Consider the following 57671-nt stretch of genomic DNA (forward strand, 5'->3'; position numbering starts at 1 on the left):
TATTTATTGATGTACTTCATTATTTGTCCAGCGGTAGTTGGTGGCGATTTCCATACGTTGACGCCAGAACAACAAGTCGCTTTTATCGCTGTCTTTCATGCTGGCTGGTTTGTAGAATCGTTATGGTCGCAAACACTCGTGCTCCACGCCTTGCGGACACCAAAGATTCCATTTATCCAAAGCCGCGGCTCATTCATTATGACAGCGATCACTTCATTAGGAATTGCCGTCGGGACATTCTTACCGTTTACGAACTTTGGCCAAAGTTTAGGCATGGCAGTTCTTCCATCAGCGTACTGGCTATGGCTGACCGCAACCATCATTGCTTACTTAGCCTTAGTAACGATTGTCAAACGTTTCTACATTCATCGTTATCAAGAATTGCTCTGACAATAAAATCTTTGACCGTAGAGCAAAAAATTTACCTTTAATAATCAGATAGGCTTTAAAGCAGTCCAGTAGATATGACCGAAGGATGTAGTCTTTTAGAAGAATTGTCATAGTAATGATTTAGCGTTTTTGATGGCAAAACAGGTTTCCTTGAGCGAGGCATAGACGATTCAACTAGTAACTATGAAAAGACTGAGCGATTGGAATGATTCAAGGATCAGGTGATAGCCTATTTTACCGGTGATCTGAAAAATATGCTTGCTTCTTTAGATCAAGCAACTCTTTGATATAGTCAATGAAGAAAATAATCTTAGTTGGATTTCCGAATAGAGAGAATGTTGAATGCTCCACATTCTCTCTATTTGTTTTACCTTTTAATAATGAAGCGTATTTCTCTTTTTTCTATGTTTTAGCAGAAGCGCCAAAGCGATCATCCATCTATGACGGGAGCTTTTTCGTTTCCAAATATCGCCTGTTAAATTTTTGTATTTTGAAAATAAATTTATATTGTAATTGTTATAAATAAATATTATCATTATATTTGTAATATTCGGAATATTATAGCATTAAGAAGGAGGTAGTCCATATGGGGACAATGACTGAGACAGAAACTCGTTCTGTTAAAGGTGGATTTCATTGGCATTGTTGGGTATGTGGTGCTGGTGGCGGTACAAAAGCTGGTTACTTGCGTCATGTTCAAACAAATTCATTCCATATTTTCATTTCGTATTGGTCGTAAACCCGACTATCATTAGCATGCTATAATAATCAATTGATGGAAGAATGCTATAATTATTTGATTATAGTATTCTTTTTTAGGAGATGGATGCACGGATGCGCATAATAGATAAATGTATACTTTTAGGAATAACATTGGTATCTTTGGCAGCTTGTACAAATCCTGAGAGTTTAATCGAAAAAGATAGAAAATCAGAGGAAGAAAAAATCCTTGAGACCTTTTCTGATAAAGAAATCATCAAGCTAGCAGACTTGGATATCCAATTGAAAGAGGTAGAACAATCCAATGAGGGAGATCGGTCGGTGATCTCACTGACATTAGTGGTCATCAGTGACTCTTTACCGGAAAAAACCGAAATCGATAATCATATTTTCTCAGTAACTGCAGAACAGAATCAAGAACCCCTGACATCCATTGATGCGATTGATTCTTTTGTTTTAGACAACAAAAAAGAGCTAACCTATCGCTTTATCCTACATTCGAATACAGACGTGGTTCTTTTCACTTTTGACTACACGAATAACTCGCAACATATGACCAAACACTACGATGTATATCTAGAGTAGGGGGAAATGTGATGATTCAGTTTAGAGATGTAACCATCCATTCATTAGCCAAAAAAGAAGTACTCACCAAGGTCACCCAACTATTTCCAGATGATAAACCTAGTTACATTATTGGTAAAAGTGGTGCAGGAAAGTCGACGCTACTCAAAGCGATTTTTGGCGAAGTTCCTGTAGCTTCTGGAGAAATCATCTTAAATGATGAAGAACTGAACTATGATACACTGCCCGACACTCTCTCCAATCGACGGAAAATTGGCTTTATTTTTCAGGATTTTCGATTGATTGAATCTTTTACAGTATTTGAGAATATTGCCTATGTCCTTCATATCAAAAATGAACCTGTAGAAAAAATTCGTTATGAAGTCGAACAACTAGCTTTTGAGCTAGGCATAGAAGAGAAGTTAGCTGACTATTGCCATCAGCTCTCTGGCGGAGAACAACAACGAGTGGCGATTGCTCGTGCATTGATCAAGCAGCCGCAGGTTATTCTTGCAGATGAGCCAACAGGGAATTTGGACCCACTCCGTGGGAAAGAGATTATTCAGCTTATCAATAGTCTTTCGTTACAAAAGAAAATCACGACACTGATCGTTACACATGACTATACGCTTATTCCAGAAAATAGTAACGTCTATCAATTAGAGAACCAGCAAGTGCTAAAACTAGGTGAACAGTAGTAAATCGTTTACCAGAAGGGAGCAATAGGTGCTGTCGGATGAATCAGATAAAGAATTCAATCAGGATTATCAAAAAGAAAATAAGCAGAAACAAGTTGGTACTATCACGATTCTTCACACCTACGTTTTTTTCAGTCGTCTTAGTTGAAGGAATGTTACGATTGTATCTTTTCTTTTATGTATTCAGATCATTTCAAGAGCAAGAAAACAAACGTATTCCATTATTGGCAAAACTGTTAAATCCAAACACTGGTGATGAACTAGCCTTGTTTCTTTCAATATTAGAAATCAGCAGTTTGATTATGATGGTTGCCGGTGCAGCCTATTTGTTCTTTTTTTCTGTTCTTTCACTTAAAAGAGAACGAATTTTAGAAGAAACAGAATTAAGAGTGAAAGCAAGTTTAGGGGTTTCGCCCAAAATCTTAACTTTTGAGTTTATAGGCGAATCGATGGTGACAATGATTGTGGCATCCGTAATGAGTATAAGCTTGGTGAACTTGTTGTATACGAGCATCTACATATTGTTTCAATCAAGTTGGGTAGCAGCCTATTTGATTGCTCCGCTTACTCTTTTTGTTCACTACGATTTAGTCAGTAGTGGCTTATTGCTGCTTTTTCTGACTGTATTGACTGGTCATACCTATTTTAGAATCAAAAACCAATATTATAACTATCGGTGGAAAAGGAGCTGAATTTCCATGCTGAAGAGGGTGAGACAAAATGAACAAAAAGATTGTGGGGCTGCTGCCTTTGCGACATTGGCTAATTTATGCGGAAGAAAGATGTCCTTGGCTGAGGCAAGGGATTTAACCAGAAGTAACAGCACAGGAGCAACTTTACAGGGACTGATTGAAGCAGGAAGTAAAATTGGCTTAACAGCCGAAGGATTAGAAGGATCGATTGGAGAACTAAGGGACGGTATCAGAAGCAAAGAGATTAACCTGCCTTTCATTGCTTTAGTCGTATTGGAAACAGGACTTTCTCATTTTTTGGTAGTAGAGGAATGGTCTGACACTAAGATAAAAGTATTCGATCCTGCACAAGGAGTAAAAAAGATTTCTGTAGGATATTTTGAAAAAATCTGGGGAGGATATATCGTTATCTTCCATAAGACAGAGTTGTTTTCCCCCGAGCAGACAACTTCTATTTCATATTATGGGACGCTTTTTTTTAAAGAGAAGTCACGTCTGTTGCTGGTTCTGCTTTTTTCCGTGGTTATCGCCCTTTTTTCTTTTCTGGGAAGTTTTTCCTATCAACGCATTATAGACTCGTTTATTTTGAACAGCGAATCTGCCATTCATGAGGAACATGCGCATACTTCAATTTTTGAAGAAGCATTCCACGAGATCTTGTATAATTTTCAATATTTGATTTTAGCTGTAGTTATATTGTATCTTTTTCAAGCAATCCTAAGTATTGTTCGCGCTTTCTTTATTGCAAATGTCTCTAAAAGAATGAATGACGATCTCTTTGAAGCTTTTTTTAAGAAAATTCTTTTTATGAAAGCGACTAATTTAAGAGCGAGAGATTCAGGCGAATTGATCACGCGTTATAATATCACAACGCAGGTACAACAAGTATTGACAAGACTTGTGCTCTCTATTTTTTTAGAAATATTTGTGGCTATTACTGGTGGAGCGATTTTATATATTATAAACAAGCAATTATTTCTTGTTACTACAGGGATTCTTTTAGGGTATACCGCTGTAAGTATAATTTTTATTAAACCATTAAACAAAATCAACAATGAATTGATCGAGAAAAATGCGCGAACATTAAATGTGTTGAATGAGACATTTACTGGATTTGAAACGATCAAACTTTTTCAAAGGGAGTCGTTTTTTTTAGGAAAATTTCTGAAGCAGGCCAAATCGTTTACTCATACTGGGAAATATAGTGTGATCTTACAAAATAGCCAAGCTAGCTTCATTCTTTTGCTTGAGTCATTGGGAACAATTCTTGTGTTGTGGCAAGGAAGTACGCTGGTTGTTGCTGATAAATTGAGTTTAGGCGCTCTGATTGCATTTATCTCACTGATTACTTTTTATACCTCACCGGTTCGAAATATTATCGAGTATCAAAGAGAAATTCAAAATGTCCTTGTAATGATGAGAAAGCTCAGTGATGTGATGGATGATGTAAGTGAGGAAAATGAAGAAGAAAACGAAGTATTGAACGATACTCTGAAGAAAGAGTGGCGATCAATAGAGTTTAAGAACATTTACTTCTCCTATGCCGCAGACAGCTATATCATTAATAATCTATCTGTTAGATTCAAAGCTGGGATGTCCTATGCTTTGGTAGGCAAAAGTGGGAGTGGGAAAACAACATTTATGCATCTTCTTTCTTCCTTATATAGCCCGGATAAAGGAACGATTTTGCTGAATGATGAAGAAATACATGAGAACAAGAAAAACTACAGAAAACAGATTGCTTATGCATCAAATGATCCATTCTTAATGTTCGGAACAATTAGAGAAAATCTGACATTAGGAATGGAGGTCAGTGATGAAGGCTATCTTATTGAAGTATTAGAGGCAGTAGGTGTCACTGAAATGATGAACAGCTTTGCAAATGGGTTAGATACTGTTGTGCTGGAGAATGGGGAAAATTTATCGAGTGGTCAAAAACAGAGAATCGCAATTGCTCGTGCTCTGTTAAAAAAAACCGAAAATTCTATTATTGGATGAAGCATTCAGTAATTTAGACACCAATAGTAAACTGGGAATCCTCAAATTTATTGAAAGCAAATTAAAATCCTGTATACGCATATATGTTTCTCACGATGACTTAGTTTCTTCAAAAGTAGATGAAATCATTCGATTTGGCTCGTAACTAATGAATTTGGAAGACTATACAAAACAGAAGCAACAAAATAAACGGTTGCTCCTGTTTTGTAAACGGAAAGCTTAAGCCATAGACGGGGAATTTTTTTACTAGTACTGGTGATTGTCACTATGGCAAAGATTGGCAATATCTTCCAAACACCTAAGTCAACTGATGATGATGCCATTTCTTTCCTTGAAAACGCAGCAAGAAGATCAAACCTCGAACACCCCATTCCAAAGTCATCACAAAATAGATCCCCGTTAAACCGTAACCCCAAACGATGCCGACTAGATAGCCCATACCGATTCTGAAGATCCACATCGATAGTAACGAAGTCAAGGTAGTGAAATTGGCATCGCCAGCTGCCCGAAGAGCTGATGGAAGAATAAAGCCAATGCTCCATGTCAAAAAATGCATCACAATGGCAATCAGATACAAGCGATAAATGTCCGGTAAAATGGCAGCGGGTGGATTGAACAGCTTCATGCCTAGCGGAAAGAAGGGCAATAAACTTAAGTCAACTAGGAGAAAGGCAATCATTCCAGTAATAACAAAGGCTTTGGTCAGTTTTCTTGCATCAACAATGTTACCTCGACCAATGCATTGTCCGACGATCGGGACGAGTGACGTAGCTAATGCACTCGGAACGATTTCAGAAATTTGGATCCAAGAAGAAGCAATCGCATTTGCAGCAATTACGTTCGTTCCAAAGCTGACGATCATTGTTTGTATAATGATTTTCCCACCATTAAAGAAAATAGATTCCGCTGCAAAGGGAATGCTGACTTTCAACACTCGAGCGATCAATGGAATCTGAATGCGGAGAAAATCGTCCTTCTTTAACAAAAAAAGGGAACGATTTGCTCGTAAAGTATAAAAGGCAAAGAGCATACCAAGAAATCGCGAGATCAGCAATGAAGTAATTAACCCAATCATTCCCATTTCAAAAATGCTGATGAATACAACATTACCAACAATATAAACGAAATTCATGAGTAATGAGAGCTTTAAAGACGCTTTGGTACGGCCAATTCCCCGCAGACTCCCATTGGTTCCTTCAATGACCGCTTGCATGGGATAAGAAGCCAATAAACCCAGTAAATAAAGTCGTGCGTTTGCTAGAACAAGCGGTTCTGCATGACCGAATAAAAGATGCAAGATTCCTTGATGGAAACAGGCGATGAGAAGACTGATCATCAAAGCCATCAAAACTGCACCATAAACAGTCCCACTGCAAACTTTACTTAGCTGCTTCATTTCTTTTTTGCCAAAATATTGTGCCATCAGCACGGTTCCACCTAATCCTACAGCAGTGAAGGCATTAACGAGGAAAAAGTGCAGACTGCCAACCATGCTGACTGCGCTGACCGCAGTGGTTCCAGCCGAACTGATCATAGCGGTATTGATAAAATTAAAACTGACCAAAAAAAATTGATCGAGGACAACTGGAAAAACAAGCGACAAAATAAAACGATGCGACACATCTTGACCAGAATAAAAATGTTTGATCCGACCCACAATGCTACTGACTGTTGAATGGACAGTTTTCAAGGAGACACATCCTTAATTTTATTGAAATGCACACGTGTTCATTCTAATGCTATCCTTTCTAGCTGCTTCTGTCAATGAGGAAAAACAGTTACAGCACAAATTTGTGGTCGTCTTTTATTTTGATGGACATTGAGAGCATGCGTTCGTCAGGCTCTATTTTTTATTAGCCAAGGTTAAAAGACAAATTTACGTCGGTCAAAGATCAGCAAAATCCCAATTGCTTTGAAAGCTAGATAGATAAAATGACCATAGTTATGACCAATCTCAGTTAAGACGGATGAATTGGCAGTTCGATTTGACCAATAAGTAAAGCCTAAAATAATCGTTAGTATCAGAAGTCCTTTACTAATTGTGAGAACAATCGTTTTGATTGAAAGAGTCTTTTTTTTGAGAATAAAAAAAGCAATCAAAAGGATTATATCTGCTAAAAGCAGAAAGTGGCTGATGCTCGTCCAAAGAGAAAGAGTACCAGTTGGTGTCAAGAAATCCACAAAAACACAAAGAATCACAACAATTAAATTTAATAGATAAGGAATCCGATAAAAAATTGTTTGGTTTGTTTCTTGTAAGAGATCACTGTCGACTTCGCTATTTGGCATTTCCTGATCTGTGATTAACAAGGAATCTAAATTTATTTGATACAACTCACTTATTTTTACTAATGTATCAATATCCGGCGTACTCCGATTGTTTTCCCAATTTGAGATGGTCTGTCTCGTCACGAATAGTTTTTCGGAAACTTCTTGTTGTGTAAAGCCCATTTTTAAGCGGCTTTCCTTCATTTTTTCTGCTAAGCTCATTTTTCTGCTCCTTTAGATTTATCCTATCATAGGTTGAAAAAAACTAGCAACTTTTAAGTTGCGATACTTGAAGACTTCACAAAATAGGATCGCACCCTGACTAAATTAAAAAATAATGATAGTTCCGTTATTTATTTTATTGGAAAGAGAGATGCTCGTTTTTTCATTTCATGAATGAGTGCATTTAGGACAAGTTTTGTTTTGGTGATCTGCAGCTTTTTTTTATGGAATAAGACAAAAGTTGCTATCTGTTAAGTGAGAAAAGTTTACTGCAGAAGAAAGATATACCATGAATCCTGTTTTTATAAAATGCTGATATACCAATGATGCAAAGAATCTTTGCGTTGATTTGACATGTGTTTGCTTGATAAAAGAAGTTCATTAGACATAAACTTCATACGAGGTGATTGGGATGCAAAGAAAGTAATTTGTGGAATAAATGTTTGATTAAGAGAATTGTTTTTATGACCGAACAGAAAACGAATGAAACCAAATGATTGATGGAATCAAATAATTGTAAATTAAAAAAAGATAAATTATACTGTTTTGACATCTGAAATAAGCGAGTTTAATTTTAAAAGGAAGAAGGTTAAGGTGAATGTTTGTGAAACAGAGAATTAAGATTTATTTGTCAGTAATCATCCTTTTAAGTGCAGCATTAGGGATACCTGCATTTACAGTTTATGCTGAGTCTCAAACGATGGCTGTTTTAGAAGATGCACAAGAAACACAAGAGACTTCAGTGGAAAGTCAAACGAAGGAAAAGATGTTAGCTGTCACAAGTTCAACGACAAGTTCTACTGATGATCTACCTTCCTCAAGTCCAGTATCGGAGCAGACAGATAACAGTCAAAAAAGAAGTGAAGAGACAGAACAAAATACAGACGAGAGGGAGATGCAGGTTTCAACAGATGAAAACTCACAATCTTCTGCAGAAATAGAGTCTCGAGCGGCTAAAGTAGCGGAAGCACAGTTGAAGATCCATGTTTCGGATAGCAACGTTAATCAAGGGATTTCGGGTGCTTATTTTACCTTTACTTCTGTGCATTCAGGCGCAGAATACTTATTAGTTACTGACATAAATGGCGATATTTCTGTTAATGTACCCGCAGGAGCATATATGTTGAAACAAGTTGGTACAACTGACCAAAAAGAAAATTATGCTTTTACTTCCACGGGAAATTCTATCGAACTTCAACCAGGTGAAGTGAAGTCTTTATCTTTATATGAACGGCATATCACTGGCGAATATGCTTTTGGTAATAGCCCGGATACCATTCATCTCCCAGTTGGGGGAACATTTGATTTTACTACGCAAGCACTAGGAATTGAAGCGTTCAAATTGAATTTTTCAGGTGCGATTGAAAAAAGTATTTCTGCATCACAAATCTATCCCTATTACAGCAATGTTGATACAAGTGTGCCTGGAAGTTATGTGGCGATATTTATGGCAAGGCAAGCTACCTATAGTGTGAATACAACACATGTTGTCCATGTAATCGTTGATCCGGCAAGTGTAGGCGAAGTGACAGTCAAGTATGTCGACACAGATGGGAATGAAATCTATCAGGAGCAATCATTAACAGGAGCTGTGGGAGAAACGTATGATACAACTACAACTGACTATCAGCTAGCAATCGATGGCTATACATTAGATAGTACGCAGTTACCGGATAATATGACGGGCACTTTCAGTGATACAGCCCAAACCGTGACCTACGTTTATACCAAAGATCCCATCCATGCAGCAGATGTAACGGTGGAATATGTGGATAATGAAGGAAATCAAATACACGAATCGCAAACACTTAAAGGCAATATTGGGGATAAATATGATGCCAACACGCCAGACTATCAGCTAGCAATCGATGGGTATATATTAGATAGTACGCAATTACCAGACAACATGACGGGCAAATTCAGCGATAAGGCGCAAACAGTGACTTACGTCTACATCAAAGATCCCGTTCCCGCCGCAGATGTGATGGTGGAATATGTGGATAATGAAGGAAATCAAATACACGAATCGCAAACACTTAAAGGCAATATTGGGGATAAATATGATGCCAACACGCCAGACTATCAGCTAGCAATCGATGGGTATACATTAGATAGTACGCAGTTACCGGATAATATGACGGGCACTTTCAGCGATAAAGCTCAAACTGTCACCTACGTCTACACCAAAGATCCCGTTCCCGCCGCAGATGTGATGGTGGAATATGTGGATAATGAAGGAAATCAAATACACGAATCGCAAACACTTAAAGGCAATATTGGGGAAAAATACGATGCCAGTACGCCAACGTATCAGCTAACGATTGACGGCTACACATTAGATGCTACGCAATTACCAGATAATATAACTGGAGTTTTCAGTGATACAGCCCAAACCGTGACTTACGTCTACACCAAAAATCCTGTTCCGGCAGCGGATGTGACAATCAAGTATGTGGATAGTGAAGGCAAAGAAATACATGAATCACAAGTAATAAGTGGAAAAATTGGGGAAAAATACGATGGTAGCACTGCAACGTATCAACTAATGATCGATGGCTACACATTAAACCAAAGCCAACTGCCAAAAAATATGACAGGCACTTTCAGCGATAAAGCTCAAACTGTCACCTACGTCTACACCAAAGATCCGATGCCAGCAGCGGATGTAACAATTGAATATGTGGATAGTGAAGGAAACCAACTTCACGAATCGCAAATCTTAAAAGGCACTATTGGGGAAAAGTATGATGCCAGTACGCCAGACTATCAGTTGACAATCGATGGGTATACATTAGATACTACGCAGTTACCGGATAAGATGACGGGCACCTTCAGTGATACAGCCCAAACCGTGACCTACATCTACACCAAAGATCCTATTCCAGCAGCAGATGTGACGATTAATTATGTGGATAACGAGGGCAAAGAAATTCACAAGTCAAAAACCCTAACAGGTAATATTGGGGAAAAGTATGATGCCAGCACGCCAGACTATCAGTTGACAATTGATGGGTATACATTAAATACTACGCAATTACCGGATAATATGACGGGCACTTTTAGTGATACAGCCCAAACAGTGACTTACACGTATACAAAAAATCCCTTCCTAGCAGCAGATGTAACGGTGAAATATGTGGATAATGAAGGAAAACAAATTCACGAATCACAAACACTCAAAGGCAATATTGGGGATAAATATGATGCTAGTACGCCAGACTATCAGTTACCAATTGATGGTTATACACTAGACACAAATCAATTGCCAGACAACATGACCGGGACTTTCAATGAAACTGAACAAACAGTGACTTATGTCTACACAAAAAATACTTTTCAAATAATCGATAATTCGAAACAAGTAACGTCGAATACAAAAACTGAGAACAATAACATAAAAACAAATCTAAAGGTAACAACTGCTAGAACAGCTAAAACAACATCCACAGCCCAAAGAACATTGCCTCAAACAAATGAAAAAAGCAATGGCTATCTTTTTCTTGGATTGGGCTTGACGAGCTTTGTAGGCTGGGTCTTATGGCGCAGAAAATGATGAATACACACATTGTTTGAAGTTCAATAGAAACTTTTGCTAGCTTTCAATGACAATCGTTGAAGCTAGCAGAAGCGATATTGACTCAGAGAAAGCGATTTGTTATACTGACCCTGAAAATAACTATGCCATCTAATATGATGAATGGAGTATGCTTGGTGAGTGTCACAGATATCTAATCAATAAGCTGAATAGACAAATAAACAGAGGTTTATTTGTTGTGCTTGTAGAAGTGATATCTGTCGATAAAGAGGATTATTGTGATCTCAGACGATAGGATGACTATCGTCTTTTTTTATACCCTTAGATGGCTGATTATTTTAGACAGGTATCTCTTTATTACGAAGAGGAATTTCAATGACTGAAGGGATTGGGGGCCTTCTAGTTGAAGAATAATTCCTTTTCTGAAGTAGGAGAGAAAACAAATGAATACAAGAAAAACGACTGATTTAATTGAAACAAAGGCCCAAATCACAGCTGTTCATAAGGATATCTTTGAACTAATGAGTGAACGAGGAAGAGGATTTGCACAAATAAAACGTGGCAGCTATTCCACAACCCAAGAGAATTATCCGGTAACGGGGGATTATGTCATGGTCGATTGGCGGGGGCAAGATCATAGTCTGATTCTGCGAACATTGCCTCGAAGGGCTGCTCTTGCTCGTGCCAATGAAGCAGAAAACAAGGCGCAGATCATTGCCGCAAATTTTGATTATGTGTTTATCCTGCAAGCATTAAACCGAGACTTTAACCTTCGCCGTTTAGAGCGTTACTTAACGCTTGCCTGGCAGTCTGGGGGGATTCCGATCATCATTTTGACTAAAAGTGATCTTGGAGAAGAGAATGCAACAAAGATTGCTGCCGTCAAACAGATGGCCATTGGCACTAATGTCCATGCGATCAGTACTTTTACTGAATCTGGAATCGCTGAACTTGATCCATATTTCCAACCCAATAAAACCGTTGTTTTAGTCGGTTCATCTGGCGTTGGGAAATCAACGTTGGTTAATTATCTAATGGGTAAAAACGTGATGAGAACGAAAACTATTCGTGAGAAAGATGGCCGAGGCAGACACGCCACGAGTCACAGACAATTACTAGTGTTAAGAAATGGTGCCAAAATCATTGATACACCAGGAATGAGAGAAGTTGGGATTTGGGATGCTACCGATGGGTTGAAACAGAGCTTTGCTGATGTAGAAAGTTATTTTGGGCAATGCAAATTTAAGGATTGCCACCATCAAAGTGAGCCAGGATGTGCCATCAAAGAAGCATTGCGAGCAGAGAAATTGTCTTTAGACAGATGGGAAAGCTACCTTAAACTACACGCAGAAGCAAAATATACGGACGATAAAACAGCCTATTTGAAAGAAAAGATAAACAGGGAAAAAGGTATCAGTAAAATGGTGCGTCAACTAAAAAGCGATTACCGACAGACGGCTTGTTTTGACAGTTTTATCTGTGAAGAATGCGGTCGACCGGTAAATCCTGAAAATGCAGGTAGTCAGCATCGCAACCACTGTCCCCACTGTTTAACGAGTCTTCATGCGGATACTCTTCCCGGAGACCGAGCTTCTTTGTGCCGAGGGAAGATGGATCCTATCAGTATTTGGTCCAAGGAGGATGGCGAATGGGCAATCATTCACCGTTGCCGAAATTGTGGTACTCTAAAGACGAATCGAATTGCGGCTGACGACAATCAGGAAAAACTCATTCACTTGGCGACAAGAGCGATTCAGTACCCACCCTTTGCTATCGAGAACTGTTAACTGTTTTGGTTTATAACGAAAGGAGAGCCACTGATGTATCAAATCCACCACATTCAAATTACTGTCAACGATGTAAAAAAAGCGGAACCCTTTTATGATCAATTGTTCCATTTGTTAGGTTTTGATGTTCAAAAGAAATATTCAGGCTATCTCGAACATGCCGACATGGAAGTAGTAGAGTATCTGAGTGATACCTTTGATTTTGGAATCTGTTCGCCAAAGCAAGAATGGATCAATGAGACAATTGATTCTAGAAAGCCTGGTTCCCTCCAACACATTGCTTTTAAAGCAGAAAGCAGGGAAGCTGTAGACGCGATCTATCCAAAAATCAACGCACTAGGAGTAAAGATTCTTCATGGGAAACCAATGGAATACAAAGAACGGATCGCGCCTAATTATTATGCACTATTCTTTGAGACGCCAGAAGGCCTCCGCTTTGAAATCTTTCATTATGCCTAAACCTGTGCGGACTTTTCGCATTTTTTAAATGAAGGAGTTTTAACCAAAAAAGACAAATCCTTTTCTGATTCGAATCGAGTTGATTCGATGAATGGGAAAGGATTTGTCTTTTTTTTAGTATAAAGCAAAATCATTTAGCTGTTCTAGTTTTTGTTACGAAGAATGGTTATAGATTTTGATCGACTAATTTTGTCTTATTGTTCTCCATTACTTTAAAGAATGGATAGTAAATGAAGATACTGATGACGATCAACAGTAGGCAAAAGAGAATGTTGCGCCAGTCCATACTTGAAAGATAAGCTTGTGCAAAAAACGGTGTGAAGGAAGGATCAACGATAAAGCCAATACCGATCCATCCAAGACTCTGAGCAAAGTAGGTCAGCAATAACGAAATGATCGGAGTGACCAAAAATGGGATTGCTAGAATGGGATTAAAAACGATTGGCAAGCCAAAGATCACTGGTTCGTTGATGGAGCATATTCCAGGAATCAAGGACAATTTTCCGATGGTGCGATATTCGGGAACTTTGCTTCGCATCATCAATAAAACCAATCCCAAAGTACCACCAGCTCCGCCAAGGACTGAAATCCGAAACATTTGTAAGTTCATTAAGTGTGTCATGGTTTCGCCATTTGCCATTTGCTCGGCATTCAAGCCAGTTTGAGCCATTCCCAGTGTAAAGACGATGGGAAAGATGATTGAAGAGCCGTTGATGCCAAACAGCCATAAGATATTACCTAAGGTCACGATCAACAAGAAACCGCCGAGACTGCCAGCGATGTTCGTTGCAGGAGTCAGAACTTCCATCACTGCTTCAGGAAAGATTTTGTTTGTTGCTGCTAAGAAGATCAAATTGATCCCATAGAAGATGATGATATTTGTCAACAGCGGAACGAGCATATTGATGAAGGTTGCCACCATGGGTGGAACGGTATCTGGCAGTTTCAATTTGATCTGTTTCACTTCAAACAAACGATTGATTTCTACCACTAACAAGCCGATGATGATTGCGACGAAGAGTCCGTTTGTTCCTAGAAAATTGAGGCTGATCGCGCCTTCTTTCACTGGTGTACAAACCATTAGAAAAATGACGGATGCAACCATACCATTCATGGAAGGGTTGATTTTGTATTCATTTGCAAGAGAGAAGGCAATCCCAAAGACGCTGATGAAACCAATGATGCCCATCGTCAATTGATAAGGCGCGGTGATGAGATCATAATTTGCTACAGCGAAATCTTTCCAGCCAGCCATAAATGTCATAAAGATATTGGCTGTTTCAGGATGGTACTGATCCATGTTGATGGGTGGGTTGGCAAAGATTAGAAAAAAAGAACCGATAACAATAAAGGGTAGTCCAAACATCATACCGCTGGATATAGCTTTTAAGTGGCGCTGATTGCCGATTTTTGCTGCGATGGGGCTTAGGACGTCATTCAGCTTCATGATAAATGCAGAGTTTTCCATGTAACTTCCTCCTATACTTGCCAAGGATTGAATGAAAACGCGCTTGGCACAACGTGATCTGGATCATAGTTCTCGATGATTTTTTCGTATTGTTCTTTGTAGTCATTAGTGACTTTTGCTTGTGGGATTACTTTGCTGGCTTCATGTAAGAAGTGTTCGGAACCACGACCCATTTCCTGCCCGCGGACAGTATGTTTATCCAAGGCAATATCAGGAATTTCTGGAACATAGCCCATCGCGAAACTCTTGATCACAATATTCTTGAGTAAGTCTGATGAGCGGTCTTTTTCCGACTGACATAAGTAACGAATCGCATGGAAGAAATACATTGCCCGATCGGATTCGTTGTATTGGAATTCCTTGCGCATCGTGTTTAAGTTATTGATCATAATGGCAGCCATTGGATTTCCCATACCTACATCTTCAACACTGATCGCTAGTAATCTTCTCCAGAGTTTTTCTTCAAATTGCGGTGAGGTGATATACATTTCATAGGCAAATTCACATGCCTCTTTTTCTTTGCCTCGACGGATCGATTTTTGCAATGCCGAGATAACTTCATCTCCGCGTAAACCGTTGCGGGTCGTCATTTTTGCCCAGGGATCTTGAATAAATTTCGTTTCTGTCATGATATAATACTCCTAATTGATAAAATTTGAGGTGGATCTTATGGATGTTGAAATGCTTATAGATAAATACCAACTGAATGATTCAGAAGCAGAAGTCTTGCGTTTTATGAAAAAAAATCGGCAGTCATTAAAAACTATCGGGATTCGCGATGTGGCTAAAGCATCCTATGTCTCTACAGCAACGATCATCAATATGGCCAAGAAAATTGGCTATTCCGGTTATAGTGAGTTGGTTTTTGCACTAGGTAACAGCCAATCGGATATTACGATGCCAAGCACTTTCTCCGATGAGGAAAAGGCGGCATTTATCGAGTTACTCTCTGAGTATCGCGACAAGCGCATCATGATCCTTGGCTCCGGTTTCTCTCAGAATCTCGCCAATTATTTTTCGGAATCTCTCAATTTATATGGCTTCCGTGCGACTGCCAATAGCCATCTGGAATTTCTTAGACAGCAAGTGCAGCAAGACATTCTGCTCGTTATTATTTCTAATTCTGGGGATACAGTTCGGTTAGCTGAGCTAGCGAAAATGGCTAACGACCACCATATCGATGTGATTGCTTTTGTTGGTCAAAAAAATTCAAAAATCGGCAGCCTAGCCACACTGACCATTAGCACAGAAACATATACTCCCCAAAGAATCTCCGATTACCAACCGAATCTTTTCTTTGGCACAACACTGAACCAATTTGAGCTTTTGCTAAGTGCAGCACTGAAGGCTATTTTTGAATAGAAGAACGATGTGGCCACTGTTTCTTCAAAACCTAGTATAAAGAATCTCTTTTGAAATGTAAGTGTTTTCCCTTTGTTCTGAACATGTTTAGGAATTTGCAAACTTGTTTAGAAAAAATTTCTATTCCCTCCACTATCCCATCATTGTTTGATTTTCGGCTAAACTGAGTCCAGATCAGATGGGAGGGAATGTATGAACAAACAAGCAGCGATACAGGTTCATGGATTGAGCAAAACATTTGGGAAGAAACGAGTGATTGATGATCTTAGTTTCACAGTCGAAAAGGGCACCATCTTTGGTTTGTTAGGACATAACGGGGCAGGGAAATCCACGACGATCGATTGTATTTTGGGCACACAAAAATGTGATTCAGCAAGGATCACGCTTTTGGGAAGAGATCCTAAGGCTGAACGGAAACGACTGTTTCAGTATGTGGGGGTCCAATTCCAAGAATCTGCCTTTCAAAATCAATTGAAGGTAAGAGAGATTTGCGAGATCACCCATTCGTTGTACGAAAATCCGCTAAACTGGAAGCAGGCGCTCCATGAATTTGGCCTTGTCTCTAAATTGAATTCATTTCTCGGAACATTATCGGGGGGCGAGAAACAGAAGCTATGTATCCTTTTGGCTATCATGGGGAATCCGCAAATCATTTTTTTGGATGAATTGACAACCGGACTGGACCCCCAGGCCCGGCGCGAGGTTTGGCGATACTTGCTCGCTTTAAAAGACAAGGGGGTCACTATCTTTCTGACCTCTCATTACATGGATGAAGTGGAAACGCTGTGTGATCGGATTCTAGTGTTAAACAAAGGCAAAGAAGTTGCTAGCGGGACGGTAGCTGATATTCTAGCAAAAGTGAATAAGAGGAATCTCGAAGAGGCTTTCTTGACGCTTGTTGGGGAGGAAGTGTAGGAATGAAAACATTTTGGTTGTTGTATCAATCAGAAGCAAAACTTTCTATGAGAGAGATGTCTTCAGTGATCTTTGGGATTTTTGTTCCAGTCGGGATCATTTGTCTGATGGCATTTATGGATCCGGACAATCACTCCTTGAATACGAACTTTGTCGCTGTCTCAACAGTCGGGATTTGTTCAGCTGGTGTGATGGGGCTTCCGCTAGCATTGTCTTCTTATCGGGAACGCAAGATCTTAAAGCGATATCAAGTAACACCGATCAGCCCGGCACAGTTACTTTTCGCCCATCTGTTGTTTTGTTTTACGATCAGTATTGTTTCCATGCTGTTGATATTAGGCGTTTTGATCACGTTTTTCCAATTTTTCTATGTCGGTCATTGGGGGCAATTTATTTCTGCCTATTTGTTGGTGATGGTTTCGATCCATGCCATCGGGTTGATCGTGGCCAGCTTGTCTCCTAGCGAAAAAGCCACCGGTGCGATCAATTCAGCGATTTTCTTTCCGATGTTTTTTCTTTCAGGAGCAACCGTTCCCTATGAGATCTTGCCAACCGGTTTACAGAAAGTTGCCGATGTCATGCCACTGACCCAAGGAATCAAATTGCTGAAGGCAGTCACATTCCATGAAGAAACAGGAATCTTTTTCACAATAACCCTTTTAGTGGTCATTACATTGATCGGTCTATTTGTTGCGATCAGATATTTCCGTTGGGAGTAAAAGCAGTTCAAATAAGTGGACCAAGCAGAAAAAGGATGCAGACTTTGATCGCTGCATCCTTTTTCTTTGCGATACCAAACCCTACACTATACCACCAATGTATAGTTTCTTGCTAAACTCCTGAAAGAAAGGTGGTTTAAGAGATGACGATAACCAATGAAAACAGCTACTTAACAGACGTGACTAAAAAGATCACCGCGCAAATCCAAGAACTTGAAACAACGGTGGATACCAATGAACAAGCCTACAAAGAAATCAAAAAATATACGGTGGATTATAAAAACGAATTAGACAAATACGAAGTCTATAATCATCAGCAGAACTTATCATTTATCGATAAGCGGAATACCTTTGAGACCAATCGCATCGCAAAATTGTCGTATCTGCAAGAAACACCATATTTTTCTCGGATCGACTTTCAATTTGACGGGGAAGAGGAAGCCGAGAAATTTTATATTGGCAGATATGGGTTTGTCGACAATTACGGGCAGCAACTGGTCTATGATTGGCGCGCACCGATCTCTTCTTTGTATTATGATTTTCCTTTAGGGAGCGCTTATTATGAGTCGATGGGAAAGAAATTTACCGGCAGCTTGCAATTGAAGCGACAATTTGACATCAAGAATGGCACAATCCGTTTCTTGGTAGACAGCAACGACGCCTTGAACGACGACTTTTTGATCAATGAACTGAGTAAGCACACGACCAAAGAGATGAAAACCATCATTCACACGATCCAAAAGGAGCAAAATGAAGCGATCAGAGATTCCAAAACAAGAAATCTACTGATTCAAGGGGTTGCCGGTTCTGGAAAAACTTCCATCGCATTGCATCGGATCGCCTACCTGCTTTATCAAAAAAGAGCAGAACTCGCCGCATCGGAGGTGTTGATTTTATCTCCCAATGAGGTCTTCTCTGATTACATTTCCACTGTGTTGCCTGAATTAGGCGAGGATGATCTCTTTCAATCAGATATCACACAGTTGATGCAGCCATTGATGGGGGAATCACTGGTGATTGGTGATCGCCAAGGGGAAATCGCAGCAATCCTCAGCAAGCCTCAATCGAAAAAAGCCCAGTCCTATCTCCACAAACGATCTGCGTCCTTCTTTGGGGCCATGGGTGAGTACCTCGAAACGATCCCAAAGAAGCTGTTTCGTGAAGACATAGTGATCGAGCCGGACATCCGTCTTACAAAACAGCAAATCCAAGCAGCGTTCGCCAACCTTCCAATCGCTGCTCTTTGGCAGCAAATAAAAGAATTGGCACAACGCTTGGCCAAAGAGTTGCCAGGCGATCAAAATAAATCTGCGGCATGGATTGCCTATGAATTAAAGAAGCGAACTGGAATCACCCAGCCATTGAGGGAATATGAGAAATTCCTAGCCACGCAAAAAGAAGTGTTGATCAAAGAAGAAAATACGCTTGCCTATTCCGATGCCTTCCCGTATCTCTTTTTTAAATGGAAGATCGTAGGACTGCCGATCAATCACCAGATCAAGCACCTTGTCATTGATGAGATGCAAGATTATTCTCTGCTCCAATTTTATTTACTGGATCAATTGTTTCCCTGTCAAAAAACGATCTGCGGAGATGTTAGTCAAAATCTACTCAGAGAGGATCCGGATTTTTTGACCCAAATACAAACCATCATTCCCGACAGCCGCGTGATCACCTTCAATAGGAGCTACCGATCCAGCTATGAAATCATGACCTATGCCAAACGCTTTACCACCAATCAGGATCTCCAGCCGGTGGAACGTCACGGCAAAGCAGTGGCAGAGATCCACCTAACGAAAGACCAAGACAAATGGACGGAACTTCGGCAGCAGATTGCTTCTTTTCAAAATTCATCGTATCGAACCTGTGGCATTATCTGTCAGTCCGAAGCCGCAATGACTGCGATCAAACAGCATCTTGTTGAGGTCCCCTTGACTTGCCTGACAAAAGAGACAAAAGCAATGGCAGAAGGAGTAATCCTTACCACGCCTCAATTTGCGAAAGGATTGGAATTTGACCAAGTGATCCTGCCGGATGTCCACGCGCATCAGCTAATAAAAAAGAGCAACCTGCTTTATACTAGTTGCTCTCGGGCGTTGCATGAACTAACATTGTTAGTAACAAGCTAGGAGGGGGAGAATGAAGACCTATAGCACTTCCGAAGTTGCCAAAATCGTTGGCTTTCACCCAAACACCATTCGCCGCTATGAAGAATGGGCATTGATCCCCACGCCGCTGCGCAAGCAGAATGGCTATCGGATCTACACTGACTATCATCTAGAATTGATCAAAACAGCGCGCATCGCTTTCCAGATTGAAGTTCTTCAGTCTGGGCTGCGAGAGCGGATGCGAGAGATGATCAAAGCATTAGCAAATTACGACTTTGATCACGCACAAACTTTGTTGGATCAGTATATCGTCGCGGTCGATCAAGAAATCGCTCAAGCCGAAGAAGCCATCTACATCGTGGAACATTTGCTGAAAGGAGAGTCCGCAGACAGGAAGTTTTCCCTCAAGCGAAGAGAAGCAGCGGACTACTTAGGCGTCACCACCGATGCGCTGCGAAATTGGGAATTAAACGGACTTCTTACCTTAAAGCGCAGTCGGAATGGGTACCGTATTTATGAAATGGACGACTTGAACCGCTTGAAAATCATTCGGATTCTGCGCTCTGCCAACTATTCATTAGAAGCCATCTTGCGACTGCTCAATTCTCTGGATCAATCGCAGGAACCAGACATTAAATCTGTTCTAAACCAACCCGATCCTGACGAAGACATCATTTCTGTCTGTGACCGTTTGATCGCATCCTTGGAAAAAGCCAAAGAAAATGCCCTCGGATTAACAGCCAAGATCAAGCAATTACAGAAACTCTCTACAACGCTAGAAAGCCCTCCCGCCAGCCATTGAACACTGTTGAAAAAAATGCACCGAGAGGAACCATCTGTAGAATTGGAGGAAAAACCATGGATCCATTCAAAAGCCCCATCCGCATCGAGTTTCCCTTAAGGGGAGAGTGGCAAGCACCCACGACCCCTGTTAAACGCGTCCCCAGTCATGGAACCAATCGTATGGGAATGAGGTATGCCTTTGATTTTGTCCAAGTCAATTGGAATAAGCCCCATAAACCGTTTTATGATACCTCTTTTGCCAAATATTTCCTATCCGGTGTGTCATTAGCGAGCTGTTACTGTTGGGGACAACCTATCTATGCTCCTTGCGAGGGTGAAGTCATTGCTGTGGTTGACGGTATTCCTGAACGGCAAACCGTTCATTGGATATCCGACGGAGCTCTCGCAATCAAAAATGCCCGCACCTTTAATGAATATCAAGACGATTTTAGCCAAATCGCTGGCAACTATTTAATTGTGAAACACGCCCCACAAGTCTATCTCGCTTTCGTTCATTTGCAGACCAATTCCATCGCTGTAGCTGTCGGTCAACAGTTGCAAAAAGGCGAGTTTCTAGGAAACGTCGGTCACTCTGGCAACTCCACCTCGCCTCATTTGCACTTTCAAGTCATGGACAGCGACGACATTGCCTATGCCAAAGGCTTACCCTTCGTCTTCGAGAAGTATGAACTGTATCAGGAGAATCGTTGGGAAATGGTCTATGATCAATGGCCTTCGGATACAGATCGGGTGAGGTTTTGAGGGGAATCTGTCGACAATAGGGTGGAAGCGGTGGTAGGTCAAAATAAAGAACGAGTTTGCTATTAATCTCTTTGCGGGATAATCTTTCATTCAATTTATAGAAGACAAAAAGGGCGGAAATCGCCCTTTTTGTCTTACTATTTTTTCTCTGCTTATCATTTAGCCAACTTGACAGATCAGAATATATTTGACCATACAGCAAGCATACCGCCACCAAAATTTTTGTTCATCAACTTATGGCTGGTGACAATTAAATAAAATTCAGCGGCATCTTTAGAAAGACTGTTTTTCACAGCCAATGGGGTCAAGGTATTTTTCAGACTTTCGACAACTGCAGGAAAATAGTCGTTTTTTTCCAGTCCTTTTTTTGCGCGTTCAAAGATTTCTCGCTCCTTATCGGTAATATCCTGCTGCAATAGTTGATTGATTTTTGCGAGAAGTTTGGCTTCTTGTTCCTTTTTTTTCATTAAATACACCTTCTTAATTATACTTAGGTGCCCATGATCCACCTCCAGCTGTACTAGCCCAGCCATTTACCATTACACCCAAAGCGGCTTCCAGAGGACCTTTAGTTACAGTATAAGTGTAATGCCCATATTTATCACGTGACAAATAGCCATTTGCGCCGTTGAAAATTGGTCTGCCACCCCCTTGGATTGTTCGCATTTCACAATTGGTTAATTCTTTTCTCTGACTCATCGTGTAACCAGCTTTCTGTTTTTTTTTAGATCAACTAAATTTTACCGCTAGGAGATTTTTTTATGAAAACTATTCTTGAATGATCTTAAAACTATTCCTGAATGAGATATGGTGTTCAGACTGTTATTTTTTGTAATGGATAGGACAGTCGGTATGAATGACTACTTCTCTAAAAATAGGATGTGAGAAAGATCTTAAAATGATTATGGTTGTATTGATTTTTTGATTCGTAGACTAAACCTTTAAGAATAAAACACTCAGTGATATACTAAATGAAAACGAATAACGGTACATAAACGGAGAAAATGCCAAATGACAAACCAGTTGATTTTAGAAGACCATCATTTCGAACAAGGAGAACTTTCAAGTTTAACGACTGCCTATATCGATCAGTATCCAATCGTTTATATTTTATATAATCGCAACCCTAAGAAGCGACCGGTTGCCTATATCGGACAAACCGTCCAAGCAAGCAAACGAATGAAGCAACATTTGAAAAATCCTCAACGAAAAGAAGTCAAAGAAGTCTTGTTGATTGGACATGAAAAATTCAATCAGTCTGCTACCTATAATATTGAAACAAATCTAATCAATCATTTTATCGGTGACGAAAAGTTTCAACTACAAAATGTTAGCCAAACGAGACAAGTACAGATGCATCAGTACTATGAAAAAGAATTTTATGATGAAGTTATTTTTCAAGAGCTATGGAAAGAATTGCAAAGCCGTCAATTGGCTTCTCATTCGATCGATACGATTCGGAATAAGGATGTCTACAAGCTTTCACCTTTCAAGGAACTTACGCCTGAGCAGTTGGAAATTAAATTAGAGATTATTGATTATTGCCAAAAGAATATTCAGAAAACAGAAAACAAGAAAGTATTCATGATTGAAGGAGAGGCTGGAACGGGTAAGAGTGTTGTATTAGCTTCTCTTTATAATACGTTGCAAGATTACGCAAAGTCAGACTCTGTACTAAAAGGAACGGATAATTATCTGTTGGTCAATCATTCAGAAATGTTAAAAACGTACCACGCGATGGCGGAGAGTTTGCTAAACTTAAAAAAGAATCATATGTTGAAACCGACATCTTTTATCAATAAGGTAGATAAGGAACAATTACAGCCAGACATCGTGATCGTTGATGAAGCACACTTGTTGCTAACAAAAAAAGACAGCTATAACAGTTTTCATTTTGACAATCAACTAGAAGAAATTATCAAGAGATCCAAAATCACGATCTGTATTTTTGATCCCAAACAAGTCCTGAAAATCAAAAGTTATTGGGATGAAGACCAATTAAACAAGTTTCAGCAAAAATACAAGGCAACCCGTTTCAAATTAACGAACCAATTAAGAATGCTGAGTAGTCCACAAATTATCCATTGGATCGATGAATTGGTAGAAAAACGAATCACAGCACTGCCAGATTCAACTGCTACGTTTGACTTACAGATCATGGATACACAAGAGGCGTTAAAAAATAAAATCTTCCAGTTAGATGAACAAGAAGGTCTGTCTCGGATTCTTTCTACATTTGACTATGTTCACAAGAAAGATGGGGCCGAGTATCTTGTCGATCCGGAGGGGATCAATTTACCATGGAATACCAGCGATTCAAAAATCACTTGGGCAGAGCGTTCAGATACGATTAGAGAAGTCGGATCGATTTATACGGTTCAAGGATTTGATTTGAATCATGTAGGGGTCGTTCTGGGTCCATCCATCGATTATGATCCACTCACAGGACAATTAGTGGTTGATATTGAAAAATATAAAGATACCGGTGCATTTGCAGGCCGAGACGATATGGATCTGCAGTCGACAAATAAGGCCAAAGAAAAAATTATTCTTAACTCTGTAAATATTTTGATGAAGCGTGCCATTAAAGGCTTATATATCTATGCAGTCAATCCAAATCTTCGGGTTAAACTATTGGAACTGCAACGTGAAAGGGGAAAGCAAAATTGATGAATGAAGGAACCTCCATGGAATTAATCAATAAATTCCGTGATGAACGAAATTGGCGTCAATTTCATAATGAGAAAGATTTGGCTCTTTCGATTTCCATCGAAGCCGCAGAATTGCTGGAGATCTTTCAATGGAAGTCTTCAGAAGAGGCGCTGAAAGATTTTGAACATCTCAAAGAAGAAATTGCCGACGTGTTGATCTACAGTTATATGCTGGCGGATAATCTAAAGCTAGATGTTGATGAGATCATCAAAGAGAAATTGCAGAAAAATGCGGTGAAATATCCGGTGGAACAAAGCAAGGACTCCAAAAAGAAATACCGGGAGTTGTGAGTAGAATGTTGGCTTCTTGGCAGTCAGATAGTAGGGAGATAATGGATGCTGATCTTTCAATACACCGATGCCAGCAAACATTCTGGATTTTGTGACTCTCGCTTAATCAAGAAATTGCATGAGGAGAATCTTCCTGATCGATCCATGTTATTGGCAAAGGCTAACGTTACCAATTTAATAGAGAGACCTCTTTCATTTGACTGTGTAACAGGCTATTATCGGAAGTGAATGGTTCTAAAAAACTTTAAACCAATAACAATACTTCAAGCTCTTGGAAATGCTTCCAAGAGCTTTTTTGTCCAACACTCCCACCCAACACTCTCTCAGCACATTTTTTTCCAGTGTTGAGAGCCGGCAGGATCCTTGCTATGACAGCGCTTTAGAAAGTTGGCACACCTTTTGCTTATAGAAAGGTGTAAACAGACAGGAGGGTTAATGATATGGCAACAATCATTCTAGCAAGCCATGGAGAGTTATCTCAAGGATTAAAACAGACTGCTGCAATGATTATAGGAGATCATTCGAACATTTATGCATTATCTGCTTTTCGAGACGAAGATCAACCGATGACAGAGCAAATTCAGAATATATTAGCCAAAGTAGACTTGGCAGACACATATATTCTTACAGATATTCTTGGAGGGAGTGTCAACAACGACCTGCTGGGGGTCGTTCAAGAGCACCCCGATTTGGAACTGATCACTGGAATGAATCTTCCACTGGTGATCACACTTGCTACACAAGTCAACCGAGTCTCGCAAGAAGAATTAGCAGCTATTATTCAGGAAAGTCAGCGATCTATTGTGAATTGTAAGAAATTACTAGTCGAAGCAACAGCAGAGGAGGATGAATTATGATCAAATTAGTACGGATCGACCATCGCTTGTTACATGGTCAGGTTGTTTTTTCATGGAGTAAGTTTTTTAATATCAACCGTATTATTGTCGCAAACGATGAAGCTGCCAATGATGAATTCAAGAAGATGTCGTTGAATCTTTCCAAACCGGCGGGCATCAAGCTAACGATTTTAGCAACGGATCAACTGATCGCTAAAATGCCTAAGATCGAACAACTCGCCGAAAACATCATGATCATTTTTGGGAATACCCATGAGACGCGGCGATTTATTGAAGCATATCCTAAAGTCAAAGAGATCAATTATGGCGGAATCATCAAAAAAGCCGGCTCAAAGCAATACAGCAATGCCATTTTTTTGACAGAGGCGGAAGCAGAAGATGCGCGCAAAATGAAAGATCTGGGGATCGTGCAGTATATGCAGCAGGTACCAACCTCTAAGAAAGAGGATTTAAATACAATGCTATAAAGGAGGAAAAAAATGCTCATTCGGTCGATTGTATTAGGTTTAATTGGTGTTTTTTGTATTTTGGATTCACGGCTGTTGGGAAGGTTGAACTTTGAGCGACCTTTGATCGTTAGTACATTAGTTGGTCTAGCGTTAGGAGATTTGGAAAAAGGGTTGATCGTCGGTGCCTCATTGGAATTGATGTCTTTGGGACTTGTCAATATTGGAGCGGCAGCACCACCTGACATGAATATGGCGTCGATCATTGCGACATCTTTTGCTATTTTATCAAATGCCAATGCAGAGGCTGCATTGACGATTGCGATTCCAATCTCTGTTTTAGGACAAATGCTCGGGATTCTCATGCGAACGATTTTATCGAATTTGACACACGCGGCAGACAAATTTATTGAGCAAGGGAAGTTTAATCAAGCCCGAAGAATTCATATTTTCTATGGGACGGGCTTATACGCACTGATGTATTTCATTCCGATATTCATGGCCATTTATTTTGGCACGAACTTAGTCACACAAGTCGTTGAGGCTATTCCGCAATGGCTGACAGATGGCTTGACGGTGGCTAGTAAGATCTTGCCAGCTTATGGGTTTGCGTTGTTGCTGCAAACGATGCTGACGAAAAAAATGGTCGCATTTCTATTTCTAGGGTTCTTGATCACGGCTTATTCTGGTTTAAGTGTGACTGGAGTTGCGGCCTTTGCTTGTATTGTGGCTTTTGTCATGGTCCAAGTAGGAAATCGAGCAGGCAAGCCGCAAGACCCAGATCCATTAGATGACTTATAAGGAGGTTCATTCATGAAAAAGAAAGATCCAAATGCATGGAAATATCGTCAGTTTTTCTGGCGCTCATGGGCGATTCAAGCGTCTTGGAACTATGAAAGACAGATGAATATGGGCTTTATGTATGGTATCGCACCGATTTTGGATGCCATCTATAAGAATCCTGAAGATGAGCAAAGAAAAAAAGAGGCTTACGAACGACACATGATGTACTACAACTGTACGCCGCAAACAAGTGCCTTTGTTCTAGGATTAGCTTCATCGATGGAAGAACAATATTACGAAGATCCAGTTAGTTTCAATCCGGAATCTATTAGTGCGGTGAAGACTTCTTTGATGGGACCTTTATCAGGGGTGGGTGATTCCTTCTTTCAAGGAACCATTCGCGTATTGGCATTTGGTCTAGGAATCAACCTAGCCCAGCAAGGCAGTATCTTGGGCCCAATCTTAGCCATGATCGTTTCCTTCTTGCCATCCTTTTTTGTGACTTATTATGGGGGCAAGATCGGCTACACCATGGGAAACAAGTATTTAGCCAAACTTTATCAAGAAGGCTTAATGGACAAAGTGATGTACATTTGTTCCATTGTAGGATTGATGGTGATTGGCTCCATGATCGCCAGTATGATCGGGATCACGACACCGATTCAAATGAGTGAAGCATTCGTGTTACAGGATGTCTTAGATAATGTCATGCCTCAGATTCTGCCATTAGGCATCACGTTCTTGATGTATTGGCTGTTGCAGAAAAAAGTGAAAACAGGGTGGATGTTAGCAATCTGTTTGATCGGTGGGATCGTGATGAGTCTTTTAGGAATACTTGCATAAGTGAACCAACCATTTATGGTTTATGGTTAAAAATTTAAAGGAGGAATTCATTCAATGAATCCAAAACAAATTGTCCAAGAAATTGTCAAAGAGAAAGAGGTAAAATCGATTGTCTTCGTTGGCTGCGGCGCCTCTAAAGCAGACCTATATCCAGCTAAGTATTTTCTCGACCAAAATGCGAAGCAATTACGGATCAGTCATTATACAGCCAACGAATTCAATCATGCGACACCTGCTTCCCTTGATGAAACGACTGTCGTTATTTCAGCTTCTTTAGGAGGTACGACTCCTGAAACCGTTGAAGCAAATGCAGTTGCGAAAGAAAAAGGTGCCACTGTCATTAGTTTAACACGAAGCGTAGATTCACCGTTAACAAAAGATGCAGATTATGTTATCTACCATCGCTTTGCAGAAAATTATGCCGCAAAACTGGAGAAGACCGGCTTCTGTTTGGAATTGGCAGTTGAATTGCTTCATCAAATCGAAGGCTATGAACACTATGATGCCATGATGGCAGGCTTTGCTACTATCTATGATTTATCACAAAAGAGCGCCGAATCTGCCCGCAAGCAAGCAAAAGCTTTCGCTCAACGCTTCAAAGATGAACCAGTCATTTATGTGATGAGCAGCGGTGCGACCCATGAAGTGGCTTATTCCACGTCGATTTGTTTGCTGATGGAAATGCAATGGATCCACTCAGGCACATTCCATTCTGGCGAATTTTTCCATGGTCCTTTCGAGATCGTGGACAAAGATGTACCGTTTATCTTATTGATGAATGATGGAAAAACCAGAGAGATCGATGCGCGGGCATTAACCTTCTTGGAACGCTTTGATACGAAAACAGAAGTAGTCGATGCTTTAGACTATGGCTTGTCGGCTCATATCAGCAAAGAAGTGCTTGATTACTTCAACCCATTCGTGATCACCGCTGTGTTTAGAGTCTATGCAGAAGAACTTTCTGAAGCAAGAGAACATCCTTTGACGAAAAGACGCTACATGTGGAAACTAACTTACTAATAAAGAACTTACTAAAGAACGGTGATTGAAGTCAACAACCGACGAAATGATCCCAACAATCGCAAAGATGGAGACCTCTCGTGACAGTGTCGCGAGGGGATTTGTTGGAATCGTACCATCCCTCCTGCGATTTTTCTTTGATTCGGAGAGTCGGTACAAATCTCCTTGTTGTGTCGCTGATGAGGCAGGTTCTTTGCATCGATATTTGTCGGAAAACAATTTTGCAGTCAGAATTAGCAGCGGGATTCTTGTGATAATGATCTGCTATTTTAGGAGAAATCGCTTGGTTTTTCTCAGATCAAAGCCTCAAGATAAGGTAAAATAAATGGATCTTGGAAAGAGCGTAAATTCAATGAGGGAGTGGCAAATATGAAGACGTTAAACAATTATTTATTTAAGTTGACTTCAAAAATTGAAGAGATCGATGCGGCTTGTTTCTCGGCAAATAAGATTGCCAATGCAATGAATCTGAATCGCAGTACAGTCAGCAGCTACCTGAATGAAGGCGTGCGGCAAGGGGAATTGATCAAAGTCAAAACGTATCCCGTCTTATTTTTACATAGAAAAGGCTTAGAAGATCAAGGCTATGTCCTCTCTAAGAGTGAGTATGACTCCCTTGATTTTCTAAAAAAAGGCGCTCCTGAGTCCGTTTTTCAAAAAGTGATTGGTGCAACGGGAAGTTTAAAAGAGAGCATTGATCAAATAAAAACAGCGGTACTTTATCCAAATCAGGGATTGCCATTGCTGTTAGTAGGTGCCAGCGGTTCAGGAAAGACCTTTTTGGCGAGTAAAATCTATGCCTATGCATTGGAAGAACACGTCTTGCAGCCGAAAAGTCCCTACATTGCCTATAATTGTGCCCAGTATTTTAATAATCCGGAATTGCTGTCTGCTGCACTCTTTGGCTATACCAAAGGAGCTTTCACGGGAGCCAATGAGCACCATAGCGGTCTACTTGAAAAAGCGGATGGCGGGATTCTCTTTTTAGACGAAGTCCACCGGTTATCAGAAGAAGGACAGGAGAAACTGTTCACCTTTATGGACACGGGGGAGTATTCCCCGATGGGAGACAATAGTGTCCGTCGAAAAGCCAATGTCCGGCTGATTTTTGCGACGACAGAGAACATTTACACCACTTTTTTGCCCACTTTTCTGCGAAGGTTGCCGGTGATCGTTACATTGCCTACCTTTCAGCAACGCCCTTTATCAGAAAGGCTAGCGCTGATTGATGAATTTTTCCTGAATGAGAGCAAAATCTTAGATCGGAATCTGACCGTTTCTGATCAATTGATCGATTTTTTGATGAATAGCGATTTTGATGGCAACGTGGGCAATATCAAGAATATCATTAAATATGCTTGCGGCAATGCCTATGTCCATCAGAAACAGAAGCCCACGGTTCAAATCAAATTATTGGATATGCCGATCGAATACAGCAGCAAATTCAAAGAAAATTTTACAAAACCTCGAAAAAATTCCAGCGATCGGCACTATTCGCCTACGGATCAGAACAAAAATCTTTTAAGCACGAACAGCAACGATCTGCTGATCCAATTTTTTGATGAGATGTTTTTAGAATTTACTGAAGTCATCAATGACAACAAAAACTTCAAAGAGTACATGAATCGGCTATCGAAGAAAGTGACCCGCATCATGGATGCGTTTATTTTTCAAGAGTCCTATGATGAGGAACACTCGATTTATTCGGTATTGGTGTATCATATCCGCCAAACCATCGATTTTCTCCATGACAGCTATGGCTTTGAGCAAGACGGCAATCGCGTGATCACATTGGCAAACTATCTCTATATCAAAGGCAATTATGCCTATTTTGATGATCGAAAAGAGAATGTGGCATTGAAAGAGACATTCCGTGAATTTTTAAAAAATATTGCCGAGACGCCGTACCTTTACGCGAAAAAGATCTTGTACCACTTGTCCCAAAATCTAGACTTGACAGTCGAAGAAGAGGATATCTATTTTATGACGATCTTCTTTTATAGCTTGAATAGTGCAACGGTTCAAACTGGCGTCAAAAGTGTTGTCTTGGCTCACGGATATTCGACCGCTAGCAGTTTGGCGAATGTGGCCAATCGGATATTGGGGAAAAATGTCTTTCAAGCCTATGATATGCCGATCGATATTTCATTGCGTAAAATAGAAGCACAGATCCTTCGCTATATCAGCGAGAACCGCACTGATCATGGCTTGATTTTGTTAGTCGATATGGGTTCTCTCAATCAGTTGGGCGAGTCGTTGAAAAAGCAGCTAAAAGGACCATTACTGATTATTGACCATGTGAACACCCCCTTATTATTGGAAGTGGGTCAGGCCGTATTGTCTGGGAACAGTTTGACAGAGATTAATGAGAAAATCCAAGCACAGTTTACGATTCAAAAGCAATTAGTCCTTCCTGTCGTCAAGAAGAAAAAAGCCATCATCACTTGCTGTTACACAGGGATCGGCAGTGCACGACAGATTCAAGAAATCTTGATTCGCTGCTTGGGAGAAAAAGCTGAAGAGTTAGAGATCATTCCCTACGATTATAAAAAATTATTTGAGAATAAAAACTATGAGATTCCCTTTCAACTCTATGATGTATTAATGATCGTTGGCACAGAGAATCCGCAGATCCCCCATGTTCCTTATATTGGGTTAGACTGTTTGATCAATGGGGAGGCGATCGGGACCTTTATCAATTGCCTTTATGGCAATTTTGAGATTGAAGAGGAGACGCTAAAAGAAGATCTGATCTTTAATTTTTCCCTCAGTAAGATCGTTGAGAACTTGACGATCTTAGATGCGGATAAAGTATTGACGTCGGTCCAATCGGCCATCAGTGAAATTGAGAAACTAAGAACGCAGAAATTTTCAAATAATCAACTGTTTCTCTTGTATTTACACTGCTGTTGTATGATCGAACGTATTTTACGCAAAGAGTCTGTCGATGAACAAGAAGATCTGGCGGCTTATAAAAAAGAACATAAAAAACAAATGGAGTTGATTCATTTGGCATTCAGTAATATCGAGAAAGAATATACGATCCAAGTCCCTGATTTGGAAGTGCGCTTGCTGAACGATATTATCGAAGGATAGGAGCAGAGGTATGCAAAAAGGAATTATTTTTGATATGGATGGGGTACTGATCGATAGTGAAGTCTACTATTTCAAGCGCAGAATGAATTTCTTTGCGGAAGTACAGCTGTCACCAGGATCCCGGGCGATCAATGATTATGTGGGAAAGACAGAAGCAGAGATTTGGCAGACGCTGGTTCCAGAGAATCCTTCTTTGAGAGCAGAACTGAAAACAACTTATCGCGCTTATCAAAAGCAGCATCCCATTGATTTTGAACAAGCGTTAAGAAAAGAAGTAAAACCGGTTCTTAAAAAATTATCAGCTGCTGGCATCCGCATGGCTCTTGCTTCTTCTTCTCCGCGGCGGATGATTGACGAGATGTTGACGGCGTGTCAACTGCAGTCTTATTTCTGTTATGTGATCAGTGGGGAAGAGCTGACTCAAAGCAAGCCCCACCCGGAGATTTATCAACTGGCACAAAGCCATTTAGACTGCGAGCAGATCGCAGCCGTAGAGGACTCGCCAATCGGGATTCAATCTGCCAAAGCAGCTGGTATTTATACGATTGCGCTGAAGCAGCCCTTTGATGTCGATCAAAGCCAGGCGGATCAGATGATTGACAGTCTGGAAGAGTTGTTATCTTTATTCATTGAGTAACAAACAGCGATTATCCGATCATCCCTTTTACAACGAGCTATCTGTGAACATTTTTCTGTTTAGTGTTGCATTCTTTGACAGGTGTTTTCAGATGGTAAATCATCCATTTAAATAAAAGAGCGTTGACAGCGTGCTTGTCAATGCTCTTTTATATTTTTCTTTTGTATGATTTGAGGAAACTGAGTGCACAAATAGGCGGCGATGAGTATTTATTAACAAGTCCTTGGGCTCTTTGGTGATAAAAAATAAGAGGATTTTAATATTTGCAAGAATCTATTGCCAAGTAAACCTTGCAGATTTACAATGTAAAAACGGATCATTTTCTGAAATAAATTTGATTGATTACATTTTTTTTAGTGTGTAAAATAGACAAAGTGACAATGGTCTATGCTCAAAAAAGATTGTTATTTGTTGATCATAGTGACTGTTGCAACGATTAGGATGAAAAAAAAGAAAAAGGGTTGAAAAATGAACATATATGTATTGATTGGCATAGTTGTTTGGCTGTATTTGTTGTCTGTGATGAAACGCTCCAAACTCTCAGCCTTTTATTTTATTCTGGGAAGTGTCGGGCTGTTTTATTTACTGATTGTATTCAGCCGACCTTACTGGGTTTGGTTTTTGACACAATTAGTGATCAAAGTCGTGGATTTATTTGGTTCCTTTTCCAATGTGACGGAAGAATTTAGTCAGTATAGCTTGATTGTGATCCACAGCGCCAAAGAGCAGATGTCTTTGTATGTTGATTACGAGTGTTCAGGCGTCATCGAAACGGCTGCTTATCTAGGCTTGCTGGCATTTTATCCTTTATACAATCGACAGGAAAAAGTGTTTTATGCTCTCTTTGGGACGTTGTGGATTTTTGTGAGTAATGTTATCAGATTACTCTTTGTTGTGGCATTTGTTCATTTCGGCGGCAGCGATGCTTATTTCCTCGCTCACTCGATTTTGGGTCGATTGTTCTTCTATGGGCTTGTGATCACATTGTACTATCATACATTTACGTATTCTCAAGTCGCCAGAAGTTTGTATGAGAAGAAGAATCGCTTGTTTAGGAGAGGGGAGCACTGATGGATTACTTATTCAATTTAACCTTGACGCAGATGGGGTTCTGGATTACTTGGCTGTTGATTCCTTTACTCGTAGAGATCATCCCGGGCATCTATTCCACCTGTTTCTTGTTTGTGAAAAATTTCCAAAAGAAGCAACTGGACATTCCAGAAAAACTGCCCTTTATCTCAGTGATCGTCCCTGTTTATAATTCAGCCGAGACACTGTATGCCTGCATTCGTTCCATCAATGAATCGACGTATCCGAATGAGAACATTCAAATTCTCTTAGCAGATAATGGCAGTACCGATGAGAGTTTTGCAGTATTCAATGAGGCGCACAATCACTTCAATCAGCTGAATATGCATTGGATCCGCACTGAACAAGGCAAAGCCCAGGCGTTGAATTCCGCGATCTATGACAGTATTGGGACTTACATTATCAATATTGATAGCGATGGATTCTTGGAACCTACGGCACTCATGAACATGGTTTTGAAGTTCGAGAATGACTATAGCATCTCTGCAATGTCTGGTACGGTCTTAACGCAAAAAGAAGCAATCAAAAAGACCAAATCACCTATGGTTCGCTGGCTGCAAAAAAGTGAGTACATTGAGTATGCCCAGTCTTTTTTGGCTGGACGGAATGTCGAAGCGTTGAACAATCAGTTGTTCACAATGGCTGGCGCTTTCTCTGGTTTCAGAAAAGAAGTTTTGGTCAATACGTATCTTTATAACACAGACACTGTCGGTGAAGATACTGATATGACTTTTCAAATCAGGCATCGTCTGAAAGAAAAAGTTTCTTTATGCGAGAATGCTATTTTTTATGTTGAACCAATTCAAAGTGTTGACGAATTGTATATTCAACGGCAAAGATGGCAACGAGGTGAGGTAGAAGTAGCAAAAGAGTTTTCCGAAGAACAAGTCGGTTTAGGGAATTTCTTTAAAAACTTTCTGGTACGCCGCCTGATCATCGACCATACCTTCATTTTTCCAAAAATGATTTGGCTTTTCGCCAGCGCCGTTTTATTGTTTTTTGGTTATACGGCAAAAATATTGCTGCTGTCGTATTTGCTGATTTACTTGCTCTATTTCGTTGACTCGCTGCTCAAATTCATCAGTATCTCTTTACTCCTGAAATCATTTAAATCTGACCAGCGATTTTACATGAAATTATGGGGAGAGGTCATTACGTTTCCACTTTACAATTTCCTTGTCTCTTGGTTCCGTTTGATTGGAATCATTAACGGAATCACGTCTCCTGCAAAATGGAATACGACGCCAATCTCTAAAGAAATGAGCCAGATCAAAGACACTATCACCCAAGATATAATGAAAATTAGAAAGAAGTGACCTCAAATGGCGGAAAAACGCTGTATCTATAAATTTAAATCTCATGTGAATGCCAGTCATGCGATGCGCTGGGAAGGTGGTATGGGTGCTAAGCATAACCATACTTGGGAAATTATTTGTGAGATCAAATCTCAAGATGATGAGATGCATCTGTTTGAAGAAATAGAAGGGGTGCTGAAAGACTTTTTCCAACCTTTCTCTGGTAGTTTTTTGAATGAAATGCCGCCCTTTTTGGAAATCAATCCCTCTGTCGAAAATGTGACCAATTATTTTTATGACCAATTATCCCTACGACTAGCAGCGATCCAAACAGAACTGATTCGCATCGAAGTAGGGGAATCACCTACTCGCTTTTATTGCATTGAAAAACAAGCATAGGTTGAGGTGGAAAATGAAATCAAAATTTTTTATCGCAGGTAATCGGATCATCAATGGTCTATTTTGCTTATTCTTTGGGTTGACACTGATCTTTGCTTTGATTTCACCAAATATGACGATCGGCGATAACTCGGTCTTTGGAACAAGCACCACACTAGCAACCACGTTTTTCGTTTTGGGGTCCATTGCATTCATCATTGCGGTGTACTGTTATCCAAAAGTCCAGCAGTTTTTAACTTGGCTTTTTGTGACCCATCGCTATGTGACGGTCACGGTATTCGTCTTAGGAGTATTGGCTTGGCAAATCGTCTTCGTCTCGTTTTTGCATTCGGCGATCGGCTGGGATGTCGCGGCTATCCATGATGCCTTGACGGATACGACGAATCCTGAGATCGTTGCTTATTATAGTTTGAACCAAAATAACTTGCCGATTCTTTTGTGGCAGCACCAATTAGCAGAATGGTTTTCTACAACTTCTTGGCTGTTCTTTGATTCTGTCACCTTGTTCTTAGTCGATCTCTCCGTCCTGTTCAATATACTGACGATTCGTCTGCTATGCAAAAAATATCTAGTGCCTGCCATTTATCTGCATGGCGCTTGGCTACTGGTATTTCCTTCGATCATTGTGCCTTATACAGATACGTGGGTTCTACCTTTTGTTTCAGCAAGCTTATTCTTTTATGCTCTTATGATCAAAAAAGAGCTTCCGACTAAATACAACCTGTTAGGTGCAGTTGGCTTGGGGATTGCTGCGGTAGTCGGTTATTTCATCAAACCTTCGGCGCTGATCCTCCTAATTGCTGTTCTATTGATCGAAACAATCAGCTTTTTTGCCAAGAAATGGCAATCAAAAGGGCGCATCGTTTTGCTGATGATTACTTTGATTACGGCTGGCGGCACGTATGCTGTATGCAATCATCAATTAGAAAATCAACAATACATTGCCATTGACGAAAGTCGGGCCATCCCGATGATCCATTTCATGAATATTGGCTTGACGAATGACGGCGGATATAGTCCTGAAGATGCGCAAGCAATGGCAGAATTGCCAACAAAACAAGCAAAAATCGATTATTCGAAAGAAAAAATCCAAGAGCGGCTAAAAGAAAGAGGCGTTCTTGGCTATATCAGTTTTCTTTTTCAAAAGCACCGCAACAATACCGCAGATGGGACGTTTGCGTGGTTGAAAGAAGGTTCGTTCATTCAAGAAGGAGAGACTCCGAAGGGCAAAGGCTTTACCCGCTGGCTGCAAGAAGGCTATTATTTATACGGAAATCGAATTGCCGATTTTCGTTTCATGGCACAAATCTGGTGGGTGATCTGCTTGCTTATCATCGCTTTTGGTTGGAAACGGCAAGGCAAGTACGAACAGATGCTTCGGTTGAGTTTGATAGGCGGCTTCCTCTTCCTGCTTTTGTTCGAAGGTGGGCGTAGTCGTTATTTGATTCAGTTTTTACCATTCTTTTTATTATTGGCAAGCCTTACGATGGGTGATAGTATACGTTTTGTTAAGCGAATTTTTACACTGGATCAAAGGATCAAGGGGGATAAATAATGAATTATGATGAATTGAAATTTTATGGACAGGGGATCCATCATGCAAAGACGAAGGAAATTGTTTTTTTTGAATTATTGTTGAGAAAAGAAGACAATAAAAACATTTTCCCTAAAGATTCTTATTTATCAATGATCAGCCAGCAGGAAGAGCATCAACAGTATGTAAAATGGCTGCAAAAAACATTGACCCGAATTTTAGAAGCCAACCCGACGAAGCGGTTTAGTTTTAATCTCGACCCGCAAGAACTGGAGTACGAAGAGACCTTTGATCTACTTGAGAACTTAAAGGAATACAAGCAGCGACTGATTATTGAGATCACAGAAAAACCGCCAATGAAGAGAAACTACCCTTATTTTTCCGCAGTCAATGTGGAGGCCTTCAAGAAAATCGCTCAGTATGGCTACCAAATCGCATTAGATGATATTGGCCAAGGCATCAACTCTTTGGACAATGTTTTGGAATTGAAGAATTATTTTCAGATCGTCAAATTTTCGGCATTGTCTTTTCAAAAGAAGGTTTCAGAAGATATTCTTCAGAAAATCATCGTGCTGTTTGCAAGCATCGCTGTCCAATTAGATAAAACCTTTGTCGTCGAGGGAATTGAAAATCAAAAATTTGCTAGTTGGTTAGAAACAAATGTTTGTTGTTATCATCAAGGCTATCTCTACTCGACACCGGAAAAAATAGTGACCATCGATTATTAAGGAGCGTGCTATGTTTGATGGATATCATATTATGGCTATATTATACAATCGTTCGTCTAATTGTTGTTCTAGGTGTTGTATTCCTTGACTACTTGATTTATTTATCGATGAAAGAATCCATTTTTTTGAAAACGAAAGCTGTTCTTAGAAAAATTGCTTGGATTGGTATCATGATTATCAGTTTGGTGATTTTGCAAGGGGTGCCCGTGTTATCGGAAAATCTTCTGCAAGATCGCTATACCACGCTTATTCAAAATATGGATCTACAATTGATCGTTCTTTTTTATTTTTTGCATATGCTCAAAGGAACCATGATGCTGCACTTCAATGTGTTCGTATCTATTGCCATCACCTTTTATTATATGTACCAAGGGGAATACCAGACGATTCAAAATTATTTTATAGCAATCATCACGATTGTGCTGATTTACACTTGTTGTCGGATAGTCTTACAGTTAAAAGACAAAAATCTGAATAATATCGGTGTCTATTTCTTGCTGACATTATTTTATGGTGCGTCCTGGGGGTTAAAGATGTATCCGGCATTAGATTTTAGGTTTGCCGGCTATCTTTTCTTCTTACTAAACTTTGTCATGCTGATGATCATGGTTCGTATGATCAATAAGTTGGTACGAAGGCAGCTGACGAAATTCGATAATTTATCTCTTGAAGCACGAACCGATTTTTTAACAGGGATCGGGAATCGGCTGAGTTTTGATCGGGAGTTTAGCCAACGTTTTGCACTTTCTCATACCAAGGAAAATTTAGTTTTTGCTATGGTCGACATTGATTACTTTAAACGGATCAACGATGATTATGGCCATGATATCGGGGATATCATTATAAAAAACGTAGCTAAAATCATTAGTCAAACCCTTTTTCAGTACCAGCTTGAAAGTCAAGTCTTTCGTATTGGCGGGGAAGAGTTTGGGATTTTGTTTCAAGAAAAAAGCCAACACGATATTACAGAGATTTTAGAAACGATTAGTAGAAGAGTAAGTAATTTTTCTTTGAATATCCAAGGGGAAGAAGTTCGAGTTACGATTTCAGCCGGCGTTTCCCGTTGCCGAAAAACGGACACCGATAAAGAAGATCTATACAAGCGAGCAGACAAGTATTTGTATATCGCAAAAAGAGAAGGGCGCAATGCCATTTTTATGGAGGGAAAGATCAAACATATTTCGTAACGATCAAGTTTCCTTTCCTAGGAATATGTTAATGAAAACCAAAAGGAACAATGTTCATTTCTTTAGGCGGCTTTTCAGCAGATTGAAGAAAGTTAGAAGGAGCAAAAAAATGAGAAAATATTATCCATTGATTTTAAGTATCTTAGCTGTAGTAAGTGTCTTTATACCAATCAATGCCCATGCGGACAATAAATACGGGATCGTCATTGACGGTGCTTTCAGTGACTGGTCAGGTTTACCGATGACGGAATTGTCTTTTTCGTATGAAAATGGACAGAACATCAAACATGCCAGTCTGGTCACCGATGAAGCAAATCTATATTTTTATTTGAACATGGCACCAGAAGGACACAATTACCATAACTTACAGCCTAGTGGACACAAGCTGACGATCGGAAACAAAGTATTCTGGATGACATTCAACAATACGTTTCCAAGTGAAGACTTATCCGTTATTGGACAAACCAAAGACGTGCAAGTCAATTTTTGGGCAGAGGATAATTCCGTTAATGTAACGATCCCCGGGAAACTTACGCGTGTAAAAACGGATTTCAGTGACACTTCCTACTCAGATGAAGTAGAAGTTGCGATTCCTTTTGAACAGCTGAAAGTAGAAGCAACCAGCAGTCAAACGATCACTTATAGCAACGCCAATCTAGGGGAACAAACCATCACAGTCACAGGAGGAAGCACCGGTCCGTGGATCCTTGCCGGAATTGCCGTCGTGATTGCAGGTTATTCTTTTTGGAAAATTAGAGGGAAATCTCTTAAAGCAATCAAGAATTAATTCGCCTTCTTTTCTGGTTTGCTGCTTGATCCAATGACTCTTGTTTCTCTTGGAGATTCGCCTGCTTCGCTTAGGGGGAAGTAACCAGTACAATAGATTCAACAAAAACAAAGCGCTAAATTCTACCTTGTGGGAGAATTTAGCGCTTTGTTTTAATTTGCTTTAATAAGTCGAACAGATTCTCGGATGTTCAGCCGCGGAACGATTTGCTGATGGACGATTGGCTCTTGGGGATGGGCGATTCGATGGACCAATGTTCGAATCGCCAACTGGCCCATAAACTGCAGATCGGTAGCGATATTTGTCAATTGAGGAATCGCCATGCGTGTAAATTCAGTTTCATCAAAACAAATCACACTGATATCTTGGGGAATCGTGTAACCAGAAGATTGAAGATAACTGTTTAACATGAAAGCTAGCCCAGAATTCACGCAAAACCATGCATCTGGCATTTGTTTTATATTCTTTAAGCTGTTAAATAAAGCACCTTGAGATTCTTCAATTTCTGTGATTTCAATCGTAGGATCATTTGTTAGATTGTGTTCTCGTAAAGCCCGTTGATACCCGCGATAACGCTCAAGATAGCTGGGAGAAAATGCTGTATCACCAATAAAGCCAATTCGCTTCATTCCATTTTCAATCAGAAGTGAGATGGCTTGGAACGTTCCGTCGGTGTTTTTTGTCAAGATGGCATCTGCTGTGAGTGAAGGATCATGGTGATCGATCAATGTGACAGGAAGCCCAGTATCAATTACTTTCTTGATGTAGGCATTTTTACTATGAGACAGGATCAGGATACCGTCATACTTTTTTAAGTTTGGCGGAAGCTTTAGGCTAAGTAAGTCTTCCTCTGTAATGGTATAAGTATCAAGTTTGATCGCTGTTTTTTGAGCTTCTACTTCTGCACTTTTAACGATCTCGCCAAAAAAACTCGTTTGAGAAAAAGCAAATTCGGTTGCCATCAATAAGAATGACATCGTGGTATCTTCATTCATCGTTTGATAACGATAGCCTAATTCATCTGCTTTGTTTTTAACGAGTAATTTGGTTTGTTGGCTGACACCAGGCTTATTTCTCAACGCCTGTGAGACAGAATTTTTTGAGATGCCCAATGCATCGGCAATATCTTGCATAGAGGCTTTTTTCATATTTTCACCTTATTTCTCCTAGTCTTATATTGATTATACCATAATGTTACAAAATTAATAGCCTAAAATAATTACAAAAGTAATGTTGTAATTATAATTACGTAATGTTTACAATTAAAATGACGAGTGGTATGATGACGGTGTAAAAAGAAATCGCTTACTATTTAGGAGGAACGATCATGAAAATGAAAAAAATGCTTTTTGGTATTGCTGCGGTAGTGGCAGGGACAGTTTTATTCACTGGTTGTAGCAATCAATCAAAAGAGAGCGGTTCTGGGGCAACTGATGGGAAGACAAAGATTACTTTTTGGGCTGCACCCAATCCAACACAATTGAAGTATTGGCAAGAAATGGCCGCAGACTTTGAGAAACAAAATGAAGACATTACAGTTGAAGTTTCTCAAATGAAGGAAAGTCCATCTTCTGAAGCAACAATCCAAAGTGCGATTGCTTCTAACACCGCACCAACATTATCTGAAAACATCAATCGTAGTTTTGCTGCCCAGTTGGCTGCTAGTCAGGCTATTTTACCATTAGAAAAACAAGATTCTTTCGATACGATCGTCAAAGCTCGTAATATGAGTCAAACCATCGATAGTTGGAAATTCTCTGATGGTAGTCAATACGTGCTACCTGTTTATTCCAATCCGATTTTGTTTGGCTGGCGATTAGATAGTTTGAAAGAATTAGGCTTTGATGAAGTGCCAAGAACCTATTCAGATTTATTGAAAGTCGTCGACAAAATCAAAGGAACGGACAAAGCACTTTGGGCGAAAAAAGACTTAGCAGATCCAACGGCTTGGATGCGTTGGTTTGATTTCTTCCCACTCTACAATGCGGCCAGTGAAGGTGCGAGCTTTGTCGAAAACAATCAATTCACAGCTAATGAAGCAGCCATGACAGATGTATTTGGTTTGATGCATACATTAGCGGATGCAAAAGTACTGCGCACCGGTGAAGCAACGGATCCCTTTGAAAACGGCGATAGTATTATGACCGATTTGGGTCCTTGGACGTTCCCTAACTGGGAAGAAAAATACCCAGAGCTGAAGTTTGGTGAAAACTACACGGTTACTACGCCTGTGGTACCTGATGCTTTAGCGGATGCAGAACAAGTATCCACCTATGCAGATGCTAAAGGAATCGTGATGTACGCCCAAGCAACAGAAGAAGAACAAGCGGCAGCGATGAAATTCTTGGAATTTGTTTATTCAGATGAAAACAACGACATGAAATTACTAGAAATGACTTCGCTTATTCCAGCGCGTGATGATGCAACAGAAAACGATACTTTCAAAGCCTACTTTGAAGAAAATCCAGCGATGAAAGTCTACGCAGAGAATGTACCGTATGCGGTTCCAGCAATGGACAACGAGAAATACAATGACATTCAGCAAGTATTTGGCGAACAAGCATGGGTGCCAGTTGTTCGGGGTGAAAAAGATGCGAAAACAGCTGTGAGCGATGCGAAGACGGCTGTCGAAGGGGCGCTTCAATAATGAGTAAGAACACAAAATTGGGCTGGTCATTTACCAGCCCCTATCTGATTTTTACATTAATTTTCTTTCTACTTCCTTTATTTTGGTCATTTTGGCTAGCATTAACGAGTTGGAATATGATTTCACCGACCGTTGAATTTGTTGGATTTCAGAATTTTATTGATGCGATAAAAAGTCCAGCGATCCAATCTGCATTCGTCGTTACATATAAATTTCTGATTATCTTTGTACCAATGGCGCTGGTTCTTTCGATGGTTATTGCACTATTAGTCAACAGCCTGCCAAAGCTGAAGGGGTTATACATGGTGGCTTTCTTCTTGCCTTATCTGTCAAGCGGGGTTGTCACTTCTTTGATCGTCAAAGGATTGCTTTCCTACAACGGTCCCTTTAATACCTTCTTGCGAACGAGACTAGGCTGGGATATTGATTGGCTAGGTAATCCCCATGCAGCCATCATCATCGTTTCTCTGATGATCGCTTGGAAGATGTCTGGCTACTATGCGCTGATCCTAATTTCGGGCTTAGGGAATATCAACAAAGAAGTGTATGAAGCAGCGGCAATCGATGGTGCGAGTCCTTGGACAAGGTTTTGGAAAATCACCTTTCCCATGTTGTACCCAGCATTCTTTACGGTTACAGTTCTGGCGGTGGGGATCAGCTTTGGTATCTTCACAGAGGTCTACCAGTTGACAGGAGGCGGACCAAACTTTGCGACCAATACATGGCAAATGGAAATCTACAATCAAGCCTTTGTTAATTTGAAATCCGGCTACGCGTCTGCAGTTGCACTAATGGCTTCTGTCGTTACTTTTGCATCTATCGGCGTTATTCGGAAGTTACTAGAAAAGTGGGGTGAAAAAAATGGTTGGCAATAAACGAACGAAGGGAAAGAACAGTGTCCTATATCTAGTAACCACCCTGGTGATGCTCCTCATGACGTTTCCTTTTGTCTATCTTGTTTTGCACTCGTTTGCTGCTTGGGATCAAGTCGATCGAAAAATTATCCCGACCACTTTTAGCTTACGTTCTTGGACGTGGCTGTTTGGCGGTTCTGCCACTTCAGCAGATGTTCCTTGGATCGGTGCATTCGTGAATACAACGATCGTGGCTACGATCGCAACGTTTTTAATGATGGTCTTTGCATTGATGGTAGGGTATGCGCTTGCCAAAATCGAATTTAAAGGGAAGAAATTCGTGAATCATTTTATTCTCTTTCAAATGTTTTTCCCAGCGATCATTTTGCTGATCCCCCAATTTCTAATGGTGACCAAAGTGGGATTATTGGATTCTTATGCTGGAATGATCATTCCGACTGCAATTAGTTTATGGGCGATTTTTATGTATACCAACTTTTTCAAAGCCATTCCCGATGCGTTGATCGAGGCTGCAAAGTTGGATGGGGCAACGGAAATGCAAGTGTTATTCAAAGTGGTATTGCCAATGTCTAAGTCGATCACAACGGTGATTTTTCTTTTCCTATTCACGGATCGTTGGACGAACCTGCTTTGGGATATGATCGTTTCAAAGAGTGATGCGACTGTTACGCTGAATGTCTTGATTTCGCAAATGTTTGGGCCCTATGGGACATATCCAGGACCAATGTATGCAGCCTCTGTGTTGCTCACGTTACCATTGATCCTTTTGTTTTTGATTTTTTCAAAACGATTCCAAGATGGGATGCAATTTACACTGAAGTAAGGAGTCCAACGAATGTGGTGGGAAAATGCTGTGTTTTATGAAATTTATATTGCCTCCTTTGCAGATAGTGATGGGGATGGAATCGGCGATATCAATGGGATTCGCAAAAAATTGCCTTATTTAAAAGAATTCGGTATAGATGCCCTCTGGCTAACACCATTTTATCCGTCTCCTAGAGTCGATAATGGGTATGATGTCTCCGATTATTGTGCGGTTGATCCTCAGTATGGTACTTTAGCCGCTTTTGATCTCCTTGTGGAAGAAGCGCATCAGCTAGAAATGAGAATTATCATTGATGTCGTAGTTAATCATACTTCTACCAAACATCCTTGGTTCATCGAATCAGCCAGTGGCAAAGAACATCCAAAGCGAGACTGGTATATTTGGCGGGATCAACCAAACAACTGGGAAAGTTTTTTTGGTGGATCTGCTTGGAAGTATGATGCGGCTACGGACCAATATTATTACCATAGCTTTGCCGAAGAGCAAGCAGACTTGAACTGGCAGAATCAAGAAGTGAAACAAGCCGTTTTTGATGTCTTGCAATTTTGGCTAGGCAGAGGTGTCGATGGGTTCCGTTTTGATGTCATCAACAATTTGACGGTCAGTGATCAATTTATTGATAATCCAGTGAGAAAAGATGGGAAACAAGATCATTGCAATGATGTGAACCAGCCGGGGATCAAACATGTGTTAAAGGAATTAAATCAGTGGATCAAAACAGTCGATCCGTCAATTTTTACAGTGGCTGAAATTAGCTCGGATCAACTAGCACGGATCAACAGTTATACAGAAGATGGATTGTTCGATACTGCATTTCATTTTAATTTGGGCAGCATGGAAGAATTGGATCTTGAGAAACTAACTAGAGATTTTAAAGAAATGAGTCAACAAAAGAAAATTCCTACGCTGTTCTTTAACAGCCACGACATGAGCCGTTCATGGCAGCGACTGGCAAAAGAAAACCGCGACATCTATCGCTTATTGACCGTGTTTCTGTTGATCAATCGTGGCATTCCCTTTTTATTTCAGGGAGAAGAACAAGGTGTCGGTGACTATTTGCCTCAGCAGCTAGCTGATATCAGGGATATTCAAGCAAAAAATAAATACCAAGAAGAACTGATTTTAAGAGGAAAGTCACACGCTTTAATAATGGCCAACCAAGTGAATCGTGACCGCTCGAGGGGCATGCTTCCGTGGCTATCAAATCAGCAAAGCGGTTGGATCGGATTGGCAGCGGTGAACCAGGAGGCGAAGGGGATTTTGGCAGATTATCAAAAACTGATTCGGTTGCGAAAAACAGAAGGACCTTTTACAGCCATCCGCAACATTGAGTTAACAGGAGATTGCTTGAGTTATCAAACGGAAAGCCTACAAATTATTTTAAATTTTGGACAGCCGATCAAGCACTCGTTAGAAGGAAATCGAAAGACCATTTTTGGAAATGGCATGTTAAGTGAAGATGGTCACTGGGTTCATCTGCCGGCAAAGGCATGTTGGATTGGAAAGGAGCAGCTATGATTTATATCAAGCAATTATTGCAGGAGTATCGAAATGAGAAAGCCAAAGTAGTCAAAGAAGCCGCAATTTTGCGATTCAGCGGTGTGGGTGATCAAGATGTTTATAATATCACTGCCCCTTTTGAATTGTCGGGGAAAGAAGTGATTGCAGGTCGCATTGAATCAAGAGACAGTGAAGTTTCCACTGTCAGTTTATTTGAAGAGGTTGAAACAAACAGGTGGACACTAATCGCTGATAGTATCGAACTTTCTTTACAGGATCCTTTTTATACCCGAATTGACGGAAAAGTCATCCTTGGGGGGGTTGAAGTTGTTTTTCTAGAAGATGGCACAGCGAATTGGCGTACGGTTTTTTATCACTTGGCGACTCTTTCCGAAGCAAAGAAAATCTTTGAGGGGCCGTGGGGGATGAAAGACTTGCGCTTGAAACAATTATCTTCTGGAGAAATCCTAGTGCTGACACGACCGCAAGGAACTAAAGGTGGCCGAGGCAAGATAGGTGCAACGATCGTTTACGCGCTTAGTGATTTGACCATTGAAATAATTACAGAAGCCCCGTTACTGTCTGACCAGTTCTGTGAAAGCGAATGGGGTGGCGGCAATGAGATCCATGAGATTGATGGCGACATTTGGGTCTTAGGCCATATCGCGAATTTCGATGATCAAGGAAATCGTCATTATTATGCGATGGTTTTCTGTCTGGAACGAAATCAATTTGCTATGACACAGGCAAAAATTATTGCAGAAAGAAACGATTTCCAACAAGGACCAATGAAACGCCCAGATTTAGAAGATGTCGTCTTTAGCGGCGGACTTCACATTTACGAAGATCATATCGTGCTATATGCTGGTATCAGTGATGCAGGCGCGCAGAAAATCAAACTAGAAAATCCATTTAGATAGAGGTTAAGCAGATGAAAATAGAACGTTTTAATGAAAATCCATTGATCACTCCCGCAGATGTGAAACCATTACATGAAGGGTATGAAGTGATTGGCGCCTTTAATGGTGGAGTAGCAAAATACAACGATGAAGTCTTACTTTTATTACGTGTGGCAGAGCGCCCAATCTCTGACGACCCTAACGTTATCAAAGCGCCTGTATTTGATCCAAGAACACAAACGATGGAAGTATTAACATTCCACCGAGATGATCCGGATTATGATTTTGACGATCCGAGAATGATCCGCAAAAAAGACAAGTTGGATAGTTTTGTCTATCTGACATCTCTTTCTTATATTCGAATTGCCCGCAGTAAAGATGGGCATCATTTTACGATTGATGAGGAGGCATTCTTGTATCCTTTCAATGAATATCAATCATATGGCATCGAAGACGCGCGATGCACACAGATTGGCGATACTTACTATATCAACTTTAGTTCTGTCTCACCAATGGGTGTTTGTGATTCATTAGTAGCTACCAAGGATTTTCAATCCTATCAAGATTTAGGGAATATCTTTGCACCAGAGAACAAAGATGTGCTGATTTTTCCAGAACAAATCAACGGGCGTTATTACGCCTTACACCGTCCTTCTCTGAAAAGTATTGGCAACTATGACATTTGGATTGCTTCTTCGCCAGATTTAGTTAGCTGGGGACAGCACCGACATTTACTAGGGATTCGTGAAGATTGTTGGGATAGTGGGCGTGTAGGTGGAGGGCTAGTTCCTATTAAAACCGACGAAGGCTGGCTGATTATTTATCATGGTGCGACTCCCGAACATCGCTATTGTATGGGCGCAGCATTAGTAGACTTGCAAGACCCAACAAGAGTCATTGCTAGAAGCCAAAAACCAATCATGGAACCAGAAGCCGATTATGAGAAGAATGGGTTCTTCGGCGATGTCGTCTTTGGCTGTGGTGGTATTCTAGTTGCTGATCAATTGACGATGTATTATGGCGTAGCAGATACTTCAATGGCTGGCTGCACCTTGTCGATTGCAGAGATTCTCAAACAATTAAAAGAGGAAACAAAATGAATTGGCAACGAAAATATCAAGAATGGTTAGATTATCCATCTTTGGAAGCAAACTTGAAAGATCAGCTGCTCGCTCTGTCTGATCCTGCTGTGATAGAAGAACACTTTTATGACTATTTGGCTTTTGGGACAGGGGGGATGCGGGGAGAGCTAGGTGTTGGCATCAACCGAATCAATGACTACACCATTAAGCGGGCAGCACTTGGATTAGCTCGCTATGTTCAAAAAGCGCATGCTGAACAACAGGGGGTAGTGATTTCTTTTGATAATCGACATGGTTCTAAACGATTTGCGGAATGGACCGCTCGCGTATTAGCCAGTCAGGGGATTCGGGTCTATTTATCTGATCAATTACGTCCGACCCCGCAATTGTCTTTTCTAGTTCGGTATTATAAAGCCTTTGCAGGTGTCATGATCACTGCGAGTCATAATCCTAAGCAATACAATGGATTTAAAGTGTATGCTTCGGACGGCGGTCAAATTACACTAGGAACTGCCGAAGAATTGATGAGAATATTAGCAAGTATTCAAAATGAATTAATGATCGAAGCGGATTTATTGTCAACTTATGTCGAGCAACAGTTGATTGATATTTTTGGGGAAGAAGTAGATGCGTTTTATTTAGATCAATTGATTCAGGTGGCCCAAAATCCTGAAAGGATCCGCCATTTTGGATCACAGCTTTCAATGGTTTATACCCCACTTCACGGTACTGGAAATGTATTGATACAAAAGGCCTTTCAACGCTTGGGATTTACGAATCTTCGGACAGTGAAAGAGCAAGAACTGCCTGATCCTGATTTTACAACTGTCTCTTCTCCTAATCCAGAAGACCAACAGGCGTTTACTCTAGCATTGAAAGAGGCTCAAACACAGCCAACACAGCTAATTCTAGCCACAGATCCAGACGCGGACCGCTTGGGTGCTGTTGTACGTAAGGACGGACAGCCAGTCTTTTTAAATGGCAATCAAATAGGGGTGTTATTGCTTGATTATTTGGTTCGAGTAAAACAAGCAGCAAATTCATTTATCGCAAAAACGATTGTAACATCTGATTTAGGGGCAAAAATTGCCGAAGCTTATGGCATTGAAGTTAGAAACACGTTAACAGGATTTAAATTTATTGGGGAACAAATCCAATTATCAGAAGAAACAAAAGATAAAACGTTTCTTTTCGGCTATGAAGAAAGTTTTGGGTACCTGGTAGCCCCATTTGTCAGGGATAAGGATGCGATTCAAGCAGCTGTATTATTGGCTGAGACCGCACTGGACTGTTTCCTTTCCGGAATTGATTTAGTTGATCGCTTGAATGAAATCTATGACCGTTATGGTTATTACGAAGAGCAATTAGAAACAAAAGTTTTTCCCGGTAAAGATGGACTGTCGCAGATGAGTCAGCAGTTAGATCGTTTAAGATCACTGTCATTTTCTCATTTGGGGGATTTTGTCTTAATGGCCAAAGAAGATTTCCTGACTTCTGAACGGTGGATGGCCGGTCAATCAATCGAAAAAATTACATTACCATCATCCAATGTTCTAAAATATATATTTACCGATGGTTCGTGGGTCTGTCTGAGACCTTCAGGTACAGAACCAAAGTTTAAAATTTATTATTCTGTCAATGCGTCAAATCAACCATCCGCTACACAGAAGATGCAGCAGTTGCGAACAGCTTTTCATCAGCTGTTAAAATCTGAATAAAAGACTTCCAAAAAAGTGTCCTCCAAAAATTGGGAGGCACTTTTTTTCAGAAGATTTATATTTATAATAATGAGAATTTTTTGCTCCACGGTTCATGAACGACTAGCGTTCGCCATTGCAATCAGTTGATTTTCCGATGCTAAAGGGGCGCTGATAGAAATAATTTGATCAAATTTATGAATGTTTTCTTCCAGTGGATGATGACTGACCATCACAACCGTCAACTCGTTGTCTTCCAAAAGGAGATTCTCAATGAGCAACGTATTCTTTTTATCTAATGAAGAGGTTCCTTCATCAAAGAGGATGACTGATTTTTTTTGAATAAAGGCTCTGGCTAAACCAATGCGCTGTTTTTGTCCACCGGAAAGATTGGTACCGTTGTTTTCAACTACTTTGTCAATATTATCTACAAAATCTGCCGCGGCTTTATTCAATGCTTCGGCTATTTCTGTGTTTGCGTAGTTGTTCCAAAGAGCGACATTTTCTTTATAAGAAGTGTTGAACAAATAATTGTCTTGGTCGATATATTGAATAAAAGAGTGGCTATCCACATCTATCAACTGATGACCATCCACCTTTATTTCACCTGAATAGCCTTCCAAATCACCAATCAAAATTTTTAATAAAGTACTTTTTCCGCTGCCACTATCACCCGTGAGGAGATATTTTCCCCCTTTTTTTATGTCTAAATTGAAATTTTCTAGGATCGGGAGATTTGCGTCATAGCCGAAAGATAAATTTTCGATTCGTATACAATCAGTGAATTCGTTGTAGGTTTTTTTCGTGGCGCGAACGATTGGCTTATCAACAAAAAATGTTTCTATGACGGGCTCTATGGATCTTAGTTCCATGGCCGATTGACCTACCAACGATACAGAGTTAAAGATGTTTGCTGCTAAATTGCCACTGGAACTAATAGCTCCAATCGTCGTTTGTCCGATAATTGCCAGAAAGCCTGTCACAATATCTACGACTACTTGACTCAATAAACTAGAAAAAGCAATGAGGTTCATAATCTTGTGATTTGTTTTTGCAATGGCAACCTTATTCTCAGAAAGGTCTTGAGAGTATTCGGTAATCTTTTTTGGAATTTCTGCCAGCCTATTATTGTAACGGAAAACGTTGTAACCTTTTAAGATATTGGCAATCCTTTTTGTATAAGAGGAATTACTAGTAGATAACTTTTGTCCAAGCGCCACAAGAACTGTCCCGAATTTATTAGGGATATAAAGGATCAATCCCGTTAAACCAAGGACCAAAACGACCAGCCAAAGGTTAAAAAGGGCCAATGCAACAATTGAGAACAAAATCAACCATCCGTTAGAAAAAAGACGATATAAACTCATCACGCCCTGCGTTTCGATTTGTGTGATATCATTTGTCAGCTTCGACACATAGCCATCAGCCGTGATTTTATTGAAGTCTGCTAATGGGACTGTCTTGATAGAGTCAGCTTCACGTTTTCGCAATGAAAGACTGATTTTTTGTAGTTCTTTCTCCTGATAAACTGAAAATAAATAGTTTGAGCAGACATAAATCAGCCAAAGAATGAGAATCACTAGGTCCCAAAAAAGAAATTGGCTGATATTTCTGGCAAAGATAGCATTAGTGGCAAAAGCCAGTAGATAACTTGGCAGAACGCGTAAAAAGGATAAGAGGCCTGACAGCAACAGCATTTTAAGAATATTGCTTTTATAATGTTTATAGAGTGTTTTCACTGATGATCCTCCAATCTCTGTCGGATACAATCCACTAAGAATAAGACGCCGATTTCCCCTGTGAGAAATCTCGCTTCTATTCTTGAATTGGTGCAGTCCGGGTATCGATTCTTTCCTTTGAAATTGACCTTGTAGGATAGTAGATTCGTTAATAGAGAGTTGTAATCGTTTCTTTTGAGATTATTTGTCAGAACTTTCAAATAGGCGATACCACTAATACCGTATCCAAAGCTGACATTTGAAGAAACCAGTGGCAGTTCTTTTATTTGCTCAAAGGTTTCATTTTTCATGGCTTCTTTCCCTAATCCACTTCGCAAAACATACCATTTTGCCAGTAGCATACCGGCTTTACCATTTGCCAAATAAGGTGATTTATTCGCATTTCTTTTACTGATTTGCGGGAAATGTGTCTTGCCAAATTTTTCTGTATAGTTCAGCCAATCAGTAAGACTCTGGAGTATTCTTTCCTCACGAAAAAAACGATAAGCTTCCACCAATGAACAGACGATCATTGCTGCACCATCAAGAAGCCCTTCTCCCTCAACCCCATCAATTTCTGAAATAAAGCTGCCATCTTGATTCTGAGAACCGATTAATTTTTGTGTCCAGAGGTGAATCATTGGTTTCAATCGATTGATCGTTTGTGCTGGACTCATAACCAAAACAAGAATAATCAAGTGAGCATAATCAGCCAGACCGGTTTTATTTACATGTCCTATTTTTTCAAAAGAGAAATCTACGTTATTTGTAAAAGTTATTTTTTGATTGTCCATTAAATAACTGAGATATGCCAAAATGAATAGTTCTTTTTCGTTTGCTAAGTCTGTTAAATCAACCGAACTGCTTTTTGATTCGATCAAATGAACTGCATTCTTATCCACGTTGGAAAGAGCATCAGCTAATAGATTTTCTTTTATTTCGTTATACGCTAATGAGACGGCTTCAAGTGGGTGGGTGCACATAAGATGGAGCTGGATTTCAAGGTTCGTCGAATGAGGTCTCAATAGTAAATTGCTGATCAGTGAATAATAACGAGGGTCTAGCTGATAATGACAAGCAAAAAGATAAAATGTCTCCAGTGCTGCTTGCTGATCCAATTGCGCCAGTTGGTTTGTTCCGATGAAAAGGTTAATAATCAGGAGCCCTAAGGAAACATAATCTCGCTTCATTCTGTCGATTGAATGATCCCCATTATCAAAACCAGGAGTCTTTACGATGTAATCGTATTGTTCAAAAGCAAAGCTTCCACCTTCAAAATCTATGATTACTGGCTGTCCGTCTCGTAACATAATATTAGTATTGGAAATGTCATGAATCGTGATTCCAAATTTATGAATCGCTACTATCATTCTCATTAACTCGATGATTATCTTTTGAGCATCCTGGCGATAGCTGCCAGTAAGATCGTCGAAATACACTTCTTCAACTACTCGATCTGAGAACTCAGAGAGGGTGGGTCCTTCAATAAATTCGACTACCGTAAAATAATGCTCCCACTCGTAAAAACTGTCATAAACCTTTGGGCAATACTGCGGAAAAAGGTTAAAGAAGGCTATTTCTTTCTTGCGCATGTCAATACAATCACCTGATGAAGAGGATTCGATATAGGGGCGCGCTTCTTTAATAATCACCTTTCGATTGCCGACAGTATCCGTTCCTAAATATACACCGCCAGTATTGGAGTAATGAACAGCTGTTTCTACTTTGTATCTATTATTCAGCAATGCAGATGGGTTCTCTTGTTGTGAACTATCATGAAAAGGATCTTGTACAAAAGGCGGCTGAGAATAATAAGGCAACCGTTTGTCTTCGATAATAGAGCCATCGGGACAAATTAATTGCTTTCTTTCTGTCTCTGATTCATTTTCGTCCGCTCGACAACGTCCATACCTGTAGTAGAGGACTTTACAATCTTTATATCTCTTGTCTGAAAGAATGTAAGGTCCCTGAAAATCATTTAATCGGGTATATAACTTTTCGCACATCACAACAAACTTCTCCAAAGTTGAGGGATAGATTGTGATGAACTTTCCTGAATAGGCTCTAGGGGTACTTTTAGAAAGGTTGTTTGTAAACTGATCAAGATTCTTCAAAAATTTCATATCTACATCATTTTCGATACAGCATGAGATACATTCGCTCAGTATCAAAAAATAATTAGTATAAGTAGCTGAAACATGAATTTTCCATCCTTGCTTGGGAACGTTCTGGTTAATGTTTAAATAAGTAAATGCTTGATCTGTATATGTATTTTTTAGATCAGGATAGATGAAGTGGAATGTATTGATGAAATCCATTGATTCCCTCTTTTCTTGACGTATTGATTCATTTTTTTTGAAAAACTGGCTTTATTCCCCTTTTGCTCGACAAGGATCAAACCTAAGCAAGGGGGACTTTGACATCTCTTTGTATCTAATTAAAAAAGAATAGAATGACCAAGGGGGGAGTATTCTATTCTTTTTTAATCGCATTTATTTTGTTGCTGGTACTTTTAGTGAGATTTGACATTTAAACGTAAAGATTGAATTTGGAGAAACGGCAGAATCTTCTTTAAATGCTTGTAAGCTTAATACTGTATTCATCTGAACACCACCTTTCCACTTGTTACCGTTACTATATCATCGGTAAATGTTCCCCTGTTTTTAAAAATGTATAGTATACTATACGTGAAAAGGAGTGGTCAGATGAAGGCGTATGGCCCATTGATCAGAAAAATCAGAATGTCGAAACACTACACTCAAAAAGAAGTTTATTCAGGTGTAGCTTCCCGCAGCTTTTATGCGAAATTTGAAGCAGGAGAGTATGCGATCGAAGCATTTAAATTCAAGCGTATCTTAGAAAATATGAATATGAGTGAACCAGAATTTTTCTTCCTTTATGATAAGGAGAATCCTGCAACTAAACGAATCACGATTAGAGACGTCATTGCTATTTACTATGACTTCAATCTGCATTCTGTCGATAAGTTATTAGTGATCTATAGGGACAATAAAACGTCAGAGATAAGCTCAGATCGGTTGATCAGCTCTGCAGCATATGCTTTGGCTTGGTCACTAAAACCGACCATCGATCACTGGCCTTTAGTGACTTTAAGAGAATATTTCACACGTCTTGAGAGTTTTTCAATGATGGAACTGGAATTGTTCATTACAACTTTTTTTATCTTTTTTGATGAGGAAGAACGAATTAAGCCATTACTCTCAAAAGCGATTGCTGCCGCAATCACTTGGTGGTCGCTTTACCCAGAGTTGATTGATCGACTAATCGGCGCATTGTATGTCAATATGATTCAATACTTGATTACAAATAATGAGTTAGAGAAGGCATCACTCTTAGATAAAAAATTGACGGAATCGTTTACTGATTCAACCTTCTCTCTGACCACGCAACTCTACTTTACTTTTTTCAAAGCTTTTCTAGCAGAAGATCGCGCAGAAGTAACGAATATCTTAAGCTTGCTCAGAAAGAATGATCGACAAACTTATACCATTCTTAGTAAGATCATCCAGTCGACAGCTTTTAGAAAAATTCTCGATATATCTTCGTAAGCAGGCTGCTTAAAGGAGGGGCTAGTGAGCAAAAAGACATTGACCGCTACCTAACTGTTTTCGTTTCTGACTCGGGGAGTAGTGGCTGCCGGTCTGTTTCCACTCGTGCTAGTTGATAGAAGGATCAACTAGCTTTTTTGTTTGCCCTGCTGAAGTAATCATTGGTGGGAGTAAAAGTCTGAGACGGAACGCTGCTTTTCCAGCGCCTGGTTGGAGATTATTTTCTAAAAGGATCAAAGCGATTAGCGAAAAGAGCTATCGAACGAGCAGCAATATGGATCACGTGTGTTCGAATCGCTGTTTTGATTCACTGTTGAAGGTAGGGGAACAAGACGCAACCTTTCTTTTTTTACATCAAACATGTCGCCTCATTTTCTAAGTGGTAGGCGATAATTAAAGGTGCAGAAAAAGTGAGAGAGGTGTTGAGTATCTCGTTGGAATAAAGCAGAACAATTTTATGTATTTTAGTAAGAAACCAGAGGCTGTTTTTTCAGACAAAAATTCAAATAGATTATTTCAGGAGGCGAGTTAGATGAAGCGCTATGACATTAACCGAGATTGGGCAAATTCAGGAGTGATTGAGGCTGGGAATTTAGTCTTTGTTGGCTATTGTGTCGGAAATATCGGACAATCGGTCGAACAACAAATAATCGGTGCTTTCGATCACTTGGAAGAACGGTTGAAACTAGCGGGACTTACGTTAGCAGACGTGGTCCAAATGGACGCTCTTTTCAAAGATATCTTTGATATTCCGATAATGGAAAAAATCATCAAAGAAAAATTTAATGGACAATACCCTGTCAGAAAGTCTATTCAGACTTCTTTTGCGCACCGTGGTGAGGTAGGCATCTTGTTTCAAGTGGATGCCATCGCATTTAAAGGAAAGGACTTTGAATAATAAAAGAGCTGAATTAGTCATTCAATTCTAAGATATTCAACTCAAGAAGGGGATTTGCTTCTAGAGTGCTTCCCCAGATCAAAAACAAACGGATTCCTCGGTAAACAACGGACGTTGATTTAACCGGGGATTTTTTAATAGAATCTGATGAAAATTTCGTGAATTTTTTTACAATAACAATGCAAAATCAAAAACGATGGTGTTATAATCGTTGATGGAAATGTGAAGGAAATCACTATTGTTTTTATCAGAAAATCTATTGGAAAAGTAGGGATCAAAGAGTTATGCACACACCAGAAGAAATTATGGACATTAGTATTCATCTAGGCACCAAAAAAGTACAAAAACCGATCATTGCGAAACTTATTTTAGGATTTATCGGAGGGGCTATGATCTCTCTTGGCTATTTAGCCTATGTTAGAGTCTCTGCCTCTATTCCAGAATCACTTTCAAGTCTCACCAGTCTAGTTGGAGCAGCGGTTTTTCCAATCGGATTGATCGTCATCCTGCTTGGGGGCGGTGAATTGATCACAGGGAATATGATGGCGGTAGCGATTGCTTTTATGGATAAGAAAGTCACGTTTCTGCAACTAGTGAAAAACTGGCTGATCATTACCTTAGCTAATATGGTCGGTGCGATCTTTGTGGCGTATTTTTTTGGTCACTTTGTTGGATTGACAAGTTCAGGAGTTTATTTAGACCAAATCATTCACCTTGCTGATCACAAAATAGCTGCGTCTTGGTTACAAGCAATTGGTTCTGGTATCGGCTGTAACTGGTTCGTCGGTTTAGCATTATGGTTGTCTTATGGTGCGAAAGATGCGGCTGGGAAAGTATTGACGATATGGTTTCCAGTCATGATTTTTGTTGCCATCGGGTTTCAGCATAGTGTGGCAAATTGTTTTGTCATTCCAGCAGCGATCTTCGAAGGCCACGGCACATGGTTGGAATTCTTTGCGAATTTTATTCCTGTCTATATTGGGAATATCATCGGAGGTGCGCTATTTGTATCCGGCTTTTACTATGCCAGCTACAAACATCATTAAGAAGTTTTCGAATAACAACACAATCCTATTCGTTCGTTGATAATGAGCTTTTTATATGGAAACTTGGTTCATTGTAAAAATAAAATTACTAAAGAACATCGAAGCGCGTTTTGAACAGCTTCGATGTTTTTTTTGTGACAAAGTTGTTTAGTAATAAAAACAGAAAGTATGAGGCATTGGACAGGCCATGAAATAACAAATAAATGAAAGCGATTCTCTGTGAGATTTAATTTCGTCTTTAAAAGAAATTTTTCCGTGGTATACTCTTTTTTAACATTTGTTATTTCGAGGGCAAAGAAAGAGGTGTAGAAATGAATGTTGAAGTAGAAGTGACTACATGGAGCCGAGAATTAGCGAATCGTGCTACTAAAGAAGCGGTTGAATCGGGACTGTTTACAACAGCCGATATTGAAGCTCAACTCTCCTTTAGTCGAACACAAGCGAGTCGATTGGCCAATCGTTTTGTTGATCAAGGCATTTTTTTTAAAATCAATACACGGCCCGTCTTGTTTGGCAATCGAGGGGGTTATCAAGAAAAGTTCGCTATCGAAGTATCTGAAGTCCTGATTTCAGTAAAAGAGTTAAGCGACAAAATCGAGAAAGTACCTATCAATCGTGTATTTGAAAAAGTGATCGGTTACGATAAAAGTTTGGCTGAACCCATTGAACAATTGAAGACAGCTGTATTTTATCCAAATAATGGTCTTCCTGTTATGGTGATGGGGGATACAGGCATCGGAAAAAGTTATTTCGTGCAAATCATGTATGAATATATGGTCAAAGCAGAAGTTCTATCAGAAACAGCCCCATTTAAAGTATTAAATTGTGCACAATATTATAATAATCCAGAGCTCTTGTCAGGATTATTGTTTGGTTACTCCAAAGGGGCCTTCACTGGTGCCTACGAAAAGAAGCGCGGGTTATTAGAAGATGCGAACGGTGGTCTACTATTTCTAGATGAAGTCCATCGGTTGAATGCGGAAGGACAGGAGAAACTTTTTACTTTCATGGATAAAGGGACCTTTTCTCGGATCGGTGAATCAACCGAGCGAAAAGCAACTGTCCGATTAGCCTTCGCGACAACTGAGAAAACCACCGCTTTTTTACAGACGTTTTTGCGTCGAATTCCTATTACTATCTATTTACCTAATCTGAGTGAACGCAGTATTTTAGAAAAAAAAGAAATTATCGAGAAGCTCTTTCAAGTTGAAAGCAAACGGCTTGAAAAGAAAATAGTGGTCAGCTCGCAGGTAATGAATATTTTTCTTCATACCATTTATTCAGGAAACATTGGTGAAATTGAAAATGCCATTAAGTATGTTTGTGGCAGTGCGATTTCTCAAAATGTTACTTCAGATGAAGTCCATGTTTCCATCAAGGATCTGCCTGCACAAATGTATACGCTTCCTCGAAATAAAATCGTTAGCCAGTTTTCTGAGTCAACTAATTACGTTTTCGACGGGGAAAAACAATCTCTTTCCGAAAATGATGGCCGGCAAGACCTTTATGCGTTTATTCATCGATTAAATCAAATTTATTCGTTGAGAAAAAATGATGAGGATGCGGAGATGCGTACGTTGATCGATCAACAAGTGGTTGGCTTTATGGATCGGTTAGTCTTTACGGATTCAAAGCAAAAACCAGTTGCTTTGGAAGAGTTTGTGCATCAAACGATGCAAGAATTATTTCGGGAAATCGAATATCAGGCGTTCTTTCATTATGATGGAAGCTTCGTTCTATTTGTGTCTCACTACATTTACA

52 protein-coding genes (2 of these 52 cut by a window edge) are annotated in these 57671 nt (G+C 40.0%); 42 read left to right on the forward strand and 10 right to left on the reverse strand.

Translation table 11 applies throughout. The annotated features are described in order from the left end of the window. The 6 genes from mgtA to IGJ28_RS13115 form a co-directional block, all read left to right on the forward strand. Window positions 1–390, forward strand: partial view of a magnesium-translocating P-type ATPase gene (mgtA, locus tag IGJ28_RS13090; protein WP_252711789.1) — the final stretch only. It extends 2220 nt beyond the left edge of the window; 390 of the gene's 2610 nt are visible here — the last part of the coding sequence; the start codon falls outside the window, past its left edge; it ends in the stop codon at window positions 388–390. A 586-nt stretch (window positions 391–976) separates the two neighbouring features. Then, entirely contained in the window at window positions 977–1129 is a 153-nt protein-coding gene (locus IGJ28_RS13095) for a hypothetical protein (protein ID WP_438845445.1), read from the forward strand. 95 nt (window positions 1130–1224) lie between these two features. Next, on the forward strand, window positions 1225–1695 hold the full coding sequence (locus IGJ28_RS13100) for a hypothetical protein (protein WP_135172160.1): 471 nt from the start codon (window positions 1225–1227) through the stop codon (window positions 1693–1695). 11 nt (window positions 1696–1706) lie between these two features. Further along, window positions 1707–2372: a cell division ATP-binding protein FtsE gene (locus tag IGJ28_RS13105; RefSeq protein WP_060813877.1), complete on the forward strand. Its 666-nt coding sequence runs from the start codon at window positions 1707–1709 to the stop codon at window positions 2370–2372. A gap of 152 nt (window positions 2373–2524) precedes the next feature. Then, window positions 2525–3064 (forward strand): hypothetical protein, encoded by a 540-nt coding sequence (locus IGJ28_RS13110; protein ID WP_123836268.1) that lies wholly within the window; start codon window positions 2525–2527, stop codon window positions 3062–3064. A gap of 6 nt (window positions 3065–3070) precedes the next feature. After that, the gene (locus tag IGJ28_RS13115; RefSeq protein WP_438845446.1) at window positions 3071–5062 is read left to right on the forward strand and encodes a peptidase domain-containing ABC transporter; all 1992 of its coding nucleotides are present in this window, start codon (window positions 3071–3073) and stop codon (window positions 5060–5062) included. A gap of 125 nt (window positions 5063–5187) precedes the next feature. On the opposite strand, the gene IGJ28_RS13120 is transcribed toward IGJ28_RS13115, so the two are convergent. The 3 genes from IGJ28_RS13120 to IGJ28_RS13130 form a co-directional block, all read right to left on the reverse strand. Continuing rightward, on the reverse strand, window positions 5188–5385 hold the full coding sequence (locus IGJ28_RS13120) for a hypothetical protein (protein ID WP_123837271.1): 198 nt from the start codon (window positions 5383–5385) through the stop codon (window positions 5188–5190). Next, entirely contained in the window at window positions 5361–6752 is a 1392-nt protein-coding gene (locus tag IGJ28_RS13125) for an MATE family efflux transporter (RefSeq protein ID WP_252711609.1), read from the reverse strand. Before IGJ28_RS13125 ends, IGJ28_RS13120 begins: the two co-directional genes overlap by 25 nt. A 173-nt stretch (window positions 6753–6925) precedes the next feature. Beyond that, the gene (locus tag IGJ28_RS13130) at window positions 6926–7552 is read right to left on the reverse strand and encodes a helix-turn-helix domain-containing protein (protein WP_195957352.1); all 627 of its coding nucleotides are present in this window, start codon (window positions 7550–7552) and stop codon (window positions 6926–6928) included. Between the two features lie 604 nt (window positions 7553–8156). On the opposite strand from IGJ28_RS13130, the gene IGJ28_RS13135 reads away from it, so the two are divergent. The 3 genes from IGJ28_RS13135 (at window position 8157) to IGJ28_RS13145 (ending at window position 13333) form a co-directional block, all read left to right on the forward strand. Next, window positions 8157–11105: a MucBP domain-containing protein gene (locus IGJ28_RS13135; protein WP_438845447.1), complete on the forward strand. Its 2949-nt coding sequence runs from the start codon at window positions 8157–8159 to the stop codon at window positions 11103–11105. 425 nt (window positions 11106–11530) lie between these two features. After that, complete coding sequence (gene rsgA / locus IGJ28_RS13140) at window positions 11531–12874, forward strand: ribosome small subunit-dependent GTPase A (protein ID WP_252711607.1); 1344 nt, start codon at window positions 11531–11533, stop codon at window positions 12872–12874. Between the two features lie 30 nt (window positions 12875–12904). Then, a complete protein-coding gene (locus IGJ28_RS13145) occupies window positions 12905–13333 on the forward strand; it encodes a VOC family protein (protein ID WP_367178266.1) in 429 nt (142 codons plus the stop codon). A gap of 166 nt (window positions 13334–13499) precedes the next feature. On the opposite strand, the gene IGJ28_RS13150 is transcribed toward IGJ28_RS13145, so the two are convergent. Together IGJ28_RS13150 and IGJ28_RS13155 are read right to left on the reverse strand one after the other, a co-directional pair. Next, a complete protein-coding gene (locus IGJ28_RS13150) occupies window positions 13500–14801 on the reverse strand; it encodes a PTS sugar transporter subunit IIC (RefSeq protein WP_029486393.1) in 1302 nt (433 codons plus the stop codon). Between the two features lie 11 nt (window positions 14802–14812). Next, window positions 14813–15430: a hypothetical protein gene (locus IGJ28_RS13155; protein WP_003125462.1), complete on the reverse strand. Its 618-nt coding sequence runs from the start codon at window positions 15428–15430 to the stop codon at window positions 14813–14815. A gap of 40 nt (window positions 15431–15470) precedes the next feature. Between IGJ28_RS13155 and IGJ28_RS13160 the strand changes: the two genes are divergently transcribed. The 6 genes from IGJ28_RS13160 to IGJ28_RS13185 all read left to right on the forward strand — a co-directional run bounded on the left by IGJ28_RS13160 (window position 15471) and on the right by IGJ28_RS13185 (window position 21450). Then, entirely contained in the window at window positions 15471–16163 is a 693-nt protein-coding gene (locus IGJ28_RS13160; protein ID WP_195957356.1) for a MurR/RpiR family transcriptional regulator, read from the forward strand. A gap of 192 nt (window positions 16164–16355) precedes the next feature. Then, window positions 16356–17078 carry an ABC transporter ATP-binding protein gene (locus IGJ28_RS13165; protein WP_195957357.1) on the forward strand — a complete coding sequence of 241 codons (723 nt, stop codon included), beginning with the start codon at window positions 16356–16358 and terminating at the stop codon, window positions 17076–17078. Window positions 17079–17080: 2 nt separating this feature from the next. Beyond that, entirely contained in the window at window positions 17081–17797 is a 717-nt protein-coding gene (locus IGJ28_RS13170; RefSeq protein WP_138371230.1) for an ABC transporter permease, read from the forward strand. A 143-nt stretch (window positions 17798–17940) separates the two neighbouring features. Then, window positions 17941–19926: a HelD family protein gene (locus tag IGJ28_RS13175; RefSeq protein WP_195957359.1), complete on the forward strand. Its 1986-nt coding sequence runs from the start codon at window positions 17941–17943 to the stop codon at window positions 19924–19926. 10 nt (window positions 19927–19936) lie between these two features. Further along, window positions 19937–20707, forward strand: coding sequence for a MerR family transcriptional regulator (locus IGJ28_RS13180; protein ID WP_252711605.1), 771 nt, complete (start codon window positions 19937–19939; stop codon window positions 20705–20707). A gap of 56 nt (window positions 20708–20763) precedes the next feature. Next, a complete protein-coding gene (locus tag IGJ28_RS13185) occupies window positions 20764–21450 on the forward strand; it encodes a M23 family metallopeptidase (RefSeq protein WP_252711604.1) in 687 nt (228 codons plus the stop codon). Between the two features lie 176 nt (window positions 21451–21626). Here the strand turns inward: IGJ28_RS13185 and IGJ28_RS13190 are convergent, their stop codons facing one another. Next, window positions 21627–21917 (reverse strand): bacteriocin immunity protein, encoded by a 291-nt coding sequence (locus IGJ28_RS13190; RefSeq protein WP_252711603.1) that lies wholly within the window; start codon window positions 21915–21917, stop codon window positions 21627–21629. A gap of 13 nt (window positions 21918–21930) precedes the next feature. Beyond that, window positions 21931–22149, reverse strand: coding sequence for a garvicin Q family class II bacteriocin (locus tag IGJ28_RS13195; protein WP_252711602.1), 219 nt, complete (start codon window positions 22147–22149; stop codon window positions 21931–21933). Between the two features lie 312 nt (window positions 22150–22461). Between IGJ28_RS13195 and IGJ28_RS13200 the strand changes: the two genes are divergently transcribed. The 16 genes from IGJ28_RS13200 (at window position 22462) to IGJ28_RS13275 (ending at window position 39153) form a co-directional block, all read left to right on the forward strand. Then, window positions 22462–24120, forward strand: coding sequence for a DUF2075 domain-containing protein (locus tag IGJ28_RS13200; protein ID WP_252711601.1), 1659 nt, complete (start codon window positions 22462–22464; stop codon window positions 24118–24120). Beyond that, window positions 24120–24452 carry a nucleotide pyrophosphohydrolase gene (locus IGJ28_RS13205; protein WP_252711600.1) on the forward strand — a complete coding sequence of 111 codons (333 nt, stop codon included), beginning with the start codon at window positions 24120–24122 and terminating at the stop codon, window positions 24450–24452. Before IGJ28_RS13200 ends, IGJ28_RS13205 begins: the two co-directional genes overlap by 1 nt. A gap of 440 nt (window positions 24453–24892) precedes the next feature. Continuing rightward, window positions 24893–25309: a PTS sugar transporter subunit IIA gene (locus IGJ28_RS13210; RefSeq protein ID WP_103300139.1), complete on the forward strand. Its 417-nt coding sequence runs from the start codon at window positions 24893–24895 to the stop codon at window positions 25307–25309. Beyond that, window positions 25306–25776: a PTS sugar transporter subunit IIB gene (locus IGJ28_RS13215; protein WP_176332902.1), complete on the forward strand. Its 471-nt coding sequence runs from the start codon at window positions 25306–25308 to the stop codon at window positions 25774–25776. Before IGJ28_RS13210 ends, IGJ28_RS13215 begins: the two co-directional genes overlap by 4 nt. A gap of 12 nt (window positions 25777–25788) precedes the next feature. Further along, a complete protein-coding gene (locus IGJ28_RS13220) occupies window positions 25789–26556 on the forward strand; it encodes a PTS mannose/fructose/sorbose/N-acetylgalactosamine transporter subunit IIC (RefSeq protein ID WP_081131920.1) in 768 nt (255 codons plus the stop codon). A gap of 12 nt (window positions 26557–26568) precedes the next feature. Beyond that, on the forward strand, window positions 26569–27381 hold the full coding sequence (locus tag IGJ28_RS13225) for a PTS system mannose/fructose/sorbose family transporter subunit IID (RefSeq protein WP_060813856.1): 813 nt from the start codon (window positions 26569–26571) through the stop codon (window positions 27379–27381). Window positions 27382–27435: 54 nt separating this feature from the next. Next, window positions 27436–28401 (forward strand): SIS domain-containing protein, encoded by a 966-nt coding sequence (locus tag IGJ28_RS13230; RefSeq protein WP_156247772.1) that lies wholly within the window; start codon window positions 27436–27438, stop codon window positions 28399–28401. A gap of 369 nt (window positions 28402–28770) precedes the next feature. Continuing rightward, on the forward strand, window positions 28771–31497 hold the full coding sequence (locus tag IGJ28_RS13235; protein WP_252711599.1) for a sigma 54-interacting transcriptional regulator: 2727 nt from the start codon (window positions 28771–28773) through the stop codon (window positions 31495–31497). Window positions 31498–31507: 10 nt separating this feature from the next. Further along, the gene (locus tag IGJ28_RS13240; protein ID WP_252711598.1) at window positions 31508–32134 is read left to right on the forward strand and encodes an HAD family hydrolase; all 627 of its coding nucleotides are present in this window, start codon (window positions 31508–31510) and stop codon (window positions 32132–32134) included. Between the two features lie 468 nt (window positions 32135–32602). Then, window positions 32603–33205, forward strand: coding sequence for an exosortase family protein XrtG (gene xrtG, locus IGJ28_RS13245; RefSeq protein WP_252711597.1), 603 nt, complete (start codon window positions 32603–32605; stop codon window positions 33203–33205). Beyond that, window positions 33205–34539: a TIGR03111 family XrtG-associated glycosyltransferase gene (locus IGJ28_RS13250; RefSeq protein ID WP_103300143.1), complete on the forward strand. Its 1335-nt coding sequence runs from the start codon at window positions 33205–33207 to the stop codon at window positions 34537–34539. The genes xrtG and IGJ28_RS13250 overlap by 1 nt, the downstream gene beginning before the upstream one ends. Before the next feature lie 6 nt (window positions 34540–34545). Beyond that, window positions 34546–34917: a 6-carboxytetrahydropterin synthase gene (locus IGJ28_RS13255; protein ID WP_021150448.1), complete on the forward strand. Its 372-nt coding sequence runs from the start codon at window positions 34546–34548 to the stop codon at window positions 34915–34917. Window positions 34918–34930: 13 nt separating this feature from the next. Beyond that, entirely contained in the window at window positions 34931–36472 is a 1542-nt protein-coding gene (locus IGJ28_RS13260; protein WP_252711596.1) for a TIGR03766 family XrtG-associated glycosyltransferase, read from the forward strand. Continuing rightward, on the forward strand, window positions 36472–37179 hold the full coding sequence (locus IGJ28_RS13265; RefSeq protein WP_021150446.1) for an EAL domain-containing protein: 708 nt from the start codon (window positions 36472–36474) through the stop codon (window positions 37177–37179). Before IGJ28_RS13260 ends, IGJ28_RS13265 begins: the two co-directional genes overlap by 1 nt. 17 nt (window positions 37180–37196) lie before the next feature. Next, window positions 37197–38366 (forward strand): GGDEF domain-containing protein, encoded by a 1170-nt coding sequence (locus tag IGJ28_RS13270; protein WP_252711595.1) that lies wholly within the window; start codon window positions 37197–37199, stop codon window positions 38364–38366. A 109-nt stretch (window positions 38367–38475) separates the two neighbouring features. Then, window positions 38476–39153 (forward strand): Firmicu-CTERM sorting domain-containing protein, encoded by a 678-nt coding sequence (locus tag IGJ28_RS13275; RefSeq protein WP_229073454.1) that lies wholly within the window; start codon window positions 38476–38478, stop codon window positions 39151–39153. Window positions 39154–39305: 152 nt separating this feature from the next. On the opposite strand, the gene IGJ28_RS13280 is transcribed toward IGJ28_RS13275, so the two are convergent. Then, entirely contained in the window at window positions 39306–40301 is a 996-nt protein-coding gene (locus IGJ28_RS13280) for a LacI family DNA-binding transcriptional regulator (RefSeq protein WP_252711594.1), read from the reverse strand. Window positions 40302–40480: 179 nt separating this feature from the next. On the opposite strand from IGJ28_RS13280, the gene IGJ28_RS13285 reads away from it, so the two are divergent. The 7 genes from IGJ28_RS13285 to IGJ28_RS13315 are packed head-to-tail and all read left to right on the forward strand — an operon-like array spanning window position 40481 to window position 48700. Next, entirely contained in the window at window positions 40481–41800 is a 1320-nt protein-coding gene (locus IGJ28_RS13285; protein ID WP_252711593.1) for an ABC transporter substrate-binding protein, read from the forward strand. After that, the gene (locus tag IGJ28_RS13290; protein ID WP_003125478.1) at window positions 41800–42675 is read left to right on the forward strand and encodes a carbohydrate ABC transporter permease; all 876 of its coding nucleotides are present in this window, start codon (window positions 41800–41802) and stop codon (window positions 42673–42675) included. The genes IGJ28_RS13285 and IGJ28_RS13290 overlap by 1 nt, the downstream gene beginning before the upstream one ends. A 58-nt stretch (window positions 42676–42733) precedes the next feature. Further along, entirely contained in the window at window positions 42734–43498 is a 765-nt protein-coding gene (locus tag IGJ28_RS13295; protein WP_021150439.1) for a carbohydrate ABC transporter permease, read from the forward strand. A 12-nt stretch (window positions 43499–43510) separates the two neighbouring features. Continuing rightward, window positions 43511–45019, forward strand: coding sequence for an alpha-amylase family glycosyl hydrolase (locus IGJ28_RS13300; RefSeq protein WP_252711591.1), 1509 nt, complete (start codon window positions 43511–43513; stop codon window positions 45017–45019). Continuing rightward, window positions 45016–45921: a DUF1861 family protein gene (locus IGJ28_RS13305; RefSeq protein ID WP_252711590.1), complete on the forward strand. Its 906-nt coding sequence runs from the start codon at window positions 45016–45018 to the stop codon at window positions 45919–45921. The genes IGJ28_RS13300 and IGJ28_RS13305 overlap by 4 nt, the downstream gene beginning before the upstream one ends. A gap of 11 nt (window positions 45922–45932) precedes the next feature. After that, complete coding sequence (locus tag IGJ28_RS13310; RefSeq protein WP_103300152.1) at window positions 45933–47000, forward strand: BtaManbiosPhlase; 1068 nt, start codon at window positions 45933–45935, stop codon at window positions 46998–47000. Further along, a complete protein-coding gene (locus tag IGJ28_RS13315) occupies window positions 46997–48700 on the forward strand; it encodes a phospho-sugar mutase (protein ID WP_252711589.1) in 1704 nt (567 codons plus the stop codon). The genes IGJ28_RS13310 and IGJ28_RS13315 overlap by 4 nt, the downstream gene beginning before the upstream one ends. A 92-nt stretch (window positions 48701–48792) precedes the next feature. Here IGJ28_RS13315 and IGJ28_RS13320 read toward each other — a convergent pair whose 3' ends face one another. Both IGJ28_RS13320 and IGJ28_RS13325 read right to left on the reverse strand, forming a co-directional pair. Next, complete coding sequence (locus tag IGJ28_RS13320) at window positions 48793–50418, reverse strand: ATP-binding cassette domain-containing protein (protein WP_195957370.1); 1626 nt, start codon at window positions 50416–50418, stop codon at window positions 48793–48795. Next, the gene (locus IGJ28_RS13325; protein WP_438845448.1) at window positions 50415–52403 is read right to left on the reverse strand and encodes a hypothetical protein; all 1989 of its coding nucleotides are present in this window, start codon (window positions 52401–52403) and stop codon (window positions 50415–50417) included. The genes IGJ28_RS13320 and IGJ28_RS13325 overlap by 4 nt, the downstream gene beginning before the upstream one ends. Window positions 52404–53102: 699 nt before the next feature. Here IGJ28_RS13325 and IGJ28_RS13330 point away from each other — a divergent pair. The 4 genes from IGJ28_RS13330 to IGJ28_RS13345 form a co-directional block, all read left to right on the forward strand. Continuing rightward, window positions 53103–53966, forward strand: a complete 864-nt coding sequence (locus IGJ28_RS13330; protein WP_252711587.1) for a helix-turn-helix domain-containing protein — start codon at window positions 53103–53105, stop codon at window positions 53964–53966. Window positions 53967–54498: 532 nt separating this feature from the next. After that, window positions 54499–54864 carry a RidA family protein gene (locus IGJ28_RS13335; RefSeq protein WP_005470422.1) on the forward strand — a complete coding sequence of 122 codons (366 nt, stop codon included), beginning with the start codon at window positions 54499–54501 and terminating at the stop codon, window positions 54862–54864. 284 nt (window positions 54865–55148) lie between these two features. Then, entirely contained in the window at window positions 55149–55910 is a 762-nt protein-coding gene (locus IGJ28_RS13340) for a formate/nitrite transporter family protein (protein ID WP_005470423.1), read from the forward strand. A 311-nt stretch (window positions 55911–56221) separates the two neighbouring features. Beyond that, on the forward strand, window positions 56222–57671 hold the 5' portion of the coding sequence (locus IGJ28_RS13345) for a sigma 54-interacting transcriptional regulator (protein ID WP_438845449.1). Its footprint extends 1277 nt past the window's final position; the window shows 1450 of its 2727 coding nt (coding positions 1–1450); it begins with the start codon at window positions 56222–56224; the stop codon falls past the right edge of the window.

This window comes from Enterococcus sp. AZ091 (assembly GCF_051714805.1).
Lineage (GTDB): Bacteria > Bacillota > Bacilli > Lactobacillales > Enterococcaceae > Enterococcus_D > Enterococcus_D gallinarum.

Coding starts and splice junctions, on each gene's coding strand:
- IGJ28_RS13095 (WP_438845445.1), top strand. CDS start 977: ATGGGGACAATGACTGAGACAGAAACTCGTTCTGTTAAAGGTGGATTT.
- IGJ28_RS13100 (WP_135172160.1), top strand. CDS start 1,225: ATGCGCATAATAGATAAATGTATACTTTTAGGAATAACATTGGTATCT.
- IGJ28_RS13105 (WP_060813877.1), top strand. CDS start 1,707: ATGATTCAGTTTAGAGATGTAACCATCCATTCATTAGCCAAAAAAGAA.
- IGJ28_RS13110 (WP_123836268.1), top strand. CDS start 2,525: ATGTTACGATTGTATCTTTTCTTTTATGTATTCAGATCATTTCAAGAG.
- IGJ28_RS13115 (WP_438845446.1), top strand. CDS start 3,071: ATGCTGAAGAGGGTGAGACAAAATGAACAAAAAGATTGTGGGGCTGCT.
- IGJ28_RS13120 (WP_123837271.1), bottom strand. CDS start 5,385: ATGGCATCATCATCAGTTGACTTAGGTGTTTGGAAGATATTGCCAATC.
- IGJ28_RS13130 (WP_195957352.1), bottom strand. CDS start 7,552: ATGAGCTTAGCAGAAAAAATGAAGGAAAGCCGCTTAAAAATGGGCTTT.
- rsgA (WP_252711607.1), top strand. CDS start 11,531: ATGAATACAAGAAAAACGACTGATTTAATTGAAACAAAGGCCCAAATC.
- IGJ28_RS13150 (WP_029486393.1), bottom strand. CDS start 14,801: ATGGAAAACTCTGCATTTATCATGAAGCTGAATGACGTCCTAAGCCCC.
- IGJ28_RS13155 (WP_003125462.1), bottom strand. CDS start 15,430: ATGACAGAAACGAAATTTATTCAAGATCCCTGGGCAAAAATGACGACC.
- IGJ28_RS13160 (WP_195957356.1), top strand. CDS start 15,471: ATGGATGTTGAAATGCTTATAGATAAATACCAACTGAATGATTCAGAA.
- IGJ28_RS13165 (WP_195957357.1), top strand. CDS start 16,356: ATGAACAAACAAGCAGCGATACAGGTTCATGGATTGAGCAAAACATTT.
- IGJ28_RS13170 (WP_138371230.1), top strand. CDS start 17,081: ATGAAAACATTTTGGTTGTTGTATCAATCAGAAGCAAAACTTTCTATG.
- IGJ28_RS13175 (WP_195957359.1), top strand. CDS start 17,941: ATGACGATAACCAATGAAAACAGCTACTTAACAGACGTGACTAAAAAG.
- IGJ28_RS13180 (WP_252711605.1), top strand. CDS start 19,937: ATGAAGACCTATAGCACTTCCGAAGTTGCCAAAATCGTTGGCTTTCAC.
- IGJ28_RS13185 (WP_252711604.1), top strand. CDS start 20,764: ATGGATCCATTCAAAAGCCCCATCCGCATCGAGTTTCCCTTAAGGGGA.
- IGJ28_RS13190 (WP_252711603.1), bottom strand. CDS start 21,917: ATGAAAAAAAAGGAACAAGAAGCCAAACTTCTCGCAAAAATCAATCAA.
- IGJ28_RS13195 (WP_252711602.1), bottom strand. CDS start 22,149: ATGAGTCAGAGAAAAGAATTAACCAATTGTGAAATGCGAACAATCCAA.
- IGJ28_RS13200 (WP_252711601.1), top strand. CDS start 22,462: ATGACAAACCAGTTGATTTTAGAAGACCATCATTTCGAACAAGGAGAA.
- IGJ28_RS13205 (WP_252711600.1), top strand. CDS start 24,120: ATGAATGAAGGAACCTCCATGGAATTAATCAATAAATTCCGTGATGAA.
- IGJ28_RS13210 (WP_103300139.1), top strand. CDS start 24,893: ATGGCAACAATCATTCTAGCAAGCCATGGAGAGTTATCTCAAGGATTA.
- IGJ28_RS13215 (WP_176332902.1), top strand. CDS start 25,306: ATGATCAAATTAGTACGGATCGACCATCGCTTGTTACATGGTCAGGTT.
- IGJ28_RS13220 (WP_081131920.1), top strand. CDS start 25,789: ATGCTCATTCGGTCGATTGTATTAGGTTTAATTGGTGTTTTTTGTATT.
- IGJ28_RS13225 (WP_060813856.1), top strand. CDS start 26,569: ATGAAAAAGAAAGATCCAAATGCATGGAAATATCGTCAGTTTTTCTGG.
- IGJ28_RS13230 (WP_156247772.1), top strand. CDS start 27,436: ATGAATCCAAAACAAATTGTCCAAGAAATTGTCAAAGAGAAAGAGGTA.
- IGJ28_RS13235 (WP_252711599.1), top strand. CDS start 28,771: ATGAAGACGTTAAACAATTATTTATTTAAGTTGACTTCAAAAATTGAA.
- IGJ28_RS13240 (WP_252711598.1), top strand. CDS start 31,508: ATGCAAAAAGGAATTATTTTTGATATGGATGGGGTACTGATCGATAGT.
- xrtG (WP_252711597.1), top strand. CDS start 32,603: ATGAACATATATGTATTGATTGGCATAGTTGTTTGGCTGTATTTGTTG.
- IGJ28_RS13250 (WP_103300143.1), top strand. CDS start 33,205: ATGGATTACTTATTCAATTTAACCTTGACGCAGATGGGGTTCTGGATT.
- IGJ28_RS13255 (WP_021150448.1), top strand. CDS start 34,546: ATGGCGGAAAAACGCTGTATCTATAAATTTAAATCTCATGTGAATGCC.
- IGJ28_RS13260 (WP_252711596.1), top strand. CDS start 34,931: ATGAAATCAAAATTTTTTATCGCAGGTAATCGGATCATCAATGGTCTA.
- IGJ28_RS13265 (WP_021150446.1), top strand. CDS start 36,472: ATGAATTATGATGAATTGAAATTTTATGGACAGGGGATCCATCATGCA.
- IGJ28_RS13270 (WP_252711595.1), top strand. CDS start 37,197: ATGGATATCATATTATGGCTATATTATACAATCGTTCGTCTAATTGTT.
- IGJ28_RS13275 (WP_229073454.1), top strand. CDS start 38,476: ATGAGAAAATATTATCCATTGATTTTAAGTATCTTAGCTGTAGTAAGT.
- IGJ28_RS13280 (WP_252711594.1), bottom strand. CDS start 40,301: ATGAAAAAAGCCTCTATGCAAGATATTGCCGATGCATTGGGCATCTCA.
- IGJ28_RS13285 (WP_252711593.1), top strand. CDS start 40,481: ATGAAAATGAAAAAAATGCTTTTTGGTATTGCTGCGGTAGTGGCAGGG.
- IGJ28_RS13290 (WP_003125478.1), top strand. CDS start 41,800: ATGAGTAAGAACACAAAATTGGGCTGGTCATTTACCAGCCCCTATCTG.
- IGJ28_RS13295 (WP_021150439.1), top strand. CDS start 42,734: ATGACGTTTCCTTTTGTCTATCTTGTTTTGCACTCGTTTGCTGCTTGG.
- IGJ28_RS13300 (WP_252711591.1), top strand. CDS start 43,511: ATGTGGTGGGAAAATGCTGTGTTTTATGAAATTTATATTGCCTCCTTT.
- IGJ28_RS13305 (WP_252711590.1), top strand. CDS start 45,016: ATGATTTATATCAAGCAATTATTGCAGGAGTATCGAAATGAGAAAGCC.
- IGJ28_RS13310 (WP_103300152.1), top strand. CDS start 45,933: ATGAAAATAGAACGTTTTAATGAAAATCCATTGATCACTCCCGCAGAT.
- IGJ28_RS13315 (WP_252711589.1), top strand. CDS start 46,997: ATGAATTGGCAACGAAAATATCAAGAATGGTTAGATTATCCATCTTTG.
- IGJ28_RS13325 (WP_438845448.1), bottom strand. CDS start 52,403: ATGTGCGAAAAGTTATATACCCGATTAAATGATTTTCAGGGACCTTAC.
- IGJ28_RS13330 (WP_252711587.1), top strand. CDS start 53,103: ATGAAGGCGTATGGCCCATTGATCAGAAAAATCAGAATGTCGAAACAC.
- IGJ28_RS13335 (WP_005470422.1), top strand. CDS start 54,499: ATGAAGCGCTATGACATTAACCGAGATTGGGCAAATTCAGGAGTGATT.
- IGJ28_RS13340 (WP_005470423.1), top strand. CDS start 55,149: ATGCACACACCAGAAGAAATTATGGACATTAGTATTCATCTAGGCACC.